Source organism: Phycicoccus sp. Root563 (assembly GCF_001427915.1).
Taxonomy (GTDB): Bacteria; Actinomycetota; Actinomycetes; order Actinomycetales; family Dermatophilaceae; genus Pedococcus.
In genome coordinates this window covers 1,857,879-1,914,656 of the sequence record NZ_LMGM01000001.1, presented here as the reverse complement: position 1 = coordinate 1,914,656, position 56,778 = coordinate 1,857,879, and the positions used below count along the sequence as shown (strand labels likewise).

Sequence of the window (56,778 nt, the reverse complement as noted above, 5' to 3'; positions counted from 1 at the left end):
GGGCAGCGTCGGTGGCAGCGGGGTCATCTCCGCCATCACGCGCTACGAGTCGGCTGCGGCCGACCTGCGCATCGCGCTGAAGACCCCGGGCATCCCCGAGACGGTCAAGCGCAACGCGCAGAGCGCCCTCTCGCTCGGCCAGGCCGTCCGCAACGCCAAGACCCAGAACGGGTTCTCCGACGTCGTCATCGACCGGTCCGGCAACATCGCGACCCTGCTGTCGACCGCCGTGTCCGACCTGGGGCTCTCCGACGACTCGGCCTCGGCCAAGATCGTCGTCGGCCTTCAGGACACCATCGCCGCCCAGCGCGCGATGACGGGCCAGCAGCTCAACCTCTCCAACGCCGACGACGGCGCTGCCTCGCTGCGCGCCATCGGCCAGGTCGGCGCCGAGACGGCCGCCCTCACGCGTCTGCAGTCGGAGGCCGTCGGCGACACCAGCCAGATCCGTCAGCTGCTCAACGAGAACGGCCGCCGCGGGTACACCCTCCAGCAGGAGGCACCCGAGAAGCAGCAGATCGCCGACCTGGGCACCGTGATCGAGTCCAGCAACGCCGGGTACACCAAGCTCCTCGACACCCAGCTCGTCGCGCTCGAGGCCAACCTGCGTGACCGTGCCGCCACCTTCCGCGACACCGCCATCCTCAACGCCGCGCTCGTCGCCGTCGCCCTGCTGGCCGCCCTGGTGATCGTGCTCGCGCTGCTGCGCTCGCTGCTCGTCCCGATCCGTGCGGTCCGTCAGGGCGCCCTCGACGTCGCCCAGAAGCGCCTCCCCGAGGCCGTTGCCGCGATGCGTGACGGCACCGAACCGCCGGCCTTCGTCGCGATCCCGGTCCACACCCGTGAGGAGATGGGCCAGCTGGCCCGCGCGGTGGACGACCTCCACAGCCAGGCGCTCACCCTCGCCGGGGACCAGGCCCGCCTGCGTGTCCAGGTCGGGCACATGTTCGAGACGCTCTCCCGTCGAAGCACCTCGCTCATCGACCAGCAGCTGTCCCTCATCGAGCGCCTCGAGAGCGACGAGGAGGACCCCAAGCGGCTCCAGAGCCTCTTCCGCCTCGACCACCTCGCCGCCCGCATGCGCCGCAACAGCGACTCGCTGCTCGTGCTCGCCGGCACCTCGACGCGACGCGGCTTCTCGGGTGCCGTCTCCGTCTCCGACGCCGTGCGTGCCGCGGTGTCCGAGGTCGAGAACTACGAGCGCATCGACATCGGTGACACCTCGAACGACCAGGTCCTCGGCGCCGTCGGCTCCGACCTCATCCACCTGGTCGCTGAGGTCGTCGACAACGCCCTGGCCTACTCGCCGCCCACCACCCGCGTGGACATCCGTGGTGCCCGCACCCCGGAGGGTGGCCTCCTCGTCGAGGTCAGCGACAAGGGCCTCGGTATGCCGCCCAAGGAGCTCGCCGCGCTCAACGACCGGCTGGCCCACGGTGGCGACATCACGCCGGACACCGCACGCCGCATGGGTCTGTTCGTGGTGGGCAGCCTGGCCAAGCGGCACGGCATCGCCGTCCGCCTGCGCCGCAACGGCGACGAGAAGCCCGGCATCACCGTCTCGGTCCACCTGCCTGCCGGCCTCCTGGCCGACACCGCGGGCCGAGCCGACCGCCCCGCTCGCCCGACCCTGGCCGCTGCTCCGGCAGCTGCCCCCGTGGCTCCGACCGCGCCTGCCGTCCCCGCCGTCGGTGGGACCACGAAGGCCGGCCTCCCCACCCGCGTCAAGGGCGCCAGCGGGGCCCCCAGCCCGGTCACGGACGCGGCCAAGAAGGTCCTGCCGACCCGCACCCCCGGTGCGCACGGCCCGACCACCGCGGACGCCATCACGGCCGTCCCGATCAAGCCCGTCATCGAGGGTGCTGCCGCGCCCGACGCCAAGGCCGGCGCCAACGGCCACGGCACCAACGGCGACAAGCCCGCGGTGAACGGGACGAACGGCCACGCCACCAACGGCACCCAGACCGACGCCCAGGCCGCCGAGGCCAAGGCTGCGGACGACGCCAAGGCCGCTGAGGCTGCCAAGGTCGCCGAGGCTGCCAAGGTCGCCGAGGCCAAGGCCGCCGACGACGCGAAGATCGCTGAGGCTGCGAAGGCCGCCGAGGCCAAGGCCGCCGACGACGCCAAGGCCGCCGAGGCTGCCAAGGTCGCCGCCGAGGCGAAGGCTGCGGACGACGCCAGGGCTGCGGAGGACGCCAAGGCCGCCGAGGCTGCCAAGGTCGCCGCCGAGGCGAAGGCTGCGGAGGAGGCGAAGGCCGCTGAGGCTGCCAAGGTCACCGAGGCCCCGCGTTCGGCCGCCGGCCTCCCGGTCCGCAAGCCGCGCGCCACCGGCATCACCGAGTACCGCGAGTTCGCCGACGCGCCGTCCGAGCCTGCTGCCGAGGCAGCCGACAAGGGTGGCGACAAGGGCAAGAGCGGTCGCCGCACGAGCTGGTTCGGGGGTCGCAAGGCCGCCGAGGCTGCTCGCCTCGAGGCCGAGGCAGCCGCCGAGCCGCACCGGATGCCCTCCAACCTCTCGGCGTGGCTCGAGCACCGCAACGCGGTGACCGAGGCGCGTGCGAAGGCGGAGAACGGTGAGGGCGAGGTCGCTGAGCAGGCGACCGAGGCCGCGCCGCAGACCACCGAGCTGACCGTCCCGGACGCCTGGGTGGCCGAGGCCGAGCAGGCGCCGGTCGACCGTGCAGCCGAGCCGGTTGCCGCTCCGGAGCCCACCGAGCCGGTGCTGCCGACGCGGGTCCCCGGTGCGAGCGGTTCGACCACGCCGGTCGTGGCCGACCCGGAGCCCACCACCGGTCGTCCGGCGCTGCGCGCCCACAACACCTCGTTCTTCGGCGCCCGCAAGGCTCGCGCCGTCGAGGCTCCCGAGGCCGGCGTCGTCGAGGCACCCGTCGCGGAGCACCAGGTCGAGGCCGCTCCGGCCGAGGCCACGGTCGAGGCTCCGGTCGAGGCTCCGGTCGACCAGCCGGTCGCCGAGGTGACCGACACCGCATACACCAAGGACACCCAGGTCGACCAGGTCGAGGAGCAGATTGACGTGCAGGCTGACCCCCAGGCCGCGCCCAGCCCGGCAGCCGAGAACACGCCGATCTTCCGCTCCATGATGTCGGGGTGGTTGGCCACGGACGCCGCGGCAGCCACGCCGGAGGCGGCCTGGACCGGGACCGAGGGCGACCAGGAGCTGTTCTCGGCCGAGGCCGAGCAGGCTCCCCGCCAGGAGTCGTCCGCCGGTCTGCCCATGCGGCGCCCCGGCACCACCATGAACTCCGGCGCAGCCGACTCGCCGGCCGAGGAGCCCGTCGCCCCCGCGACGTCGCGCCGAGACCCCGAGGCGATTCGCCGCAGCCTGAACCGCCACAAGAACGGTGTGAGCACCGCACGCACCGAGGCACAAGACGGAACCCACCGAGAGGAAGCCGATGTTCACCACTGACGCCATGGCCCAGCCCAAGGGCGAGTACGACTGGCTCGTGGCCAAGTTCGCGACCGAGACCCCTGGCGTGTCCCACGCCATCCTGGTCTCTGCCGACGGACTGCCCATGGCCTCCAGCGAGCAGCTGCCCGAGGACCGCGCCGAGCAGATGGCGGCGGTGGCCTCCGGTATGGCGAGCCTCGCCTCCGGTGCGGCTCGGCTCTTCCAGGGTGGCACGGTCCTTCAGTCCGTGATCGAGATGGAGCTCGGCTTCCTGCTGCTCATGAGCGTCGGCGACGGTTCGCACCTCGCCGCCCTCACGAGCACGGAGTCGGACATCGGTCAGGTTGGCTACGAGATGGCGGTGCTGGTTGACCGCGTCGGCAAGATGATCGACGCGGCTGCCCGGGCGCCGATGTCGGGGTAAGCGCCATGGCGCCTGACGCACGCGAGGAGCAGTCCGGACCGAGGTTGGTCCGGCCCTACGCGCTGACGTCCGGACGCACCGAGTCCGTGGTGGACCTGCCCATCGAAGCCACGCTCGAGGTGCTCCCGTCCGGACGCAACGCGACCTGGCCCGAGGGACACATGTCGGGTCGCATCATCGAGCTCTGCGCCACCTCGCAGTCGGTGGCCGAGATCTCCGCCAAGCTGCACGTCCCTCTCGGGGTCGCGCGAGTGCTCATCGGGGACCTGATCTCCGCGGGGCACCTGAAGACCCGCAAGACCATCTCCGAAAACACGACGACCGACGAACGACGTGAACTCATCGAAAGGACACTCAGTGGACTACGCGCCCTCTAACCGCAACAGCGCATCGACCAAGATCGTCGTGGCTGGCGGGTTCGGCGTCGGCAAGACCACCTTCGTTGGTGCCGTCTCCGAGATCGACCCGCTGCGCACGGAGGCCCTGGTCACGCAGGAGTCCGCCGGCCAGGATGACATCTCCAAGGTGCAGCAGAAGCACACCACCACGGTGGCGATGGACTTCGGCCGCATCACCCTCGCCCAGAACCTCGTCCTCTACCTGTTCGGCACGCCCGGCCAGCGACGCTTCTGGTTCATGTGGGACGACCTGGTCATCGGTGCCATCGGTGCCGTGGTCCTGGTCGACACCCGCCGGCTCGACGACAGCTTCGCCGCCGTCGACTACTTCGAGGCCAAGGGGCTGCCCTTCATCGTCGCGCTGAACCAGTTCGACGGCTCGGGCGAGTTCGGTCCGGACGAGATCCGTGAGGCCCTTGCCATCTCGGACCACATCCCCGTCATCGAGGTGGACGCCCGTGACCGGGAGTCCGCCAAGCACGCCCTCGTGCGGGTCACGGAGTTCGCCCTCACCCAGCTCAGCCGGGTGCCCGCCACGACCTGACGCCGCGAACCAGGGCACCAGGCCGAAACAGGCCGACACCGCCCGACAACAGGAGCCCGACGACCCGCAGGGGTCGGCGGGCTCCTGTCGTCTGGTGGCATCATGCGCGGCATGACCAGTTCCGCGAGCACCCCGACCACCGCTGCGTACGGCTCCTGGACCTCTCCCGTGAGCGCAGCGAGCCTCGCGGGCGACCGGGTCGCGCTGGACCAGCCCTCGATCGACACCGGACACGTCCACTGGCTCGAGGGGCGCGGCAGCGAGGGTGGCAGGGTGGTGCTGGTCCGCGACGGTGTCGACCTCACCCCGCCGCCGTTCAACGTGCGGTCACGGGTCCACGAGTACGGAGGCGGCGCCTACACCGTCGCTGGCGACCTGGTCGCGTTCGTCGACTTCGCCGACCAGCGGGTGCGGGTCCTCACGGTCGGCGCCGGCGAGGAGCCGCGCGCCATCACGCCGGAGAGCGACAGCCGGCTGCGCTATGCCGACCTGCGACTCGACGAAGGTCGGCGACACCTGTACTGCGTGCGCGAGGACCACCGAGGTGACGGTGAGGCCGTCGCCGCGATCGTCCGCCTCGAGGTCGACGGTGACAACGCCGACGGCGGGACGGTGCTCGTGCAGGGCGCGGACTTCCTCTCGGCGCCGCGCCTCAGCCCGGACGGCGGCCGGCTCGCCTGGCTGCAGTGGAACCACCCCAACATGCCCTGGGACTCCACCGAGCTGTGGGTCGCCGATGTCACCGACTCGGGGACCACGGGAGCGAAGCGCGTGACCGGGGGCCAGGACGTCGCGGTCACCGAACCGCGCTGGTCGCAGGACGGCGACCTGCTCCACCTCAGCGACGAGTCCGGCTGGTCCAACCTCGCGGCGGCCCGGACCGACGGCACCGTCGTCGCGCTGACCGCGGCCGAGGTCGAGCTGGGGTGGCCGCAGTGGGTCTTCGACCGCCCCTCCTTCGGCACCACCGACGACGGCACCATCGTCTGCAGCTGGTTCGACGAGGGGAACGGCCACCTCGGGACCGTCGTCGACGGCGTGGTCACCGCCCTCGACCTCGAGGGCGTGGCCTTCGACCACGTCCGGGTCGAGGGGCGCACCGTGGTGGCCCTGGTCGACCGGAGCGATCGCTCGCGCGCGGTGGTCACCGTCGACCTCGACCGGGGCGTGGTCGAGGTGGTCCGCGAGGAGTCGGCGTTCGAGCTGCCGGCCGGGATGCTGTCCACGCCGGAGCTGGTCTCCTGGACCAACTCGGCCGGCCTGACGGTCCATGGCGCGTTCCACCCACCGGCCAGTGCAGGGTTCCGGGCCCCGGACGGTGAGCTGCCGCCCCTCGTCGTCCGGCTGCACGGTGGCCCGACCTCCATGACGGTCCCCGCCTTCAGCCTCGACACCGCCTACTGGACCAGCCGTGGCCTGGCCGTCCTCGACGTCAACTACGGCGGGAGCACCGGCTTCGGTCGCGCCTACCGTGAGCGGCTCCTGGGGCAGTGGGGCGTCGTCGACGTGGACGACTGCGCGACCGGGGCGTGGGCCATGGCGGAGCAGGGTCGGGTCGACGGGGACCGGCTGGCCATCCGCGGTGGCAGCGCCGGCGGCTTCACCACGCTCGCCGCCCTGACCGGCACCGACGTCTTCGCCGTGGGCGCGAGCTACTTCGGGGTCGGCGACCTCGAGGCCCTCGCGCGGGACACCCACAAGTTCGAGTCCCGCTACCTCGACAGGATGGTCGCGCCCTATCCCGAGGGCCGTGACGTCTACCGCGAACGCTCGCCGTTGCACCACCTGGAGTCGCTCAGCGCGCCGATGATCCTGTTGCAGGGACTCGATGACCGCGTCGTCCCGCCCAACCAGGCCACGGAGATGGCCCAGGCCGTCCGTGCCAAGGGACTGCCCGTCGCCCACCTCGAGTTCGCCGGGGAGGGGCACGGGTTCCGCAAGGCGGAGACCATCGTCCGGGCCCGGGAGGCCGAGGCCTACTTCTACGCGCGCATCTTCGGCTACGAGCTGGCCGACGACGTCGAGCCGGTGGAGATCGACAACGGGTGAGCCGCGCCCTGGCGGGTGGCCAGGACCGCGGCGACCCGCTCGAGGTCGTCCGGGCCCTCGAGGTCCGGCAGGGCGAGGAACACCGTCGCCACCCCGAGGTCCGCGAGCTCGCGGAACCGGCGCGCGTGCGTCGCAGCCTCACCGGCGTGGTGCCTGCGGGCGAACGACGCGGCTGCGGTCCGACCGCGCAACCGCTCGACCCGCCGCCACGTGTCGTCCCGGTCGCGGCCGAGGACGGGGACGTCGAGGACGGTGATCGCGACCTCCGCCGGGTCGCGGCCCACCTCGTCGCAGTGCCGGCGGAGCACGGAGACCTTGTGCCGCAACGTCTCCAGGTCGCTCGGAAGGTTGCAGGCATCGCCAAGACGCGCCGCGATGCGCAGGGTGCGCACCTCCCCGGAGCCACCCACGATGACCTGTGGTCGCCCCACCGGCCGCGGGTATGCCGTCGTCTCGGGCAACGTCACCCGCTCGCCTGTGTAGGGCTTGGTGCCGGTGCCCCAGAGCGCCCGCATCGTCTCGATCGACGACTCGAGGAGGTCCAGCCGCTCGCCCGCAGAGGGGAAGGGCAGCCCGAACCCACGGTGCTCTCGCTCCCACCAGCCGGCTCCGACACCGACGAAGGCGCGTCCGCCGGACAGCACGTCCAGGGTGGCGACGGCCTTCGCGGTGATCCCGGCGGGGCGGAAGGTGACGGGGGAGACGAGGGTTCCCAGACGGAGTTCGGTGTCGAGACCGGCGAGCAGCCCGAGGGTCACCCAGGGCTCGGGGATGGGCTCCCACGCGCGGTCGACCTGCGGGATCTGGATGAGGTGGTCCATCAGGGCGATGCCTCCGCAGCCGGCCTCCGCCGCCGCGAGCGCCACCGACCGCAGCCATCCGGCCGGCTCGCTGCCCCACGGGAAGCGCGAGACCTGGAGGATGACCTCCGGCAGCCCGTCGTCGGACGCCGCCACCGCGGGTGGCCGCCCGGTCTGCGCCAGGGGAGCGGGGGTCGCGCGATCCCCGTCCTCGTCGGAGACCACCAGGACGCCGTCCCAGCCTTCTTCGGCCAGCGCCACCCGGGCACCCGGCACGGCGGCGAGCTGCTGGGCGAGGACCCGGCTCGGGACGGGCAGGTCGCGCTGGGAGTTGCGCCGGCGGCATACGGGTGCCGGGGTCTCGAAAAGCACTGCGACACAGGGGATTCCCGCGGACCTCCCCAGGGAGAGGTACTGCGCACGGCGCGCCGGGTCGAGGCCCAGCGTGTCCACGACGACGGTGAGTCGGCGTCCGGACCTCGCGGCAACCACCTGGTCGAGCAGCGAGAACGCGTCCTCGGAGGCGTCCAGGTCGTGCTCACCGCTGCCGACGACCGCCCGCAGGGCGTCGGAGGACACGACCTCGGCGGCACGGAAGTGCCGCGCGGCCCAGGTGGACTTCCCACTGCCACTGGGACCGACGAGCACGACCAGCGACGGGTCGGGCAGCGGGAGCGAGGGGCCGCTCAGCTCTCGGCCCTCGGTGCGTGGCTGACGAGGCCGACGAGGTTGTCCTCGCTGTCGCGCACGAACGCCATCCACTCGTCGGTGCCGGCCGGGCCTAGGGTGTCGTCGGTGTGGCTGAAGATGACGTGGGGTTCCGACTCGACCGTCACACCGGCGCTGCGCAGCTCGCCGACACGGACGCGGACGTCGTCCACGCGCAGGTACAGCAGCGCGCTGGGCGCGCCACGGTCGAGCAGCAGGCGGGTGCCGTCGCCCAGGGCGAAGAACAGCAGCCCCGGCGGGTCGAACCTGGCCAGCGGCGGTGCCCCGAGCAGGAGCTCGTAGAAGGCCGACGCGCGGTCGAGGTCTTCGGCGTGCTGCGCCACCTGGACCAGACCCATGACGACCACCTCCTGCTCGTAGGCTAGCGCCGCCCGAACCGGCCGCAGGCCGGGTCGCCCGACCCCAGGACCGTCACGCATGAGCAGCCGTGCCCCCCAGCCGACCCTCGTCGAGCTCGCCGAGGCGGACCGCCACCGACCGCGATTCCACTTCGTCTCGCCGGCCGGCTGGCTCAACGACCCCAACGGCCTGACCCAGTGGGACGGGACCTACCACCTCTTCTACCAGTACAACCCGACGTCAGCGCTGCACAGCCGGATCCACTGGGGCCATGCGACGAGCACCGACCTCGTCACCTGGGCCGACCAGCCGATCGCCCTGGTGCCGGGCGACGAGGGTCCCGACCGGGACGGGTGCTGGTCAGGGGTGCTCGTCGACGACGACGGCACTCCCACGGTCGTCTACTCCGGTCGCCACGACGAGCGCGAGCTTCCCTGCGTCGCAACGGGTTCGGCCGACCTGAACACGTGGGTCAAGGACCCCGGCAACCCGGTGATCGCCGACTACCCCGACGGGCTCGACCTGACGGCCTACCGCGACCACTGCGTCTGGCGCGAGGACGGTCGGTGGCGCCACCTCGTCGGTTCCGGGATCGCGGGACAGGGCGGTACCGCCCTGCTCTACGAGTCCACCGACCTGCGGCACTGGGACTACGTCGGCCCCCTCCTCACCGGGGACGCGTCCACGGGCACCGTCGACGCCGGCGACTGGACGGGCACGATGTGGGAGTGCGTCGACCTGTTCCGCCCGCCGGCGGCGAGCGAGGGGGACGGGGCACGGAAGCCGGATCCCGTTGACGTGCTGGTGTTCTCGGCCTGGGACGCAGGGGTGACCCACTACCCCCTCTACTGGAGCGGGCGCTATCGCGGCGACACGTTCGAGCCGGACCGGCTGCACCGCCTCGACCTCGGGGGGCGGTACTTCTACGCCCCCCAGAGCTTCAGGGACGAGAGCGGCCGGCGGGTGCTGTTCGGCTGGCTGCAGGAGGGCCGCGACGACGAGGCGATGGTCGCCCACGGCTGGTCCGGCGTCATGTCGCTGCCTCGCGTCGTCACCCTCGGTCCGGACGGCGCCCTCGCCCAGGCGCCGGCGCCGGAGGTGGCCACCCTGCGCACCGACGAGCAGCGGCGCGCCGCCCAGGAGCTCGGCCCGGTGCCGCTCGGCCTGGGGGAGGGGGACCAGCGCGACCTGGAGCTCGTCATGGTCCTGGAACCCGGGGCGAGCGCCGTCCTCGTGCTGGCCTCGACCGGGGACGGCGAAGAGGCCACCGTGCTGCGCGTCAGGCGCGACGTCGGCCCGGGGCCCGGTGGGACGGTCGCGCTGGACCGGTCCCGCTCCAGCCTCGACGACTCCGTGGACCGCACGCCCCGCTCGGGTGAGGTGCCGATCGGCGCCGACGGACGGGTGGACCTCCGGGTGCTGGTCGACCACTCGGCCCTGGAGGTGTTCGTCAACGGTCGTGCCCTGACGGCCCGGGTCTACCCGACCCGTGAGGACGCGACCCGCGCGACGGTGGCCGCCGAGACGGGTGCCGTGGAGCTGCTGGCCGCCACGAGCTGGGCCATGCGCGACACGTGGGACGGCCCGCGGCCCCTCTACCCCTGAGGCGTCGGGCGCACCCGGTCCAGGACGGCGGCAGCCACGTCATCGGGGTGCGTCTCCGGCAGCCAGTGGCCGGCCTCGAGCTCGACGAACCGGTAGTCGGCCCCCACCCACAGCGCGGTGCGCTCCGCGGCGGCGCGTCCGAGCGCCGGGTCGCGACGGCCCCAGAGGTAGGTCGTCGGCACCTGGATCGGCCCGGGCGCCGGGCGGGAGGGACGTCGGCGGGCAAGGGCCGACGGGCGGGGGCGCAGCGCCCGGTACCAGGCCAGACCGCCACGCGCGGCGCCCGGCTCACGGAAGCGGGCGACATACCTCGTGACGTGCTCGGCGGGGAGGCCGCTGCGCCGGAGCACGTCGGGGAGGCGGCGGCGCAGCACCGCCTCGGGGAGGAGGGGGAGCTGGAAGGCGAGCATGTACCAGCTCTTGCGCGCCTGGCCGCCGTGGCGCAGGGCCGAGGCCATCGCGCGGTGGTGGGGGGTCGAGACGACGGTGAGACCGGTCAGCCGCTCCGGGTGCCGCTCCGCGAACGCCCACGCGACCGCCCCTCCCCAGTCGTGCCCGACGAGGTGCACGCGGTCGGCGCCGCTGGCGTCGACGAGGGCGAGGACGTCCGCGACCAGCTGCGACATCCGGTATGCCGCCACGGCACGGGGGCGGGCCCCGGGCGAGTAGCCGCGCTGGTCGGGTGCCAGGACGCGCAGTTCCGCCGTGGCGAGCCGGTCGGCCACCGCGTGCCACGCGGACCGGTCCTGCGGCCAGCCGTGCAGCAGCACGACGACCTCTCCGTCGGACGGACCGGTGTCGGTGACGTCGAAGACGAGGCCGTCCCTGCGCAGCTGTTCCACGCGGCGAACCTACGCTTCCACGGCGGCGCTCGTCCGGCCGGTGGTCCGGCGCGAGGCCGGGACGGGGGCTGCGCGAGAATGAGGCACGTGACCAGCCGCCCCGCCTCGTTCGAGCTCGGTGGTCGCCGGGCCTGGGTCGTCTACGGCGCCTCGGTCTCGATCTACGTGCTGGCCGTCTTCCATCGCAGCTCGCTCGGCGTCGCCGGGCTGATCGCCACCGAGCGGTTCCACATCGCCGCGACCCAGCTGTCGGTGTTCACGATGGTGCAGCTGCTCGTCTACGCCGCGATGCAGATCCCGGTGGGTGCCCTGCTCGACCGGTTCGGGTCCAAGCGGCTGCTGCTGTCCGGCGTCACGCTGATGACGTTGGCGCAGCTGGGGTTCGCGTTCGCCGACTCGTTCGCCGCCGGTCTCGTGGCCCGGGTGTTCGTCGGGGTCGGCGACGCCATGATCTTCATCCCGTTGCTGCGGATCGTCGCGCTGTGGTTCCCGCCCCTGCGCATCCCGATGGTCACCCAGCTCACCGGGCTGCTGGGCCAGGTGGGCGCCCTGGTCGCTGCCACGCCCCTGGTCCACGCACTCCACGCCTACGGGTGGACGCCGTCCTACGCGACCGCCGGACTCGTCGGGGTCGTCCTCGGCCTGCTGGTCCTTGTCGTCGTCCGTGACTCCCCGAACCCCGACCACGAGCTCGACGAGATCAAGGTGAGGGCCATCGCCAGGGCCGTGCGCGCCGCCTGGCGCACCCCGGGCACCCGGCTCGGGCTCTGGTCGCACTTCTCCGCGCAGTTCGGTGCCACGGTCTTCGCCCTCCTCTGGGGCTACCCGTTCCTCGTCGCCGGTCAGGGCCTCTCGCCGTCGACCGCAGGCACCCTGCTCATGCTCATGACCATCACCACGGTCGTGACCAGCCCGATCATCGGCGGCTTCGTCACGAGGTACCCGTTCTCGCGGTCGACCCTGATCCTCGCCATCGTGGCCGCGATCATGACGGTGTGGGCGGTCGTGCTCCTGTGGCCGGGCCGCGCACCCCTGCCCGTGCTGGTGGTCCTCGTCGTCGTCACCGCCGTCGGGGGCCCCGGCTCCATGGTCGGCTTCGACCTGGCCAGGACGTTCAACCCGCCCACCCGGCTCGGTAGCGCGACCGGCATCGTCAACGTCGGGGGGTTCCTCGCGTCGTTGTCCACGGTGACGCTCATCGGGATCGTCCTCGACCGGGTCGCCCCGGGAGGTCCCAGCACCTACGACGTCGACTCGTTCCGGGCCGCGATGTCCGTGCAGTACCTCGTCTGGGGACTCGGGGTGGCCCAGATCCTGCGCTACCGGCGCAAGGTCCGCCGGGAGCTCAAGGCGAACGACCCGGCGGCCTACGACGCGCTGCGCGCCGGGGAACCCCTCACCCCCTGACGGCTCCGGGCAGGTCCGATTTGCGGAGGTATGGGGGTCGGGAGAACAGCCGATTCCCGGCTCCCGGACGACGTGATCCACCGCCGGGAGGGCCTCTCACCTGCACAAACGCCGATTTCGTGACCGATTCGTGACCAAAATTGGACACCTGATCGAAGCGGCCCGCCTGCCTGCTGAAAAACATGGGTGTAACTCGTCGCCCGACGGGCAGATCTGCGGCCGGCAGGGCCCTGGAGACGTGGTAGCGGTGTGACTCGAGGGGTTCGAGTGAAATCCAGCCCTAGTCTGCTCCGGCTGCCACTTTCCCCGGCACCACCAGCCCCACCCGCACCACCCCTGAACCATCCCCGGTCCACCCCGGTCCACCCCGGTCCACCCCGGACCACCCCGGTCCGTCCCGCGTCCCCGTCCGAGAGGCATCCCCCCGTGCCAGGTACCTTCGTCGCTCGCCGCGCGCTGCGCGCAGGCTCGGCGCTGTCCCTCGTCGGTCTGCTGACCCTCGCGACGACGCTGTCGGCCACGGCCGACCCCAACCCCGTGTACCCGTCCAAGGCGCAGGTCGACCGCGCCAAGGCCGCGGTGACCGGCACGGCCGGCCAGATCTCCACCCTCGACGCGCAGTACGCCTCCGCCAGCGCCCAGCTCAGCCAGGTCCAGGACTCGGCTGCTGCGGCCGCCGAGGAGTTCAACGGCGCCCGCGTCGCACTGGAGCAGCGGGCTGCCGAGTCCGCCGCGGCGCAGAAGCGTGCCGCCGCCGCACAGAAGATCGCCGACTCGGCCAGTCTCGAGGTGCGTCGCTACGCGGCCAACGTCTACCAGCAGGGCGGCAGCTTCGGGGAGCTCGAGGCCTACCTCGACAGCAAGGGTCCGCAGGAGCTGATCGACAAGGCCTCCGCACTCGAGGCCGTCGGTGACGCGCGGACCCGGTCGCTGCAGCGCGCCGACGCCACCTCGATCGTCGCGAGCACGATGCGCCGTCAGGCCGCCGAGGCGCAGGCCGCCCAGGCGAAGGCGGCCCAGGCCGCCGAGGCAGCCCGCAACGCGGCCCAGGCCCGCGCCGACGAGGCCCAGGCCGCAGCGGCCCGGATCCAGCAGCAGCAGGCCACGCTGGTGACGCAGCTCGCGTCGCTGCGCAAGACGTCGGTCGACCTCGAGCGCCAGCGCCAGGACGGCCTGGCTGCCGCCGCGGTGGCCCGTGCCGCCGCCGCCGAGGCGGCCAAGCAGGCCCAGCTCGCGCAGGAGCGCGCCCGGACCGCCCGTGACGCCGCGGCCAAGAGGGCGGCCCAGCAGGCCGCCGCCCGCGCCGAGGCCGAGGCCGCCCGTCAGCGCGCCGCCGCCATCGCTGCGGAGAAGGCGGCCAAGGCTGCGAAGAACAACCGCCCCCAGCCGTCCCGTCCGAAGCCGCCGGCACCCAAGCCGGCCGACCCGACCCCTGCCCCGCCGCCCCCGAGCAGCGGTGGCGTGTCCGCGGTCATCGCCTACGCCCAGGCCCAGCTCGGCAAGCCCTACCAGTGGGGTGCCACGGGGCCGGACTCCTTCGACTGCTCCGGTCTGACGATGCGCGCCTGGCAGCAGGCCGGGGTCAACCTCTCCCACTACACCGGCGCCCAGTGGAGCGAGACCTCGCGCGTCGCCATCAGCGACCTGCGACCCGGCGACCTGGTCTTCTACGGCAGCTCGGGCGAGACCAGCCACCACATGGGCCTGTACGTCGGCGACGGCCAGATGATCGAGGCGCCGCACACCGGTGCGAACGTCCGCTACGCCTCCATCTACCGCAGCGACCTGCTCCCGTACGGCGGCCGTCCCTGACGACGAAGTGGCCCCGGCTGTCAGCCGGGGCCACTCCAGGGACTGACTTCAGGCCGCGGTGACCGTCGCGTCGGTGACGAGGGCTCCACCGGTCCGGACCGCCTTGGGCTTGCTGCTCCAGTTGCCGCCCATGCCCAGGACGGTCGAAACGTAGGCCTGACCGCCTGACACCGCGACGACCGGGACCGACTCGGCCGTCGCCGTCGCGCGGTTGGTCCAGGTGTTGGTGAAGACGGCGGTGCCGCCCTGGACCATGATCAGGCCGGTGTCCGACTGGTCGGTGAAGTCCGACGGGCGCGCCATGCCGAAGTTCAGCTTGGTGTTCGTGAACGAGGCACCGCCGCCCTTGACCACGATGAGGGCGCCCATGGCGGGGTCGTTGGCGTTCTGGCCCTCGATCACGCAGTCGGAGAAGTCGAGACCACCCTGCTGGGATGCCGGCCCCTCGACGAGGATGGCACGCGAGCCCCCGCGGGCGGTCAGGTAGAGGTTCCGCACGCTCGTCTTCGAGACGTTCGAGAAGCGCATGAGGTACTTGCCGCCGTTGGCTCCGGCCCACCCGTAGTTCATCGAGGAGGGGCAGAACCAGTTGTCGGAGCCGCCCAACGAGAACTGGGTGTCCTGCACGCCGACGAGCGTCCAGTCACCTGCCCAGGTGTTGAGGGTTGCGGCGAACGGGTCGGCCGGGGTGCCCAGGACGTGCTTGAACCCGAGGAAGGTGAGGGTGTCGAGCCGGGTGGCGTAGGACGTTCCTGCGCTGTAGGGGTGGTGGTAGAACTGCGTCACCCCGTTGGAGGACTTGAAGCAGATCCCCGAGACCGTGACGTCGTAGGTGGTCGCGGTCCCCACGAGCCAGGAGCTGGCGCCGTTGCCGCAGTTGAGGGTGACGGTGCACTGCGGGAGCGCCCCGCTTATACCGCTGATCTCGGGGTTCTGCCACCCGGTGTTGGGCCCCAGGATCCGCAGGCCGCTGAAGGTCGTGCGGGTCTGGCTGAAGGTGTGGTTCCTCGCCGCGAGCCGGATGGGCAGGCGCGGGCTCGATGCCTTGGCGGCGGCCAGGGCGGCGGTCAGCTTCTGGTCGTCGGTGCCCGTGTAGGAGTCGAGGAGGATCTCGTCGCCGGTCGGGGCAGCCTGGGCGGACGAGCCCCCTGTGAGGGTGAGTCCGGTCGTGACGAGGGCGCCGGCGCCCAGCCCCTTCAGGACGGTTCTGCGAGTGGACATGGTTGTCTCCTTCGTGCCGCGAGGGCGTCGTGGCAGGGATCGGCGTGCCAGGGGCACCGGGGGTCGTCATCCGGACGTGCTGGTCCGTGATGGAGAAGGTGAGCGGTCCCGGCGAGGGGGAGGTTTCGGGACCGCTCACCGCGTTGCCCGGTTGGCCCTGCCCAGGCCCAGGCAACTGGGTTTGCGGCTTCGTCCGAGATCGCTCCCCGACTAGGCCACAACCCTCGGATGCCTGTAGGCGCGGGCCTGGAGATCCGGGCCCCGTCTGCAGCTGCACGCGCTACTTGGTCTCGTTCGCGCCACGTGCAGTTCATCCATGACCATGGAAGCCCGTCCGCGCCCCTTGTCCCTAGCCGCGCCGCGTCGTGCCCATAGCCGGATCGCGCAGTGTGGAGGTCGCGCCGCGATCGGCGCGTGGAGTAGCCGACACTGGACCCTCGATGCGTGCCTGCGACACAGATCTGTTGTGCGCCAAGGTGATTCGCGACCGACCACCGAAGAAGACCGAACCCCCGTGGCGACAGGACGTCGCCCGGGGGCTCAGGTGTGTGATGTGCGCGCCACAGCGCGCGGGTGCTACTCGGTCGGGGCCTTGGCCTCGGACATCGGCTCGGCACTCACGTCGGGCATGCGCCAGCGGGCGGTGGTCATGCCGGCGGCCCTGGCGCGCTCGATGGCTTCGCGGACGACCTTCTCGGCCTCCTCGCGACCGGCCCAGTGGGCGCCCTCGACGGACTTGCCGGGCTCGAGGTCCTTGTAGGTCTCGAAGAAGTGCTGGATCTCGAGGCGGTCGAAGCTGCTCACCTGCTCGAGCTCGGTGATGTGGGCCTGACGCGGGTCGCCGGCGGGCACGCAGAGGATCTTGTCGTCGCCGCCGGCCTCGTCGCGCATGTGGAACATGCCGATGGGGCGGACGCGCACGAGGCAACCGGGGAAGGTGGGCTCCTCGAGGAGCACCAGGGCGTCGAGCGGGTCGCTGTCCTCGCCGAGGCTGTCCTCGACGTAGCCGTAGTCCGCGGGGTAGCGGGTGGAGGTGAACAGGAGGCGGTCCAGACGGATGCGTCCGGTCTCGTGGTCGACCTCGTACTTGTTGCGATGCCCCTGGGGGATCTCGATGGTGACGTCGAACTCCACGACGCTGGTCCCTTCCGTTTGGTGCGCGCGCCTATGACCTAGGCTCGCGGACAAGTGTTCCGTATGACGCAAGTCCAGCGCTGAGGGGGTCGAGTGCGTCGCGTCCTCGCCGCCGTGGTGGCGCTGCTGGTGCTCGTCCTCGGGTATGGCGCGCTGGACGTCTACGACGTCGTCCCCGGGATCCTCACCCGGGATGCTGCCCACTCTCCCACGGCCGGCTCGCCCCCGGCGACGCCTACGGGGTCCGGCGCGACGGGCACGACCACCACGGGGAGCGCGCCCCGTGGCGGCGCGACGGCCTCGCCCACCACGGTGCCCACGGTCGACTCGGCCGCGCAGCCGCTGCAGCCGGCCTCAGCAGGGGCCCCGATCCCCGACCCGGCGGCCCTCGCGGCCGCCCTGAGGTCGGAGGCGTCCGACCCGGCGCTGGGACCGGTGCCGGGGTACCTGGTCCGGGACGCCTTCACCGGACAGGTGCTGCTGCAGAGGTCGCCCGACGTCGCCCGCACCCCCGCCTCGACGCTCAAGCTCCTGACCGCCCTGGCCGTCGGCACGACGCTCGACCCGCACGCGACCCTCCCCACGAAGGTGGTGCAGGGCGCCTCTGCCGACGCCATCGTGCTCGTCGCGGGCGGCGACACGATGCTCGCAAAGGGCAAGGGGAACGTGTCGGCGGTCGAGGGCCGGGCCGGGCTCGGCGACCTGGCCGCCCAGGTCGCGACCGCGCTCCAGGCGTCGGGCACGTCGACGGTCACCCTGCGCCTCGACACCAGCTACGCGCGGGGTGCCCGGTGGGCGCCGACGTGGCTGCAGGCCGACGTCCGGGCCGGCTACACCGGCGGGGTCTCCATGCTCGGTCTCGCGGGCCAGCGCGCCATACCGTTCCGACCGGCGCCGCGGGACCCGGAGGCGGCGACCGCGTCGGCGTTCGTGGCCGCGCTCAGGACCCAGGGCATCACCGCGAAGCTGGCCCCGGAGAGGACCTGGACCACCCCGGTCACCGCCGGCGCCACCGTCCTCGGCACGGTCGAGTCGGCGCCCATCGGTGACGTCCTCGCCCTCGCCCTCGACGACAGCGACAACGCGCTGACCGAGGGCCTGGCCCGCCAGGCCGCCGTCAAGGCCGGGGGCCGGCCCACGTTCGCGGCTGCGGTCGCCTTCGTGAAGAAGACGGTGTCGGCCAAGGGGGTCGACCTCTCCGGTGCCGTCATCAAGGACACCAGCGGCCTGTCGTCCGGACAGAAGGTGTCCCCGCGGATGCTCTCGGACGTGCTCCAGCTGGGAGCCGACGGTTCGGTCCCGGCGATGCAGGACACCATCGCGCGGCTGCCCGTCGCCGGGCTCACGGGCACCCTCGCCCACCGCTTCACCACGACCACCACCCACCCCGCCGCGGGGATAGCCCGGGCCAAGACCGGCACCCTCACGGGGACGAGCACCATGGCCGGCACGGTCATCGACGCCGACGGCCGGGTGCTGTCCTACGTCGTCCAGGCCGACCGTGTCCCGGCCGGCGTCGGAACGCTGGCGGCCCGGGCGGCGTTGGACCGCTTCGTGGCGGCGCTCGCGACCTGCGGGTGCCGCTGACCTACCGTGAGGGGATGACCGTGCCGCTGCAGTCGAGCACCCGCTACGTCGACTGGGAGTTCGCCAAGGCGACCGGCTCCCGGCTCGTCCCCGCCGGGCCCACCGTGACCGCCCGAGAAGCCGCCGACGTCGTGGCCGAGGTCCGTGAGGCCGCCCGGCGGGCGAAGCAACCGGTCGCCGACACGGCACGGATGCACGCGCCCGGTGACGCCCCGGAGGCGGTGGTCGTCGACCGACCGACCTGGATCGCGCTCAACGCCGACTCGATGTCCGCCCTGATGGACCCGGTCTTCGGCGCCCTCATCGACAAGCAGAAGAAGGTTCCCGGCGACCTGGCCAAGGCCATCGGTGGTCGGGTGACCGGTGCCGAGACCGGCGCCCTGCTCGCGTTCATGGCGGGCAAGGTGCTCGGCCAGTACGACCTGGCTCCCGGCGGCACCCCCCAGCTCATGCTCGTCGCGCCCAACATCGTCCAGGTCGAGCGCGAGCTCGGTGTCGACCCCGCCGACTTCCGGCTCTGGGTCTGCATGCACGAGGAGACCCACCGGGTGCAGTTCACCGCCGTGCCCTGGCTCCGCGACCACCTCGTCGACCGCGTCCGCGCGCTCGCCACGGACCTCGTACCCGACCCCGAGTCGCTCCAGGAGACCCTCCAGCGGGTCAGCCGGCAGCTGCCGGACGCCCTCAGGGCCGGGGGCGCGGGCATCACCGACATCATCGCGACGCCCGAGCAGCGAGCCCGGCTCGCCGAGGTCACGGCGGTCATGTCCCTGCTCGAGGGCCACGCCGACGTCGTCATGGACGAGGTGGGCCCGCAGGTCATCCCGTCCGTCGGGCAGATCCGCACCCAGTTCGACCAGCGTCGCAAGGGCGTCGGCGGGCTCGACCGCATCCTGCGGCGCCTGCTGGGCCTGGAGGCGAAGATGCGCCAGTACCGCGACGGCGCCGTCTTCGTCCGCGAGGTCACCGCCGCGGTCGGCACCGACGGCTTCAACCGGGTGTGGGAGTCCCCGGAGACGCTGCCGCGGGCCGCCGAGATCGAGACGCCGTCCGCGTGGGTCGCGCGCGTCCACGGGTGAACGTCCCCCGCGACGTCGACCCGGGACGCCCGTGACCGGCCCGCACCCCTCGACCGCCGCGGTCCGGCTGGCCGTGCGCCAGGCGCTCGCGGAGTGCGCTCCCGGCGACCTCGTCCTGGTGGCGTGCAGCGGGGGAGCCGACTCCCTGGCCCTGGCCGCGGCCGTCGCCTTCGAGGCGCCCAGGCTCGCCGTCCGCGCCGGCGCCTGCATCGTCGACCACGGGCTGGCCCCCGACTCCGCTGCCGTGGCACGACGGGTGGTTTCCCAGTGCGAGGCACTCGGACTCGCGCCGGTCGGGTCGGTCGTCGTCGAGGTCGGTGCGGGGCGTGACGGGCTCGAGTCCGCGGCGAGGGACGCGCGCTACGGCGCGCTCGACGAGGCTGCGACCCGCCGCGGCGCGCGGTTCGTGCTGCTGGGCCACACCCGTGACGACCAGGCCGAGCAGGTGCTCCTCGGTCTGACCCGCGGCTCCGGTGCCCGCTCCCTGGCCGGTATGCCGCGGGCCCGGGACCGCTACCGCCGTCCCCTCCTGACCGTGTCGAGGACGCAGACCCGGGAGTCGTGCACCGCCGAGGGCCTCTCGTGGTGGGACGACCCCATGAACGACGACCCCGCCTTCACCCGGGTCCGGGCCCGCCGCGCCCTGGTCGACCTCGAGCGCGACCTCGGGCCGGGTGTCGCCGCTGCCCTCGCCCGCACCGCCGACCAGCTGCGCGAGGACGCCGACCTGCTCGACGACCTCGCCGACGACGCCGTTGCCGGCCTGGTCCCCTCCGCCCCTGCCGTGGTCCGGGGTGGACACGCCGGGGAGCCCCGGCGGGTCCACGTCGAGGTGACCGCGCTGGTCGCCCTCCCACGAGCCGTCCGGACCCGGGTGTGGCGCCGCCTCGCCATCGCGGCGGGCGCGCCGGCCGGGCAGCTGAGCACGCGGCATACCGATGCGTGCGACGCGCTCGTCACGGACTGGCACGGGCAGGGGCCGGTGAGCCTCCCCGGTCCGCTGGTGGCGACCCGGGCCGGTGGGCGGGTATCCATCGGTCCGCCGCCTCCGGTTGAATAGCCCCGCACCCGACCCCGTCGCCCAGGTGCCCCCGGGCGCCGACCGTCAGACCACCGAGAAACCTGGAGAAGAGCCGTGGACGCTGCCCACATGGGAGCCGATCTGGAGAAGGTCCTCATCACCGAGGAGGAGATCCACGCCCGCCTCGCCGAGCTCGCCACGGAGGTCTGGGCCGAGTACGAGGGCAAGGACCTGCTGCTCGTCGGCGTGCTCAAGGGCGCCGTCATGGTCATGGCCGACCTCTCGCGCGCCCTGCCCGGCACCGCGCCCGTCGACTGGATGGCCGTCTCGTCGTACGGGTCGGGGACCAAGTCCTCCGGCGTGGTGCGGATCCTCAAGGACCTCGACACCGACATCACCGGCAAGCACGTGCTCATCGTCGAGGACATCGTCGACTCGGGCCTGACCCTGTCGTGGATCAAGTCCAACCTCGAGTCCCGCTCGCCGGCCTCGGTCGAGATCTGCACCCTGCTGCGCAAGCCGGACGCCGCGAAGGTCCACATCGACGTCAAGTGGGTCGGCTTCGACATCGCCAACGAGTTCGTCGTGGGGTACGGGCTCGACTACGCGGAGCAGTACCGCAACCTGCGCGTCGTGGGCACCCTGGCGCCGCACGTCTACGCCTAGGGCGGAACCCGTCCGTCCGTGCCTCGGGACGCGCCTGCGGCACGGGACGCGACCGGAACACTAGGTCTGCCCGGGTCGTTGTCCAGCACGAACCACGGCAGCACCTCCGTAGTACCGTCGTGGTAGAGCCGCACCCAGTTCCGGGCCGTGGCACAACAGCGTGATCGAGCAGGAGGCACGGGGCGGCCAGCCCCGCTACACACATGGATTTCAAGCGCATCCTTCGGGCCCCGTTGTTCTGGGTCGTCGCGGTCATCGCGATCACGCTGATGGTCATCTCCTTCGGCGACGCCGGTGGCTACACGCGGATCGACACGTCCGCGGCCCAGAAGCTCATCACCGAGGACAAGGTCCAGAAGGTCACGATCACGAACAACGAGATCGTCGACATCGACCTCAAGAGTGGTCAGACCTACTCCGACGGCAAGAACGTCAAGGACGCGACCAAGGTCCGCACGGAGTACGTCGAGGCGGCCGGTCCCAGCTTCGTCAAGCTCGTGGACGACAACCTGCCCCCCGGCGGCTTCAACCAGGACAACAAGGGCACCAACCCCTTCCTGGCCCTGCTCGGCTCGATCTTCCCGATCATCATCCTGCTCGGCCTGTTCTGGTTCCTCATGACCCAGATGCAGGGCGGTGGCTCCCGCGTCATGCAGTTCGGCAAGTCCAAGGCGAAGCTCGCGTCCAAGGACACCCCGAAGGTCACCTTCGCCGACGTGGCCGGTGCGGACGAGGCCGTCGAGGAGCTCCACGAGATCAAGGAGTTCCTGGCCGAGCCGTCGAAGTTCCTCGCCGTCGGCGCCAAGATCCCCAAGGGCGTCCTGCTCTACGGCCCTCCCGGTACCGGCAAGACCCTGCTCGCGCGCGCCGTCGCCGGTGAGGCCGGCGTCCCGTTCTACTCGATCTCGGGCTCGGACTTCGTCGAGATGTTCGTCGGTGTCGGTGCCTCCCGCGTCCGCGACCTGTTCGAGCAGGCCAAGGCGAACGCCCCGGCCATCGTGTTCGTCGACGAGATCGACGCCGTCGGTCGCCACCGTGGCGCAGGCCTCGGCGGCGGGCACGACGAGCGCGAGCAGACGCTCAACCAGCTCCTCGTCGAGATGGACGGCTTCGACGTCAAGACCAACGTCATCCTCATCGCCGCGACCAACCGCCCCGACATCCTCGACCCCGCGCTGCTGCGCCCGGGCCGGTTCGACCGCCAGATCGCGGTCGAGGCACCCGACATGATCGGTCGCCACCGCATCCTCGAGGTCCACTCGCAGGGCAAGCCGATGGCGACCGGCGTCGACCTCCTCGCCGTCGCCCGCCGCACCCCCGGCTTCACCGGCGCCGACCTCGCGAACGTGCTCAACGAGGCCGCCCTGCTCACCGCGCGCAGCGACGGCAAGCTCATCGACGACGCCGCCCTCGACGAGGCCATCGACCGCGTCATCGCGGGCCCGCAGAAGCGCACCCGGATCATGTCCGCCAAGGAGCGCAAGATCACGGCCTACCACGAGGGTGGCCACGCCCTGGTCGCCGCGGCGATGAACCACCTCGACCCGGTGACCAAGGTGACGATCCTGCCCCGCGGTCGGGCCCTCGGCTACACGATGGTGATGCCGACCGACGACAAGTACTCCACGACCCGCAACGAGATCCTCGACCAGCTGTCGTACGCCATGGGTGGCCGCGTCGCCGAGGAGGTCGTCTTCCACGACCCCACGACCGGCGCGTCCAACGACATCGAGAAGGCCACCGGCATGGCCCGCAAGATGGTCACCGAGTACGGCATGAGCGAGCGCATCGGCGCGATCAAGCTGGGCCAGAGCCAGGGCGAGGTATTCCTCGGCCGCGACATGGGACACCAGCGCGACTACTCCGAGGAGATCGCGAGCATCGTCGACACCGAGGTGCGCAAGCTCATCGACGCGGCGCACGACGAGGCGTGGCACGTCATCAACGACAACCGCGACATCCTCGACCGGCTCGTGCTCGACCTGCTCGAGCACGAGACGCTCAACGCCAAGGAGCTCGCGGCGATCTTCGAGCCGATCCGCAAGCGCCCGCAGCGCCCGACCTGGCTGTCGAGCGAGACGCGCTTCCTGTCCGACCAGCCGCCGGTGCTCACCCCCGCCGAGATGGCCGCACAGAACGGCAGCGCGCACGCGCTGCAGGCCGCCGGCACCGACCGTCGCACGGCCGAGGCGATCGACAAGGCTGCGGAGGCCGGTGCGGTCAAGGCACCCGAGGAGCACCCGCCGACGCAGACCATCGAGCTCCCCGAGGGTGGCCAGGTCAACCCGAATGACCACTGAGGGGCGCTCGAGCGTGGACCAGCCCCGGGCCGAAGCAGCCGTCCGCGAGCTGCTGCTCGCGATCGGTGAGGACCCTGACCGGGACGGTCTGAAGGAGACCCCGGCACGCGTGGCCCGGGCCTACGGCGAGTTCTTCGCCGGGCTCGGGCTCGAAGCCGGAGAGGTGCTGTCGAAGACCTTCGAGATCGACCACGAAGAGATGATCCTCGTGCGCGACATCGAGGTCTACAGCATGTGCGAGCACCACCTGGTGCCGTTCCACGGGGTCGCCCACGTCGGCTACATCCCGGCCAAGGACGGTCGGGTCACCGGGCTGTCGAAGCTGGCCCGGCTGGTCGAGATGTTCGCCCGTCGCCCCCAGGTGCAGGAGCGCCTGACCACGCAGGTGGCCGATGCGCTCGTCGAGCACGTCGGGGCGCAGGGGGTCATCGTGGTCGTCGAGTGCGAGCACCTCTGCATGTCGATGCGCGGCATCCGCAAGCCGGGGTCGCGGACGATCACGTCCGCCGTGCGCGGGCAGCTGCGCGACCCGGCGACCCGCGCCGAGGCGATGGCCCTCCTCCTCGGGGGCAAGCGGTGACCGGACGCGAACCCTCGCGCTCCACGCTCTCGACCCTCTCCACCAAGATCCCGTCGAGGCTGCCGGCGGTCCTGACCGGCCGCACGGTCCCCCGGATCCTGGGCAACCTCACCTACCTCGTCGGGGTGATCGACCTCGCGACGGGGTTGCGGCACGCGTGGCGCCACCGGCTCCAGGACCTCACCGAGGTGCTCCCCGGCGCCCTGTCGGACGCCGCGGCTGCCGCGACCGTCGTCTCGGGCATCTTCCTGCTCGTCCTCGGGCACTCGCTCAAGCGGCGCAAGCGTCGGGCCTGGCGTGCCGCGGTCGTGCTGCTGGCCCTGTCGATCGCGCTGCACGGCCTCAAGACCGAGCCCGTCGCCGCCCTGGTGGCCGTCGTCGGGCTGGTCCTGCTCTGGGTCCACCGCGACGAGTTCGAGGCCCTCGGCGACCCCGGCACGAGGTGGCGCGCCGTGCGCGCGTTCGGTGTGCTCCTGAGCATCTCCGTGGTCGCGGGGACGCTGGTCCTGTGGCTCAACCGGCACGAGCTCGCCGGCGGGTTCCCCGGCCTCGGCGAGCTCGCCCGCGAGCTCCTGTACGGCTTCGTCGGCGCCGACGGCCCGGTGCACTTCCTGCGTGACCGCACGGCCGACGTGGTGGGCGCGCTGCTGCTCGGACTCGGGCTGATGACCATGCTCACGCCCGTCTACCTCGCCCTGCGCCCGCCCGAGCCGCGCCCCGAGCTCACGGACGACGACGAGGCACGCCTGCGTGTCCTCATGGCTCGCCACGGTGACTCGCTGGCCTACTTCAACACCCGGCGCGACAAGAGCGTGGTGTGGTCCGAGTCCGGCAAGGCGGCCATCGCCTACCGGGTCGTGTCGGGCGTGATGCTCGCGAGCGGTGACCCGGTCGGTGACCCCGAGGCCTGGCCGGGAGCCATCGCCGCGTTCGTCGCCAAGGCCCGCGACCACGCGTGGACGCCGGCAGTGCTCGGCTGCTCGGAGCGGGCCGGCACCACCTGGGTGCGTGAGACCGGCATGTCCGCGATCGAGCTCGGTGACGAGGCGGTCGTGGACACGACGACGTTCAGCCTCGAGGGTCGGCCGATGCGCAACGTGCGCCAGATGGTCGGCCGGATCGCCCGGGCCGGGTACTCCGTCGAGATCACCCGCGTGCGCGACATCCAGCCCGGCCTGCGCGAGCTGGCCATGGCCGACGCCGCGGCCTGGCGCTCCACCGACACCGAGCGCGGGTTCTCCATGGCCCTCGGGCGGTTGCTCGACGAGTCCGACCCCGACTGCGTGTTCGTGGCGGCGCGGCAGGACGGGGTCGTCCGGGCGTTCCTGCAGTTCGTGCCCTGGGGTTCCGACGGCATGTCCCTCGACGTGATGCGGCGTGACAGCTCCGCCGAGGGTGGCGTCAACGAGCTGATGATCGTCGAGGCGCTCAAGGCGGCTCCCGGCCTCGGGGTGCACCGGGTCTCCCTCAACTTCGCCGCCTTCCGCTCGGCGCTGGAGCGCGGTGAGAAGCTCGGTGCGGGTCCGGTCCTTCGGGCCTGGCGCTCGCTGCTGCTGTTCGCGTCGCGCTGGCTGCAGATCGAGAGCCTCTACCGCTTCAACGCCAAGTTCCAGCCGGACTGGCAACCGCGGTTCCTCCTGTATCCCGCCGGGTCGGACCTCCCGCGCGTCGGCCTCGCGGCGCTCGAGGCCGAGGCCTTCCTCACCTGGCCGAAGCTCGGCCGGATCGGTGGGCGGCTGTGAGCCCCTCCTGGCCGCTCCGTCGGGCGGACGGGCTCCCGGTGGTCATGGGCGTCGTCAACGTCACGCCGGACTCGTTCAGCGACGGTGGTGAGTGGTTCGAGCCGTCCGCGGCGATCGCCCACGGTCGCGAGCTGCTCGCCCAGGGTGCGGACGTCCTCGACGTGGGCGGCGAGTCGACCCGCCCCGGGGCGCAGCGCCCCTCGGTCGAGGAGGAGCTGCGCCGGGTGCTGCCGGTGATCGAGGCCCTCGCCGGCGAGGGCGCCGTGCTGTCGGTCGACACGATGCGCGCGGCGGTGGCCGCCCAGGCACTGCGAGCCGGAGCGGCCATCGTCAACGACGTCAGCGGCGGCCTGGCCGACGAGGAGATGGCCGCGGTCGTCGCGCAGTCGGGTGCCCCGTTCGTCGTCATGCACTGGCGTGGCCACAGCGCCGCCATGCAGTCGCGCGCGGTCTACGACGACGTCGTCGCGGACGTCTGTGCCGAGCTGACGGCCCGGGCGCGGGACCTGACGGCGGCCGGGATCGAGGCCGACCACCTCGTGCTCGACCCGGGGTTCGGGTTCGCCAAGCTCGCCCACCACAACTGGACCCTCCTGCGGCACCTCGACCGCGTCGTCGACCTCGGCCACCCCGTCCTCGTCGGCACCTCCCGCAAGACCTTCCTCGGACGCCTCGGCGTGCCCGACGGCGAACCCCCGCGCCCGCCGGCGCAGCGGGACGCGGCGACGGCGGCCACCTCCGTCCACGCCGCGCGGCTCGGGGCGTGGGGAGTCCGCGTGCACCACGTGCCCACGACCCTGGACGCCCTGCTCGCGACCGCGGCCATCGACCGCGCCCCCGACGCGGGCATCGACCGCGCCCCCGGCGCGGGCATCCCGACCGCGGCCACCAGCACCACCGACGGAGGGTGACACCATGCCCGACCAGATCGTCCTGAAGGGCATCTCCGCCCACGGGCACCACGGCGTCCTCGACTTCGAGAAGCGCGACGGCCAGACCTTCGTCGTCGACGTCACCATGCAGGTCGACCTCGGCCCGGCCGGCTCGAGCGACGACCTGGCCGACACGGTCAACTACGCCGAGGTCGCCGGTGACGTCGTCGCCCTGATCCAGGGCGAGCCGCTCGACCTCATCGAGGCGCTCGCGGCCCGGATCGCCGACAAGGTGCTCACGCGCCCCCTCGTCGAGGCCGTCGAGGTCGTCGTGCACAAGCCGCAGGCACCCGTGGGCCACCCGTTCACCGACGTGCAGGTGCGCGTCTCGCGGGAGCGGCAGGCGCTCGTGGTCATCGCGCTGGGCTCCAACGTCGGCAGCTCGGTCGAGACCCTGCACGACGCGACCGTGGAGCTCTACGGCCTCATCGACATCACCGAGGTCTCGCCCGTGGTGGAGACCGACCCGGTCGGCGGACCCGACCAGCCGGTCTACCTCAACGCCGTCGTGACCGGCACGACCCACCTCGCGCCCTCGTCGCTGCTCGCCGGGCTGCACGAGATCGAGCTGTCGCACGGCCGCACGCGCGAGGTCCGCTGGGGTCCGCGCACCCTCGACCTCGACCTCGTCCAGTACGGCGACCCGGTCTTCGACACCGACGTCGTCATGGACACCACGAGCCTGACCCTGCCCCACCCGCGAGCCCACGAACGTGCGTTCGTCCTCGTCCCGTGGCTGCAGGTCGAGCCGGAAGCCGTTCTGCGAGTCGACGGTTCGGTCCGCCGCGTCGCTGACCTCGTCGCGGGACTCGACACGTCGGGCGTGCGTCCCGGCCCGGACGTGGACCTGCTGGAGGGGCCGTGGTGAACGAGGGCCTCGGCCTGCGCTGGCCCCAGCTCGTCGCCACGGCCGTCGTCGTCGGCGCCGTGTCGTGGATCGGGTGGCGCATCTACCTCGGCACCGGGGCGCTCCTCGGACCGGCGTCGTGGATCTCCTCGGTGCTGCTCGTCGTCATGGCCGTGCTCGTCATCGGTGCCGGTCTCCCGGTGCGCCGGTTCCTGCGCGGCGAGGCGACCAAGCCGCTCAGCCCGATCCGTGCCGCCCGCACCCTGGTCCTCGCGCAGGCCGCCGCCCTCACGGGGTCCGGCGTGGTCGGCTGGTATGCCGCGCAGGTGGCCCACGCGCTCGCCGAGATCTCCCTGCCCGGCTACCGCGAGCTGCTCTGGCGCCTCGTGGCGCTCTGTCTGTCGGCAGCCGTGCTGGCGGTCGCCGGCATGGTGACCCAGCGGATGTGCCGCGTGGACCCGCCCGACCGCGGCGAGGACGACGCCTGAGCGGCTACTTGTCGACGTCGCCGACGACGAAGAACATCGAGCCCAGAATCGCCACCATGTCGGCGATGAGGTTGCCGGGGAGGACCTCGGCCAGCACGGCGACGTTGTTGAAGGATGCCGACCGCAGCTTGAGCCGCCACGGCGTCTTCTCGCCACGGGACACGAGGTAGTAGCCGTTGAAGCCGAGCGGGTTCTCGGTCGCGGTGTAGAGGTCGCCCTCGGGGACCTTGAGCACCTTGGGCAGCTTGACGTTGACCGGGCCGCGCGGCAGCGAGCCGAGCCGGTCGAGACAGGCCTCGGCGAGATCGAGGCTGACGTGGACCTGTTCCAGCAGCACCTCGAGGCGGGCCAGGCAGTCGCCGGCCGACCTCGTCACGACGCGTCCGGGGCCGCCGTCGGCGAACAGCTCGGCGTACGCCAGGTACGGCTCGTCACGGCGCAGGTCCATGTCGACCCCTGACGCGCGCGCGATCGGGCCCGAGACGCCATACGCGGCAATGGTCTCCGGCGTGAGCACCCCCACGCCCTTCGTGCGGGCCTCGAGGATCTCGTTGCCGACGATGAGCGACTCGAGGTCGGGCACCCGTGCGCGGACCGCAGCGACCGCGTGCGCGACGCGGCCGAGCCACCCGGCGGGCAGGTCCTCCTTGAGGCCGCCGACGCGGTTGAACATGTAGTGCATCCGGCCGCCCGACGCCTCCTCCATCACGGCCTGGAGCTCCTCGCGCTCACGGAACGCGTAGAAGATCGGCGTGATCGCCCCGAGCTCGAGGGGGTAGGAGCCGAGGAACATCAGGTGGTTGAGCACCCGGTTCAGCTCGGCCAGCAGGGTGCGCGCCCACACGGCCCGCTCCGGCACCTCCATGCCGAGCATCCGCTCGACCCCGAGCACCACGCCGAGCTCGGAGGAGAACGCCGAGAGCCAGTCGTGCCGGTTCGCCAGCACCACGATCTGGCGGTAGTCACGCACCTCGAACAGCTTCTCGGCCCCGCGGTGCATGTAGCCGACGATGGGTTCGGCCGAGACGATCCGCTCGCCGTCGACCACGATCCGCAGCCGCAGCACCCCGTGCGTGGCCGGGTGCTGGGGCCCGATGTTGAGGACCATGTCGGCGGACGCGAGGCCGCCTGCGCCGAGGCCGACGGTGAGCTCGCGGCCTCCCGTGGTGGTCATGCCGGTCAGTCTGCCGTATGCCGCGGTGCGGGCCCGGCGCAAGGGCGGTTCAGCCCGGGCAGCCGGCGATGTTGTCGGCGGTGGTCAGCCGGCCGCGGTCGTCGAGGCCGACGACGACGGTGTCCTCCCGGTCGCCGAGGCCGGCGAGCTCCTGGATCGTCGCCGACCGGGTCTGCAGCGGCTGGTCGGCCGCGACGCAGTGGTGGTAGAGGATCCGGGCGTTCGCGGCGAGCGGGATCGTGAACGTGATCGTGTCGTTCTGGTTCGTGTAGGGGGGCTTGCCCTTGAACCACCGCTCGGGCACGCCGCTCCGGGCGAGCTTCGCGTCGTCCAGCTTCTTCCACGTGTAGCGGTCGAGCTCGATCACCGTCGCGCCGGCGACCTTGGCCACCTTGGTGATGCGCCCGTAGTCGAAGGCGCGGCCCTGCACGTCGCTGGTCGGCGCCGCAGGTCGGGAGGGGCTGCTCGAGCTCGACGAGGAACCGCTGGCGGTCACGGTCGGGGTGACCGTGACGGTCACCGGGCTTCCGGGCGTGCCGCCGCCGCAGCCCGACAGGGCAAGGGCGGCAAGGGCGGTGGAGCAGGCCGCGTGGCGGGCGTTCGGGCGCAGGGGGAGTCGCTGGTGCTTCATGGGGACAGGGGGGTCCTTTCGACGGTCAGCAACGAACCAGTGTGCCCGCGTGGGCAGCACCTGACAAAACCCATGGCCCTGCGGCAGGCTGCTCAGGTGCCCCCCGAGAGCCCCGCCACCGCGTCCCGGACCGCCCCTGACGGCGTCGACGCCTCCGACCTGCTCGACCTCACCGATCCGGCGGTCGTCGCCGACCCGTACCCCCACCTGGCGGCTCTGCGCGCCGCCTCGCCGCTGGCCTGGCACAGCGGCATGGGCGTCTGGCTCGCGACCGGTCACGCCGAGGCGGGCGCGGTGCTGCGGGACCGTCGGCTCGGGCGCGTCTTCGGCCCGCGGACACCCGACGCCGACTGGGACACGTTCAACTGGCTGCACGCCGACTCCATCCTCGACAGCGAACCCCCCAAGCACACCCGGCTGCGCCGCCTGGTCGCCGGCGCGTTCGGGCGCGGCCACGTGCAGCGCCTCGCCCCGCGGATCGAGGAGCTGGCGGCCGGGCTGCTCGCGGACCTGCCCGACGGCGGGTTCGACGTGCTCGAGGGGTATGCCGAGCCGTTGCCAGTCCTCGTCATCGCCGAGCTGCTCGGGGTGCCGGAGTCCGAGCGCGAGCACCTGCGCCCGTGGAGCCAGGCCATCGTCAAGATGTACGAGGTCGACCGGACCCCCGAGCACGAGGCGCAGGCGAGGGCGGCGAGCGCCGAGTTCGCGGCCTACGTGGAGGACCTCGCGGCCCACCGGGCGAAGGCGCCGGGGGAGGACCTCCTGAGCGACCTCGTCCAGGCCCGTGACGGGAGCGACCGGTTGTCGGCCCACGAGCTCGTCGCGACGGCTGTCCTGCTGCTGAACGCCGGTCACGAGGCGAGCGTCAACGGGTTCGGCAACGGCCTGCACTCGTGGCTGACGGCGCCGGACCGCCCGCAGGTCGACGTCACCGACGATGCGGCCCGCGCGCGACTGGTGGAGGAGTTCCTGCGCCACGACAGCCCGTTGCACCTGTTCGAGCGCACCGCCAAGGAGCCGGCCGACGTCGGCGGGGTCCACCTCGAACCCGGTGACAAGGTGGCTGCGCTGCTGGGTGCGGCGAACCGCGATCCCCAGGTCTTCGCCGACCCCGACCGGTTCGACCCGACCCGCGACCCGAACCCGCACCTGGCCTTCGGCGCCGGCATCCACTTCTGCATCGGGGCGCCGCTGGCGCGGCTGGAGCTGGAGATCTCGTTGCGGACGCTGCTCGCACGGTTCCCCGACCTGGAGGTGGTCGACGTCGAGCGCCGGCCGACGTTCGTGCTGCGCGGGTTCGAGCGGTTGGTGGTCAGCCCACGCGCTTGACGGCCCACAGGAAGTCGCCGAAGCCCCCGGGCGCGGTGAGGGCCGCGGACGCCGTCGAGCGCTCGAGGGCGCTCAGGTAGGCCTGCGGGTCCTCGGCGGCGAGGGCGAAGGGCGGGTTGGTCCCGTCGACGCCGAGCCCCCGCAGGGCGGTGCGCTGGTCGAGCAGCTCGTCGTGGTCGAGGGTGTCCATCGCGACGTGGGCGGTGAGGTCGCAGGTCCCGTCCGGGACCGGGTCCACCGCCCGCCCCTGCCGGTATGCCGCGAGCGTGCCCTGCAGCGGCCGTGACCCACCGCGGTGCCCGTAGTCCACCGCCACCGCCAGGCCGCTGTGGATACGGTCGAGCAGGGCGGTCCACGCCTCGTCACGGCTGAGCCCCACCTCGACGCGGTCGCCGGGTGCCTCGGTGGGCCAGTGGGCCGTGGCCCAGGCCAGCTCGGCGCCGTCGAGGGGTTGCCCGAGCGTCTCGGTCCCGGTGCCGGGTTCGACCTCCAGGGTGCGGAGCACCCCCTCGGCGTCGACCTCGCCGACGGTGCACGGGACGACGTCGAGCCACTCGTGGGCGAGGACGAGGGCGCCGGAGAGCTGGTGCAGGGCGGCGGGGAGGTCACGCCCACCGGGGGAGCTGACCCACTCGACCGGTGCCGACAGCGAGGCGGGTCGCTCGACCACGTCGACGCCGGTGAGGCGCAGGGTGGGGTCCGCGACGTGGAGCTGCTCCAGCAGCTCGCCACGCCCGGCGCCGACGTCGACCACGTGGGTCAGACCCTGCTCACGGGCGAGGAGGGCCAAGGCCCCTGCGAGGACGGCGCCGGCCGTGCCGTGGGTGGCCGTCGTGAAGTGACCGCGCGGCCCCCGCTCGTCACGGTAGAACCCCCGCGGTCCGTACAGCGCGTCCTGCCACGCGTCGCGCCACTGCACCCCTGCCATTCGGCACACGCTATCGAGGTCGGGGCGAGCCGCGGGTCCGTCAGAAGGACGGTCTGTCACCCGTCCCGTCCGGCTCCGCCGAGGGCCTTCACCCGTGGGGACCCCACGAACCGTCCACCCTGCCACCGCCCCACCACCACCCGGTCGCGCGGGCGCCGCATGGGGTGGGGCTCGGCGGGGGTAGCGTGCTCGCGTGAGTTCGGCCGACGAGCGTCCAGCACGGCTGGCCGTCGGCGTGGTCGGGACCGGCCGCGTCGGCGCCGTCCTCGGTGCTGCGCTGCGCCGGGCCGGGCACAGGGTCGTGGCGGCCTCGGGCGTGAGCGAGGCCTCCCGCAACCGCGCGCAGGAGCTGCTCCCCGGCATACCGGTCCTCCCGGTGGAGGACGTGGTGGCGCGGGCCGAGCTCGTCCTGATCGCGGTGCCCGACGACGCGCTGGCCGATCTCGTGGCCGGGCTGGCGAGCACCCGCACCTGGCAGGCGGGTCAGCTCGTCGTGCACACGTCGGGGCGGCACGGGCTCGAGGTGTTCGAGCCCGCGCTCGGCCAGCACGTCCTCGGGCTGGCGCTGCACCCCGCGATGACGTTCACGGGCACCGCCCTCGACCTCGACCGGCTGGTGGACTGCTGCTTCGGGGTGAGCGCCCCCGAACCCCTGCGAGCCGTCGCCGAGGCCCTCGTCCTCGAGATCGGGTCCGAACCCGTCTGGGTCGAGCAGGAGATGCGTCCGCTCTACCACGCAGCCCTGGCGCACGGCGCGAACCACCTCGTCACCCTCATCGCCCAGTCCCTGCAGGCGCTCGCTGCGGCCGGCGTGGAGACGCCCTCGAGGGTCCTCGGGCCCCTCGTCGCGGCGGCCCTCGACAACTCACTGCGCGCGGGTGACGCTGCCCTCACCGGACCGGTCGCGCGCGGCGATGCCGGTACCGTTGCCGAGCACCTGCGACAGCTGCAGGGGCTCACCCCCGACATCCGGCCGACGTACGTGGCGCTGGCGCGGGCCACGGCGGAGCGGGCCCTGGCCAGCGGACGGTTGCGACCGCAGGCCGCCGAGCCACTGCTGGACATCCTCGCGAGCGATCAGGAGCAATGAGTGAGTGACCCCCGTCCCGTCGGCGCCGTCGACGGCCCCGTCGTCGCCCGCACCCGCGCGGAGCTGCGGACCGCCCGCGCGCGCCTCACCGGTGGCGACGTCGCCGTCGTGATGACCATGGGAGCCCTGCACGAGGGGCACGCGACGCTCATCGAGACGGCCCGCCGCAAGGCCGCCCACGTCGTCGTCACGATCTTCCTCAACCCGCTGCAGTTCGGGCCGCGCGAGGACCTGTCCCGCTACCCGCGCACCTTCGACTCCGACATGGAGATCTGCCGCAAGGCCGGCGTCGACGTGGTCTTCGCCCCGACCCCGGACGTGATCTACCAGGACGGCGACCCGGGCGTCCGCATCTCCGCCGGTCCGCTCGGCAACGTCCTCGAGGGCCAGGCCCGACCCGGTCACTTCGACGGGATGCTCACGGTCGTCGCGAAGCTGTTCCACCTCACCGGTGCCGACAGCGCCTACTTCGGCCAGAAGGACGCCCAGCAGCTCCTCCTCATCCGCCGTATGGTGCGCGACCTCGACTTCCCGGTCGACGTGGTCTCCGTGCCGACCGTCCGCGAGTCCGACGGCCTGGCGATGAGCAGCCGCAACACCTACCTCACCGACTCCGACCGCGAGGTCGCGCTGTGCCTGTCCCGGGCCCTGGAGGCCGGGGCTGCCGCCGCGGCCGAGGGCCCGTCGGCGATCCGGCGAGCAGCCCGGTCGGTGCTCGTGCGCGAACCCCTGGCCCTCGTGGACTACCTCGTCCTCGTCCACCCCTACACGCTCGAGGACGTGCCCGAGTGGTACCGCGGTGAGGCGCTGCTCGCGGTCGCCGGACGCGTCGGCACGACCCGGCTGATCGACAACCTGCCGGTGCTCGTGGGACCCGGTGGGCGGGCCCTCGAGGTGTTCTCCGACGTCGACACCGCGACGCCCGCCGTCCCTGCGACGCCGTCCGTGACGGGTCGCCCGGATGGCGACTGAGCTGACGGTCCCGCGCTGGCTCGTGGCGGGGGAGCCCGGCTGGACCGCCTCGGCCGACGTCGTCGTCGTCGGCTCGGGCATCGCCGGCCTCACCACGGCCCTGCGGCTGCGCCAGCGGGTCGACCGCGTGCTGCTCGTGACCAAGACGGTGCTGAACGAGGGGTCGACCCAGTGGGCCCAGGGCGGCATCGCCGCGGCCCTCGACCCCGCCGACTCCCCGGAGGAGCACCTGCACGACACCCTCGTCGCGGGCTGCGGCGTCTGCGACGTCCCGGCCGTGACCGCCCTCGTCAACGAGGGACCTGAGCGGGTGCGAGAGCTCGTGGCGCTCGGCGCCGAGTTCGACCTCGACGACGAGGGCGAGCTCAAGCTGACCCGCGAGGGCGGCCACCACCGCGACCGCATCGCCCACGCCGGCGGCGACGCCACCGGCAAGGAGATCTCCCGGGCCCTCATCGCGGCCCTGCACGCGGTGCAGGACGACCCGGGCATCGAGGTCATCGAGCACGCCCTCGTGGTCGACCTCCTCCAGGACGCGCGGGACCGAGTCTGCGGAGTCACCCTGCACGTCATCGGCGAGGGCCAGATGGACGGCGTCGGGGCAGCCCTGGCGCGCGCGGTCGTCCTCGCGACCGGCGGCCTCGGGCAGGTCTACTCCGCCACGACCAACCCCTCCGTCGCCACGGGCGACGGGCTGGGAGCGGCCCTGCGCGCCGGAGCCGTCCTGGCGGACGTCGAGTTCGTGCAGTTCCACCCGACCGTGCTCTGGCTCGGCGAGGGGTCCAGCGGTCAGCAGCCGCTGATCTCCGAGGCGGTGCGCGGAGAGGGTGCGTTCCTCGTGGACCGGGACGGCGTGCGGTTCATGCAGGGTCGGCACCCGCTGGCCGACCTCGCACCACGCGACGTCGTCTCGCGCGCGATCGTCGACCGGATGCACCAGACCGGCGACAACCACGTCTTCCTCGACGCCCGCCACCTCGGTCGTGAGTTCCTCGAGGCGCGGTTCCCGTCGATCGTGGCCCGCTGTCGCGAGCTCGGGTTCGATCCCGTGACCGACCTCCTCCCGGTGGCTCCCGCCCAGCACTACGCCAGTGGCGGCGTGCGCACAGACCTCGTCGGACGCACCTCCCTCGACGGCCTCTACGCCTGTGGCGAGGTCTCCTGCACCGGTGTCCACGGCGCCAACCGGCTCGCCTCCAACTCGCTGCTCGAGGGCCTGGTCTTCGCCCACCGCATCGCCGACGACATCAGCGCCCGGCTCGCCGAGGGCCAGCTGCCGCAGGTGGACCCGGTCCGCCCGACCGCCGACACGGCACTGCTCGACGCCTCGGCCCGGGTGCAGGTCCAGGCCACCATGACGACGGGGTCCGGCGCGGTCCGTTCGGCTGACTCGCTGGCCGCTGCGGCCGCCGCGCTCGTGGAGCTCGCCGCCGCCGCGACCTCGGGCGAACCCGGCCCGCTGTCGTGGGAGACGACCAACCTCCTGCACGTCGGACAGGTGCTGACCCTCGCAGCGGCCCTGCGCGAGGAGACCCGCGGGGGCCACGTCCGCTCGGACTTCCCCGAGCAGGTCGACCCGTCGTGGCGCGGTCACACCCAGCTCGTCCGTGGCGTCGACGGTGCCGTCACGACGACGTTCGTCCCCGTCCCCGAACAGGACCTGGCATGACCGACCTGCAGTTCCCGCAGACCGACGCCCTCGAGGTGGTCCGCGTCGCGCTCGACGAGGACCTCGGCGGCCCCGACGGGGTCGACGTCACCACGTCGGCGACGATCCCCCCGGACCAGGTGAGCACCGCCCACGTGGTGGCGCGCGCGGCGGGGGTGCTCGGCGGCATACCGGTCGTCCCGCTGGTCTTCGACGAGGTCGCGCGACGCCTCGGGGCCGCGCCGGTCCACGTCGAGGTCCTGCGCGCCGACGGTGACCGGCTCGTCCGCGGCGACGTCGTCGCGACGGTCGAGGGCTCCACGCAGGTCGTCCTCGTCGGCGAACGCACCATGCTCAACATCGTCTGCCGGCTGTCCGGCATCGCCACGCACACGCGCCAGTGGGCCCAGGAGCTCGAGGGCACCGGGGCGACCGTCCTCGACACCCGCAAGACCACGCCCGGGCTGCGCGCGCTCGAGAAGTACGCCGTGCGAGCCGGCGGCGGCACCAACAAGCGGATGGGCCTGCACGACGTGGCCATGATCAAGGACAACCACAAGCTGGCGGCCGGTTCCCTCGCCAGGGCGTATGCCGCGGTGCGGGCCCGCTACCCCGACGTGCCGGTCCAGGTGGAGGTCACCACCACGGCCGAGGCGCTCGAGTCGGTGGGGGTCGGGGCACGGTTCCTGCTGTGCGACAACATGTCGGTCGACCTGCTGCGCGAGACGGTCGAGGCAGTGCGCGCGACCGGCGAGGACGTCGAGCTCGAGGCGACCGGCGGCCTGACGCTCGACGTGGCGCGCGCGTACGCCTTGACCGGGGTCGACTACCTCAGCGTCGGTGGGCTCACCCACTCCTCGCCGATCCTCGACCTCGCCCTCGACCTCGTCTGACCCAGGCCGTCGTCGTCGCCGGTCCCGCCCGGCGGTGCCCCGTTACCCGTGCCGCGTTGCCCGTGCCCCCGTGCCTGTGCCCCGTTGCCCGCGCGAAGCGGGTGTCGTTCGGTGAACCGGCACTTATTTCCCATGGTTTCCCCGAAGGACACCCGCTTTGCGGGGAAGCGGGGCGGACGCCGGGCGGGGTGCAGGGACCGGGTATGGCGCTGGGTACCCTTTGCTGGTGAGTGAAACCCCCAGCGCCACCACCGCCAACCCCACCGACGCCGCCGCTCCCGAGGCCGACCTGCCCGAGCAGATGCAGGTCCGTCGGGACAAGCGCGACCGGCTGCTGGCGCAGGGCAAGCAGGCCTTCCCGGTCACGGTGCCGCGGACCCACTCGCTCGGCGAGGTGCGCGACCAGTGGGGCCACCTCGAGACCGGTGAGGAGACCCAGGACGTCGTCGGGGTCGCCGGCCGGGTGATCTTCGTCCGCAACACCGGCAAGCTGGCGTTCGCCACCCTCCAGGAAGGGATCGGGACTCGTCTGCAGGTCATGCTCAGCCTCGCCGAGGTCGGCGAGGAGGCGCTCGCGGAGTGGAAGTCGACCGTCGACCTCGGTGACCACGTGTTCGTCGAGGGGCGCGTCATCAGCAGCCGCCGCGGCGAGCTGTCGGTCATGGCGACCAGCTGGGAGATGGCGTCCAAGGCGCTGCGCCCGCTGCCGGTGCTGCACAAGGACCTGTCCGAGGAGGCGCGGGTGCGTCAGCGGTACGCCGACCTCATCGTGCGGCAGGAGGCTCGCGACATGGTCCGCACCAAGGCGCAGGTGCTCTCCTCGATCCGCCACGTGCTGGAGGGCCAGGGGTACCTCGAGGTCGAGACGCCGATCATCCAGCTCGTCCACGGCGGCGCCGCTGCCCGTCCGTTCAAGACCCACATGAACGCGTTCGACCAGGAGATGACCCTGCGGATCGCGTTGGAGCTCAACCTGAAGAAGGCCGTCGTCGGCGGGGTGGACCGCGTCTACGAGATGGGCCGCATCTTCCGCAACGAGGGCGTCGACGCCACGCACAGCCCCGAGTTCACGATGCTCGAGGCCTACCAGGCGTACGGCGACCAGACGACGATCGCGGCGCTGATGCGCGACATCTTCGTCGGGGTCGCCGACTCCCTGGGCTCCCGGCAGGTCGAGACCGCGGCCGGCACCATCGACCTCGACGGTGAGTGGCGCTGGCTGCCCGTCTACCAGGGAGTGTCCGAGGCGGTCGGCGAGACCGTCACCCTCGACACCGACGTGGAGACCCTGCGCGGGTATGCCGCGAAGCACGACGTCGCGATCGACCCGGCCTGGGACAAGGACAAGGTGTTCCTCGAGCTGCTCGGCGAGCTGGTCGAGCCCGGCCTGCTGCAGCCCACGTTCCTGTGCGACTACCCGGCGGTGGCGCAGCCGCTGGCGCGCCCGCACCGCAGCGAGCCCGGGCTGATCGAGGCCTGGGACCTCATCATCGGTGGCGTCGAGCGCGGCACCGGGTTCTCCGAGCTCGTCGACCCCGTCGTGCAGCGCGAGGTGCTCACGGCCCAGTCCATCAAGGCGGCCGGTGGCGACCCGGAGGCCATGCAGCTCGACGAGGACTTCCTGCGTGCCCTCGAGTACGGCGCCCCGCCCATGGGTGGCCTCGGGTTCGGTGTCGACCGGCTGGTCATGCTCTTCACCGACGCGAACATCCGCGAGACCATTCTCTTTCCCCACCTGAAGCCCGAGGTCTCCCGATGAACATCTGGCCCTACGTCGCGGCACTCATTCCGTCCGCAGGGGTCGGATTCCTCTTCTACCTCGTCATCAAGAACATGATCGAGGGGGACAGAAAGGAACGTCTCGCGCATTCCCAGTGGGAGAAGGCGCACGCGGAGAATGCCGACAATTCAGCTCCCGCGACAGATGTCGACAATTCTCGCTGAGGGTCGTCTTTTGCCTTGAGCGGGAATAGCGAATACTTTCAGGTGGAAACCCCTGCACCGAACCCCGAGAGGAATTCGCCATGGCACAACGCGTCAACATCGTTCTCGAGGACGACCTCGACGGAAGCCCCGCCGACGAGACGGTGACCTTCGCCCTCGACGGCGTCACGTACGAGATCGACCTCACCGCCGCGAACGCCACCGCCCTGCGCGAAGCGCTTGCCCCCTACGTCGGGCACGGCCGTCGCTCCGCGGGCCGTCGCACGACCAGCCCCCGCACCGCAGCCCGTCCCGCTGGTGCCAAGCGCGACCTCGGGGACGTTCGCGAATGGGCCCGCAAGAATGGCCACAAGGTCAGCGAGCGCGGGCGCATCTCGGCCGAGGTCCAGGCCGCCTACGACAAGGCGCACTGAATCCTGGTCCAGTGACCGGGCCGTTTGCGTGGTCCTTTTCCAGCGGGTGGCATTTCCGGGGTCGGCCCGGAAATTCCACCCGCTGGCCTCGTGACCTGCAGCGATGCCGTGGATGAATCCCTGAGCGCCCTCGTGCGCGTCGTCCAGCCGCACCTGTTGTGGCAGGTCGTCGCGGCCGACGACAATTCCCCCGACCTTCCCCTCGTGTGGTCGCACCTGGCCTCGGCGGGACCGGGTGATCCCACGGCGCGGTGGCGGGCGGCGTTCTCCGCGGCGACCGAGCGCTACTACCGCAGCCCTCCGCCGCCCGCGATGCCGGCCGCCTTCGTCCTCCAGTGGTGCCTCGAGCTGCCGGCCGCGCTCACGGCCACGGCCGCCCTGTTCGGCCCGTGGTCCCTGGACCCCCGCACCATCGGGCTGAGCTTCGCTGTCGAGCCGTCGGCGGCCTACCCGACGACCCTCCAGGTCCGCTCCGCCGGTGCGCTCGTCGCGGACCCGGGGCAGCGGCTCGAGTCCGCCAGGGCCGCCTACCTCGATGCGGGGCGTGAGCTCGCCGCGAACTTCCGCCCGGGGGTCAACCTCGGCCGCCACCAGCGCCTCGCCATGGTCGAGGACCTCTGGGAGATGTCCGTGGCGAGGGTGCGTCGCCGGCCTCCGGTGGAGCGCGACTCGTGCTGCTACCTGTATGCCGTGCCCGGCACCCACGAGTGCGCCGGCTGCCCGAGGCTCCGCCGCCGCTGACCGGGCCGTCCTGCGCGTGGCGCGGTTCGTGCGACCGCCCGCCGGCCTGGCGGTGGTGGTGCTCGTCCTGGGCGCGCTGATGCTCGCCCTCGCCTGACCCCCGGCGAGACCGGTCAAGCTCGTCGGCCGTCAGAGGAGGTCGGCCACGAGGTCGCCGTCGGCATCGAGCCGGTCGAGGACCTCGTCGAACATCAGCTGCTCGAGCTTCTTCCCGGCCGCCCCGGCCTCGACCTCGTCCCACGTGCGAGGCGCCGCGACGGTGGGGGTCTCCTTGCCTCGCAACGAGTACGGGCAGATCGTCGTCTTGGCGGCGACGTTCTGGCTCCAGTCGAGGAAGATCTTCCCGGGGCGCAGCGACTTGGTCATCTTCCAGACGACCAGGTCGGGGTGCTTCTTCGTCAGCTCCTGGGCGAGCTGCTGGGCGAGGTCGCGGGTCTGGTCGGACGAGAGGTCGCCCGGCAGGCCGGCATACAGCTGCATCCCCTTGCTCCCGCTGGTGACGGGGAACAGCTCCAGGCCGAGCTCGGAGAGCCGGTCGCGCACCATCACGGCGACCTGCGCGCACTCGCGCAGGCCGGCACCCGTGCCCGGGTCGAGGTCGATGACCAGCCGGTCGGGGTGCAGGCGGTTCCCGTCCTCGTCGATCCTCCACTGCGGCACGTGCAGCTCGATGGAGTTGAGGTTGACCAGGTAGGTGAGCTGGGCCAGGTCCTCGACGAGGGGATAGGTCACGTCGTCGATCCGCACCCGGGGCAGCCACGAGGGAGCGCCCGACGGGAGGTTCTTCTCGAAGAAGCTCTGGTCGCCGGTGCCGTGCGGCCAGCGCACGCGGGTCAGCGGCCGTGACGCGAGGTGGGGAAGCAGGACGTCGGCGACCTGCGCGTAGTAGTTGAGCACCTCGCCCTTGGTCGTCTCGGTGGAGGGGAACAGCAGCTTGTCGAGGCTGGTCAGCTTGAGCTTGCGGCCCTCCACGACGACGGAGGTCGACTCAGACATCACCGGCCTCCTCGTCGGCCCCGGCAACCTCGGAGAGCAGGTCCTCCGGGGTCAGGTCGGTCCGGACCCCGAGGTAGGCCGGCTGTCGCAGCCGACCGTCCCTGGTCACCTCCAGCGTCCGGGCCTCGACGACGACCCGCGGCTCGACCCAGAACGCGCCGTCGGCATCGATCCGGGGCACCTGCGTGACGAACGGCGACGTCTCGCGCGCCAGCGGCGCCAGCACCTCGGCCAGCTGGCGCTGGGCCCTGCCGGCGATCCCCGAACCCATCCGCCCGGCATACCTCCATCCCTGGGGGGAGGGCACGCCCAGCAGGACCGCGCCGAGGCGGTCGGTCGTGCCGACCTCCGGGCGCCACCCGCCGACCACGGCCGAGACGGTGAGCTTGTGGGGTGACTTGAGCCAATCGGTGGACCGCCGACCCGGCAGGTATGGCGCGGAGAGCCGCTTGCTCACGACCCCCTCGAGCCCCTGCTCCAGGGTCGCGGAGAACAGCTCCTCGCCGTCGTCGTAGACGGGCGGCACCTGCCAGTGCCGGCCGGCGAGGTCGAGCCGCTCCAGCAGGTCCCGGCGGGCCGACAGCGGCTGCGAGGTGAGGTCCGAGCCGTACAGGCGCAACAGGTCGAACACCATGAGGGTCACCGGCCGCACCGCGGCCAGGCGTTCGGCCTTGCGCCGGTCACGCACGTGCATGCGCTCGGCGAGGGCGCCGAACGACGGGCGGCCGCCGTCGAGGGCCACCACCTCCCCGTCGAGGAGCATGTCGTCGTACGCCTCGGCGAGCGGGGCGAGCTCGGGGTAGCTGGCCGTGACGTCGTTGCCGGTGCGCGACGTCAGGGTGAGGTGACCGTCCCGGATGTCGGCGAGCACCCGCATGCCGTCCCACTTGACCTCGTGGACCCAGCCGTCGCCGTGGGGGATCGCGGTGGCCGGGCTGGCCAGCATGGGGCGCATGGGGCCATCCTGACGCATAGGCTTTGCCGTGGAAGGCAACCGGGGACAAGGAGCGTGTGGCATGCGAGCGATCTGGAAGGGCGCCGTGTCGTTCGGCCTGGTCAACGTGCCGATCCGGCTGTACTCGGCGACGGAGAACCACGACGTCCAGTTCCGCCAGGTGCACCGCGAGGACGGCGGTCGCATCAAGTACCAGCGGATCTGCAGCATCGACGGCGAGATCGTGTCCTACGACGACATCGCCAAGGGGTACGAGACCGAGGACGGCGACATGGTCGTGCTCACCGACGAGGACTTCAAGGACCTGCCGTCCAAGAGCTCCAAGGAGATCGCGGTCGAGAAGTTCGTGCCCGCCGACCAGATCGACCCGATGCTCCTGGACAAGTGCTACTACCTCGAGCCGGACAAGGCCTCGACCAAGCCGTACGTCCTGCTGCGCGACGCCCTGGAGAAGGAGAACCGCATGGCGGTCGTCTCCGTCTCCATCCGCACGCGGATGACGATGGCGGTGCTGCGCGTGCGCGACGGCGTGATCGTCATGCAGACCATGCTGTGGCCCGACGAGATCCGCAAGCCGGACTTCGCCCACCTGGACGACGACGGGAAGGCGACCAAGCAGGAGCTGGCCATGGCCGACCTGCTCATCGAGCAGCTCGCCGGCGACTACGTGCCCGACGACTACGAGGACGACTACGCCACCGCCCTGCAGTCGCTGGTCAAGGCGAAGGTCGAGGGTGGCGAGGTCCAGGTCGCCGAGGAGTCCAAGGACGAGTCGGGGGAGGTCGTCGACCTGCTGGCCGCGCTCAAGCGCTCGGTCGACAAGGCCAAGGCGGCGCGCGGCGAGTCGACGTCCGACGACGCGCCCGCGACGAAGAAGGCGGCGTCGAAGTCCGCGTCGAAGTCCACCGCGGCGAAGTCCACGACGAAGAAGGCCGCCGCCAAGAAGACCGCGAAGAAGGCCAGCTGACGTGCCCACCTCCACCACGGCAGAGATGCCCACGCAGGACGACTGCGACATCGTCAAGGACTGCGAGCTGGCCCTGCTGCGTGGGGCGGTGCGGGGTGACCGGACCTCGGCGACCTTGTTGCTGCACAGGGACTTCCACGAGTTCGGTGCCTCGGGTGTGGTGTGGGACCGCGAGTCGGTCCTCGACATGATGGAGGCCGAGGCAGCCGAGGGCCCGGTGGACATCAAGGCCGTCGACCTAGTGACCACCGGGCTCGGCCCGGGCGTCGTCCTCGTCACCTACGACTCGGTCACCCCGACCCGTCGCGCCCACCGCAGCTCGGTCTGGCTGCGGGAGGCCGGCCGGTGGCAGGTGCGCCACCACCAGGGCACCGTCGTCGCCGACTGACGACGGCGCCCCGGCGGGCTAGGCGTTCTCCTTGCGGAAGGTGGACGTCCCCCACGCCACTGCCAGCACGAAGAGGACTGCTGCCCACACGGTGCCCCAGATCATCGGCGACGAGGCGAAGTCGCCGGAGAAGGCCGTGCGGACCGCGTCGACGACCCACCGGAACGGCATCCAGGCCGAGATGTCGAGCAGCCACTTCGGGCCGATCGTCATCGGCAGGAGGATGCCGGACAGCAGCAGGACGGGCATCATCACCATGTTGATGACGGGGGCCATGACGTCCTCGCTCTTGGTCGTCAGCGCCAGGGCGTTGGAGGCGGCGGCGCAGGCGCCACCGACCAGCAGGGTGAGCAGGATGCCGAAGACGATCCCGCCGGCGGACCCGCGCATCCCCATGGCGTAGCCGAGCGCCACGAGGATCAGGGCCTGCACGAAGAGCTGGAGGATGTCGCGGATGAGGCGCCCGACCAGCAGGGCCGTCCGGCTCGCCGGGGTGACCCGCTCGGCTTCGATGACCCCTTCGCGCCACTCGCCGATGAGGCTGAAGCCGGCGAAGAAGGCCCCGAAGATGCCCAGCTGCACGAGCATCCCGGGCACGAAGAACGTGTAGGCGTTCGTCGCGCCGAACTGCTTGATGAGCGGCTTGAGCAGCGGCCCGAAGAGCAGCAGGTAGAGGATCGGCTGGAGGAGCCCGATGATCACCCACGCAGGGTTGCGCAGGTTCATCCGCAGCTGTCGCCGGAACACGATGTAGGACTCGCGCCAGAACCGCATGTCAGTTCTCCTTCGTCGTGGCGCCGGGTGCTCCGGCGGGACTGGTGTCGGCGGCGTCGCGCAGCGACCGTCCGGTCAGGGTGAGGAACACGTCGTCCAGGGTCGGGCGGTGCACCTCGATGGACTCCAGCGAGATGTCGGCGTCGTGCAGGTCGCGCAGCAGGCCGGGGACGGCCTTGCCGGCGCGCTGGACCCGTCCGCGGACGTGGTTGCCCTCGATCTCGACGCCCTGCAGCCCGTGCCGGGGTGCCTCGGCGATGGAGTCGAGGCGTTGGGCCGCCGCGGTGACCAGTTCGGCGTCGGAGACCTCGAGGTCGACCAGGTCACCGGCCACCTGGGCCTTGAGGTTGTCGGAGGTGTCGGCCGCCACGATCCTGCCGTGGTCGATGATGATGATCCGGTCGCTCAGGGCGTCGGCCTCGTCGAGGTAGTGCGTGGTGAGGAACACCGTGGCCCCTCGGCGGCGACGCAGGTCGGCGATGTGCTCCCAGAGGTTGGCCCGCGCCTGGGGGTCCAGGCCCGTGGTGGGCTCGTCGAGGAAGACGAGCGTGGGCTCGTGGATCAGGCCCATGACGATGTCGAGCCGCCGTCGCTGCCCGCCGGACATGTTCTTGGGCATCCGGGTCCACAGGCCGTCGAGGTCGAGCTGGGTGAACAGCTCCTTGCCCCGCCGCTCGGCCTCGGCGCCCCTCATCCCGTAGAGCATCCCGTGGTCGACGACCTCGTCGCCCGCGCGTGCGCCGCTGAAGGCGCCGCCTGCCTGCGAGACGTAGCCGATGCTGCGGCGCACCTGTTCGGAGTCCTTGACGACGTCGTACCCCGCGACCGTCGCCGTGCCCTCGGTCGGGCGCAGCAGCGTGGTCAGCATGCGCAGCGTCGTGGTCTTGCCGGCGCCGTTCGGACCGAGGAAGCCGACGACCTCCCCCTCCGCGACGTCGAGGTCGACGCCGTCGACGGCGCGCACCTCGGTCTTCTTCTTGCCCTCCCGTGTCTGGAAGGTCTGCACGAGCCCCCGTGCGTGGATCATCTGCCGCTCCCTTGATCTGTCGGCCGCGTGGGTCGGTGGTCCCGCGCGACCTGACCAGTGTTCAACATTGAATAGTGCCCGTCAACAGCGCTGCCCGCCCGGATCGCAGGACGACCCGACCGCATGCGCCGCAACGTAGACCCCGGCACCGACAGGAACTCATCGCTGACGGGTGGGCAGAGAGGGTGGAGGCCTACTCGGCCAGCATCGCCCGGTAGCGCTCGCGGTCGGCCTGCATCTGCCAGCCGGGGTCGTCAGCGGCGGGCTGCCACCCCATCGGCTCCCCGGCATACGCGAAGTCGCCGGCCCGCACCCTCCGGACGGTCTCGTCCAACCAGTCGTGCTGCGTGGCCGCGAGGCGGCTCCAGAGGTCCACCAGGGCGACGACGTGCGGTGGCAGGGAGTCGTCCGCTGCGGCCTGCGCGGCGTCGGCGGCCATCTTCTCGCGCATCGCGCCCAGGGTCGCGAGCCGCTTCTCGAGGTGGCCCAGGACGACTGGGCGGGGGACGAGCACGCTCATGCTCAGCGCGGTCTGGAGGCCGATCGAGTCGTAGGCGTCGACCGTCTCCAGGGCCTCCCCGAAGAGGCGGTCCAGCTCGGCGCGACCGGCCGGCGACACCGTGTAGACGGCGACGGTGCGCCCGCCGTCGACGAGGTCGTGGCGGACGAGGTGCTGCTGCTTGGTCAGGGTGGTGAGGGCGGAGTAGATGGAGCCGGGGTTGATGTGCGCCCACTGCTCGACGTCCCACGACAGCAGCTCGCGGCGGATCTGGTAGCCGTTGACCGGCTCGAAGAGGGCGACGGCGCCGAGCACCAGAAGCCGGGTCTGGGTGGCTGCCATGCCCGCAGTGTAGGAGTGCCGCATGATGGCTCCATGCCCGAAGGCCACACCCTGTACCGCCTCGCCCGAGACCTCGACGCCGCATACAGGGGAACGCAGCCCGAGGCGAGCAGCCCGCAGGGCAAGTTCGCCGCCGGTGCCGCCCTGCTGTCGGGCCGCACCTTCGTCCACGCGACCTCGTGGGGCAAGCACCTGTTCGTCGAGTTCGACGGTGACGCCTGGTTGCACGTCCACCTCGGGCTGATCGGGACGTTCACGATCGACGAGCACGCCTACATCGGGGAGGTGCCGGTGGTCGGCCAGGTGCGCCTGCGCCTCGCGAACGACGCGCACGTCGCCGACCTGCGCGGCCCCAACCTGTGTGCCGTGATCACGCCGGAGCAGGTCGAGTCGGTCACGGCCCGGCTCGGGCCGGACCCGTTGCGACCCGAGCCCGACCCGGAGCTGGCCTGGCGCAAGATCTCGCGCAGCGCCCGGTCGGTGGCCGAGCTGCTCATGGACCAGTCGGTGCTGGCCGGGGTCGGCAACGTATACCGCAGCGAGGTCCTCTTCCGGCAGCGCATCGACCCCTTCCGGCCCGGGAAGGAGCTGCGCCGCTCGAGCTGGGACGCCATCTGGCTCGACCTGGTCGACCTGCTGCCGCTGGGGGTGGCGACGGGGAAGATCGTCACGGTCGCGGAACAGGTCGAGCAGGTGCGCGCCGAGGTGGCAGCCGGCCGGGTCGACCCGCTCCAGACCCGGACCTCCTACGTGTACAAGCGGCAGGGTGAGCCGTGCCTGGTGTGCGGGTCGCGCATCCGGACCCGTGAGGTGGCGGGCCGCAACCTGTTCTGGTGCGGTCGCTGCCAGCGCCGCCGCTGACCCTGCTCCGCGTCAGTCGAGGGCGTCGCAGACGTTCTCGGCGCTGCCGTGCCGGCCGAGGGTGAAGCTGCGCGTCCCGTCGGCGGCGAAGGTCACCCGGGTTCCCTTGCCCGACAGCACGAACAGCCCGGTCGCCGGGGTGCTCCCGGCAGGCAGCGTCGCCCCGAACGGCCCCTTGAGCGACGTGAGCGACGCGGGCGACCCGTCCGGGTTGTAGGCGAACACCGCCGTGGCGCTGAGGTCCCGGACGACCGATGCCCCGGTCGACAGGTTCGTGTAGCGCTCGACGAGGGTGCCGCGGAACAGCTGCTCCCTGGGCGTGCCGTCGGGGTATGTCGCCGTGGTGCGGTACTCCTCGTCGTCCTCGACGACGGAGATCCGCACGTCGAACGCGCACGTCGAGCGAGCTGCCGTGACGGTCACGTCGCTGGACCGGTATGGGGTCCAAGGACTTGCGGCCCCGCCCGCGGCAGCCGGGGTGCTCCCGGACCCGAGGACGGCGGTGGTCGCCAGCAGGGCGGCGGGGGTTGCGGCGAGTCGTCGCATGATCGTCTCCTAACCAGATAACATGCTTTGAATGGTTAGCAGTCAAGCGGTGACCTCCGCCGAGGTCAAGGGCGGCCACTGGTTCGTGGTGGACGGACTCGCCCTGCCCCGGGCCGTCGGCGGACACCCCGGGCTCGACTTCGTCAACACGCTGGCCGGGTGGGCGGAGGCCGAGCCCAGCGACTACCTGAAGACCTACGACCACCTCGCCGTCTGGGCGTCGGTGTCAGGGCTCCTCGAGGCGGACGCGGCTGCGGCGCTGCGTCGTCGGGCGGCCAGCCGGAAGGCCGAGGGCGACGCGATCCTCAAGGACGCCAAGCGATTTCGCGCCGACCTGCGCGCACTGGTCCTCGACCCGGCGGACAGTCGTGCTCTGCGCCGTGTCAACGGCGTGGTCAGCAGGGCCGCCACCCGGGCCGAGCTGGTTCCCGGCCCGGGACCGGCACCACGGTGGTCCGTCGGGGGCGGGCTCGAGCGCCCCCTCTTGGCGGTCGCGTGGACCGCGTCGGAGCTCCTGACCCAGGAGGACCTGTCAGCCGTCGGCGCCTGCCCGGGGGACGGTTGTGGATGGGTCTTCCTCGACCCGAGGGGTCGTCGGCGGTGGTGCAGCATGCAGTGGTGCGGCAACCGCTCCAAGGTCCGCGCCCACGCCGAACGCCACCGCGCCTGAGCCCCCACTCGGCCTGCCCGGCGCGCGAACCACCCGTAATCGCCGGAAAGCCGCCAGATGTGGGTGTTCAGGACCCCATCACAGGAGTACAAGGGACACACGGCGTCATTGGGGAGGCACCATGCAGGGCACACGAGTCCGTGGTCGGGTGGCGGTGACAGGGCTGCTGGCCGTCACCGTCGCGGCGTGTTCTGGGGCGCCGGTCGACCCGGGGCCAGCCACCTCGGCAGGATCCACGACCACGACAGCGCCGACCACCACGACGGTGCCAACCACCACCACACCGGTGTCCACGCCCACGTCCACGACCAGCGCCGAGAGTGCCGGCCCCGTCGACTGGGCGAAGCTCGTCGCCGATGCCCGGCCCGGCGTGGTCCGGCTCGAGGTCGCCTCGTGCGATGCGCGGTGGATGGGGACCGGCTTCGTGGTCGGGCCGCACCAGATCATGACGGCGGCCCACGTGGCGATCGACGCGCAGACCGTCAGCGTGCAGGGCGACGGCTTCAACACGACCGCCGACGTGGTGGGCCTGGACCGCGGTTCGGACTCAGCCCTCCTCTGGTCGCCCGAGGACCTCCAGCATCCGCTGAAGCTCGCACCGGTCGCGCCGCAGCTGGCCGCCCCGGTCGCGTTGCTGGGATTTCCGCAGGCCGTGAGCGACCTGCGCGTCACGCAAGGGATCGTCAGCGGGCTGCAGGCGTCAGCCGACTACTCCGACGTCGACATCCACCTGGCCGGACTCATCGCCACCGATGCCGCGATCAACGGCGGCAACAGTGGCGGTCCGGCGCTGGGCCGTGACGGGTCTGTCATCGGCCTCGTCACCGGCAAGCAGGTCTGGAACGTCGAGGACGATCCCGTTGAGGGCACCGGGTTCCTGGTGCCCGCGGCGCAGCTCGCCCCCCACCTGCGCGAATGGCGTGACCTGACGCCCCCGGACGGTGGACGCGGATGTGACGGTGACAACCAGGCCCCCGAGGCGCAGGGCTCCATCCTCGAGGTCGAGGTGGTGCCCGACTCCGCCGAGGCCGGGGATGTCGCGCGCTCCCTCGTGCTGCACGGCGAGAGCATCAACCACGGCGACTACGAGATTGCCTGGGGGCTGTTCACCCCCCGCCTGAAGCGTGACCTCGGAAGCCTGAGCACCTGGGAGTCCGGGCTGGGGTCGTCGTACTGGACCAACCTGACCGTGGGATCGGTCGAGGTCTCCGGTGACGAAGCCGTCGTCGAAGCAGCCCTGCGGACCGAGCAGGATGCCAAGGACGGGTACCGCGGCCAGACCTGCTCGATCTACTCGCTCACCTACTCGATGAAAAGGGACGGAGCGGCCTGGCTGATCGACCACGCGAAGAATGCCCAGGGTTCCCCACGCGCCTGCCCCTGACGTCGGTCAGCTGGGGTTGGACCGCCAGCGGCTGCCGAGCCACAGACCGCCGAGCAGCAGCACCGCGGCCATCGCCGCGAACGCGACGCTCACGTCGACCGACTGCTCCTGGGTGACCACGTGCTTGGGCAGGTCCGCCAGCACCCCCTGGAGCTGGTCCGCGTCGCTGGCGGTGAAGTACTCGCCGCCCGTCGTCGAGGCCACGGCGCGCAGGGCGTCCTCGTCGACGACGAGGAAGTTGCGCCCTCCGGGACCGATGCCGCTCAGCCCCTGTCCGGGCCCGTCGTACAGCCCGCCACCGAGCTGTTCGCGGGTGCAGACCATCTGCGTGGGCTCGGTCGTGCCGAACCCGATGGGGTAGACGCGCACCCCGCGGGCGGCGGCCTGGGCCGCTGCCTCCTCGGGGGTGACCCCGCGGGTGTTCGCCCCGTCGGTGAGCAGCACGACGATCTCGGGCGCGGTCTGCGCCGCCTTCGGGGTGGGGGTCGTCGGGTTGCCGGGGGTCCCGGGCTGTCCGGGCAGCCCGCCCGGAACCCCCGGCACCTGGCCGCCCGCGCTGGTGTCTGCGGGGGCGACCTGGGGGTTGATCTCGGCGATGGCGTCGATGGACTTCAGGATGGCGGCGCCGATGGTGGTGCCGCGTCCGGTGGTGAGGCCGTCGACGGCCTTCGTGAGCTGGTCGTGGTCGGTCGTCGGTGCGACCGCGACCTGCGCGAACCCCGAGAACACCACGAGCCCGATCCGGGTGCGGTCGTCCTGCTTGTCGATGAAGGAGCGCACCGCGTCCTGGGCTGCCGCCAGCCGGTTGGGGGTGACGTCGGTGGCGCACATCGACCCTGACACGTCCACGGCGAGGATCACCGCGGAGGAGGAGATGGGCACCTCGGCGCGCACCTGCGGCCGGGCGGCGGCCGTGCCGAGGGCCGCGAGCGCGGCGAGGACGAGGGCGATGGGCACGTGCCGACGCCACATCCGCTGCCTGGGCAGCGCCGCGCGGATCAGCGCGACGCTCGAGAAGGCGACCGCCTGCCGACGACGCCGGCGCAGCTGCCACAGGTAGAGGCCGACGAGCAGCGGCACGGTCACGAGCGCGACGAGTGCGTAGGGGATCGCGAACGACATCTAGACCACCCGTCCTGAACGGAGCACCGACACGGCCGCGCCGAGCAGCAGCAGGATCGCCGCCGCCGTGGCGAACCACGACGTCACCTCGCGCTCCTGGGTGCGCGCGGTCCACGCCAGGTCGATGGAGCTGTAGACCTTCGAGAGGGAGGCGGCGTCGGCGGCGGCGTAGTAGGCGCCGTCCGTGGTCTCGGAGATCTTGCGCAGCGATGCCTCGTCCAGCGCCGTGGAGATCTGGAACCCGTCCACCTGCAGGACCGTGCCCCGGGTGCTGCCCACGCCGATCGTGTAGATCTTCACGCCGGCGCTCGAGGCGAGGTCGGCGATCTCGAGGGGGTCGGGATCGGTGGTGTTCTCGCCGTCCGAGAGCAGCACGATGGCCGCGGAGCCGTAGTAGCCGATGTCGGCGTCGTCCCCGGCTCCGGGCGTGGCCCCCACCTCGATCGGCTTGCCTGCGATGGCGCTGAGCGAGGACACGATGCCCCGGCCCACCGCGGTGGCGCCCTGCGGCGTGAGGCGGTCGATCGCCGCGAGCACCTCGGTGCGGTCCTCGGTCGGCTGCTGGGAGACCAGGGCGCTGTCGCCGAAGGCGACCACCCCGATGCGGATCGTCGACGGCTGGCGCTCGACGAACTTCCGCGCGGCGGCCTTGGCGGCGTCGAGCCGGGTGGGGGAGATGTCCTTGGCCGCCATGCTGGTCGAGATGTCGAAGGCCAGCATGACCGTCCCCTCCCGCCGGGGCTCGGCCACGGTGGCGGTGGGCCGGGCCAGCGAGACCAGCAGGACCGTGAGCGCTGCCAGCATGAGGGCCGGGGCCAGGTGCCGCCGGCGGTCGCGGCGCCGCGCCGGGGGACCGGCTGCGCCCCATACCTGTCCCGGCCCGGCTGCGCCGGCCTCGGTCGGTATGCCGCCCACGGGCACCAGCCCCATCGCGGCCAGCTCGTCGCGCCGTGCGTCCTGACGGCGCTGCTGCGCCCGGTAGGCGACCACGAGCGCGGGCACCGCGAACAGGCCCAGCAGCATCCACGGCCAGGTGAAGCTCATCGGCCCTGGCTCCTGCGCAGGGCGGAGATCCGGGCCAGGGCCCGGACCAGGTCGTCGTCGGTGGCGACGGTGTGGATCAGGGTGCCGGCCTTTCGGGCGGCGGCCTGGAGGGACTCCTGGCGTTCTGCGGCCAGGACCCCCAGGCGCTCGCGGAAGACCGGGTCGTCGGTGTCGACGAAGATCTGCTCTCCCGTCTCGGAGTCCTCGACGTAGACCATCCCCACCGCCGGCAGCTCGGACTCGCGCGGGTCGACGACCTGGATGGCGACGACGTCGTGCCCTCGGGCCAGCAGCGACAGGTGCTTCTCCCACCCCGGCTGGGTGATGAAGTCGGAGACGATGACCAGCAGCGAACGTCGACGCGCCAGGCCGAGGGCGGCGCGCAGCAGCACCGACAGGTCGGTGGTCCCGGGGGTGGCCGGTTCCTCGGTGTGGGACCGGCCCCAGCGGCGGCCGGTGCGACCGGTGCGTGAGACGGGGGCAGCCGGCGGTGGGCGCAGCAGGGCCTGGGCGATCCGCAGGACCTGGTTGCGTCCCTGGCCGGGAGGGATGGTCTCGATGGTGCCGTCGAACAGGGCCGCGCCGATCCGGTTGCCGCCGCGGGACAGGACGTGGGCCAGGGTGGTGGCGACCTCGGCCAGCACGAGCGACTTCTGCCGGTCGACGGGGCCGAACCCCATGGACGCGGTGCGGTCGAGCAGCAGCCAGCAGGTGACCTCGCGGTCCTCGATGTACTCGCGCACGTACGGGGTGTCCATCCGCGCGGTGACGTTCCAGTCGATGTGGCGCAGGTCGTCGCCGGGGGCGTACTCCCGAAGATCGGTGAAGTCGACACCGGACCCGCGGAACAGCGTGCGGTAGTCGCCCTGCAACCGGCCGTCGAGCCGGCGGATGACGCGCCACTCCAACCGCCGCAGCAGTCGCTCGGCGGTGAGCGGGGAGGCCGTGCCCCCCGGCTCGGTCAGCGTGGCCCGGCGGTCCACGGTGCCTCGGTCTGCTGGGGGCGGCGGTCCCGGAGCGGGACGTCGGGCATGGAGACGGCGCGCAGGATGGGCTCGAGCAGGTCGTCCGGTCCGATGCCCTCGGCCAGGGCCTCGTAGGACAGGACGAGGCGGTGCCGCATCACGTCGAACGCGAGGTCGCGCACGTCCTGGGGTCGGGCGAAGTCGCGACCACGCAGGAACGACAACGCCTTGCCCGCGAGGACGAGGTTGATGGATGCGCGCGGGCTGGCCCCGAACGACAGGTACCTGGCCAGCTCGGGCAGCCCGACCGACGCCGGGTTGCGGGTCGCGCCGACGAGCCGCACCGCGTACTCGATGACCGCGGGGTCGACGTAGACCGCGTCTGCCTGCTGCTGGTACTCCACGAGCCGCTCCGGGTCCAGGACCCGCTGGGTCGGTTCGAGCCGCGTGGTCATCCGCTCGACGACGACGAACTCCTCCGAGGGCGTGGGGTACCCGATGACCGTCTTGAGCATGAACCGGTCGACCTGCGCCTCCGGCAACGCGTAGGTGCCCTCGGACTCGATGGGGTTCTGGGTCGCCATGACCAGGAAGGGGTTCGGGGCCTTGAAGGTCTCGCGGCCGATCGTCACCTGGCGTTCCTGCATCACCTCGAGCAGCGCGCTCTGGACCTTCGCCGGCGCGCGGTTGATCTCGTCGGCGAGGACGAGGTTGGCGAAGACCGGTCCGAGGGAGACCTGGAACTCGCCCTCCTTCTGGTTGTAGATCCGCGTGCCGATGACGTCGGCCGGCACGAGGTCGGGGGTGAACTGGATCCGCTGGAACTCCCCACCGATCGCCTCCGCCAGCGTCTTGACCGCCATCGTCTTGGCCAGCCCGGGGACGCCCTCGACGAGGAGGTGTCCACGCGCGAGGAGGGCGACGAGCATCCGCTCCACCAGCAGGTCCTGCCCGACGATGGTCTTCTTCACCTCGTAGAGCGCCTGCTCCAGCGGGTGCTGCGGGCGACCGGGCTGCGGGCGGTGCGGGTCCATGGGCTCTCCTGGGTTCACTGCGGCGGGCTGCCGGCGACGCCGCCGGCCGTGGCGATGGGAACGGCGAATCCGATGCCCACGAAGAAGTTCTGCTCGGACGGGTTGGCCAGCCCGGTGACGATGCCGATGACCTGTCCGTCGCGGTTGAGCAGCGGGCCACCGGAGTTGCCCGGGTTCACCGCGGCGTCGAACTGGATCAACCCCTTGAGGGTCTGTCCGGAGCCGACGCTGATCGAGCGGTCCAGCGCCGACACGAGGCCGCCGCTCAGGGACTGGGTGAGGCCGAGGGGGTGGCCGAGGGGGAAGACCTCGTCGCCGACCTGCGCACCCCCGCCCAGGACGGCGGGGACCACGACCTGGGGCAGCGTGTCCGGCGTCAGGACGGCGGTGTCGCTGGCCGCTTCCTGCTCCTTGATCGAGGCGCTGGCCCGGGTGCCGTCGGTGAACTGAACGCGGATGGTGTCCGCACCGTCGACGACGTGCAGGGCGGTGAGGATGGTGCCCTCGGCGCTGACCACCACCCCTGCTCCCGTGCCGTTCTGGGATCCCTTGGCACCCACACCCGTGGTGGTGATGGTGACCAGCGAGGGCAGGGCGGCCCGGTAGGCCGTCGCCGCGTCGGTGGGGGCCTTGCGGGCGTTCTCCTGCGCGTCGGCGATGCCCTTCTCGACCTGCTTCTGGACGTCTGCCTGCGTCAGGGGAGGGACGTCCGGTCCGCGGGTGAGGGCGAAGCCCGTGCCGGCGGCCACGACCACGGCCAGCACCGCGGCGAGGACGATCCAGCGGCGGGCCGGACGGGACCGGCCGGCAGGCGGAGCCACGTCGCTCACCGGTCCCGAGGGGGTGTCGACGACCAGCGGCGACTGCACCCGGTCCACCTTGGCGAGCGTACGTCCGATCCCCGGTGGGCGACACCGGCATCCGGCATTCACGGGAAACTCTCAGGTTCGGGGGCCGTGGGCCGCGGCACGCCACTGCGCGGGTGGCAGTGCGAGGATCGCTGCCATGGACAACGTCGTCTCGTCGGTGGAGGAGCTGCGCGCCCAGCAGCTGGAACGGCTGCGCTGGAGCCTGCGTCACGCCTATGACCACGTCCCGCACTACCGCGGGGCCTTCGACGCCGCCGGGGTGCACCCCGACGACGTCCACGAGCTCGCCGACCTCTCCCGCTTCCCGTTCACGGCCAAGGCCGACCTGCGCGACAACTACCCCTTCGGCATGTTCGCGGTGCCGCGGGAGCAGGTCTCGCGCATCCACGCCTCGAGCGGCACGACGGGCAAGCCCACCGTCGTCGGCTACACCCGCGAGGACATCGACACCTGGGCCGAGGTGATGGCCCGCTCGATCGAGGCCGCCGGCGGCCGTCCGGGCGACATGGTCCACATCGCCTACGGCTACGGCCTGTTCACCGGTGGCATCGGTGCGCACTACGGCGCCGAGCGGCTCGGCTGCACCGTCGTGCCGGTCAGCGGCGGCATGACCGAGCGCCAGGTCCAGCTCATCCAGGACTTCCGGCCCCGCATCATCATGGTCACGCCCTCCTACTTCCTCGCGATCCTCGACGAGATGGAGGCCCAGGGCATCGACCCGAAGGACACCTCGCTGGAGATCGGCATCTTCGGCGCCGAACCCTGGACGGAGCAGATGCGCGAGGAGGTCCAGCGCCGCAGCAACCTCCGGGCGGTCGACATCTACGGGCTGTCCGAGGTCATGGGCCCGGGCGTCTCGCAGGAGTCGGGGCAGACGCAGGACGGGCTGCACGTCTGGGAGGACCACTTCTACCCCGAGGTCGTCGACCCGATCACGGGCGAGGTGCTCCCGGACGGCGAGGAGGGTGAGCTCGTCTTCACGTCGTTGACCAAGCAGGCGATGCCGGTGGTCCGCTACCGCACCCGCGACCTCACCACCCTCCTGCCCGGCACGGCCTATCCGCAGTTCCGCAGGATGGCCAAGATCACCGGGCGCAGCGACGACATGATGATCGTCCGCGGGGTCAACGTCTTCCCGTCGCAGATCGAGGAGCACCTGCTCGCCATCGAGGGGCTGACCCCCCACTACCTGTGCGTGCTCACCAGGCCCGGACGCATGGACGAGCTGACCGTCCAGGTGGAGTCGGCGCACCCGACCGACGAGGCCGCCCGCGCGGCGATGGCCTCCGCACTGCGTTCGCGCGTGAAGGACCACGTCGGCGTGACGATCGCCGTCGAGGTGCTCGCGCCCCACGCGCTCGAGCGCTCCCTGGGCAAGGCCAAGCGGATCAGCGACCGTCGCGACCTGCGCTGAGCCGACCCGTTCGCCCTGAGCGGACACCTCTGGTGGCGTGGTTGTAACGGTGTAATCATCATTACATGACTACCAAGACCACAGCAGAAGCATGGCTTGCCGGTCGGCTCCCCGCCGACTGGTTCACCGGGCCCGTCGAGGTCACCCGTGACCGCGACGAGCTCGTCATCGTCGGCACCCTGGCCGAGCCCGCCCTCGAGACGGACGCCGACGACACCACCGCCCGCGAGATCGCCGCGCGCGGCCGCATCACCTCCTTCCGGGAGGACACCCGCGAACGCCGCATCGAGATCGCCCGCGAGCTCGAGCACCTCTCCGGCCGCAAGGTCTCCTGGGGCGTTCGGGTCGGCGACACCGAGGCGATGTTCACCCACCTCGCGGCTCCGGTGATGACGCGGCTGCGCCAGCCGGAGCGCCGGGTCCTCGACACGCTCGTCGAGGCCGGCGTCGCCAAGTCGCGCTCCGAGGCCCTCGCCTGGTGCGTCCGCCTGGTCGGGGAGAAGTCCGACAGCTGGCTCGCCGAGCTGCGGACCGCGATGGAGCACGTGGACGAGGTCCGGAAGAAGGGTCCGGGGGCCTGATCACCCACCACCCGGGAGGTATGGCGCGGGGCCGGCCGCGCGCCATACCCAGCCCGGAAGGGCCCGAGGGGGCCTCGACCACGCCCGGAGTCCGTCCGCCCACGGCGAACATGAGCCGACCCGGCTCAGGGTGGGGAACAGGCGGCCACGCACGGGCGTTCCCCGAACAAGCACCACGAGCAGGCTGGAACCGTCCCGATCAGGTATCGGTCGGCGGAAGGCGCGCGCGGGGCGCGTGTCGCACGGATAGCATCGAGGATGACTCGATAGGCAGGAGCAGAAGAGATGTTTGAACGGTTCACCGACCGGGCCCGTCGGGTTGTGGTGCTCGCGCAGGAAGAGGCGCGCATGCTCAACCACAACTACATCGGCACGGAGCACATCCTGCTCGGCCTCATCCACGAGGGTGAAGGCGTCGCCTCCAAGGCTCTGGAGAGCCTCGGTATCTCGTTGGAGTCGGTCCGCGAGCAGGTCCAGGAGATCATCGGCCAGGGCCAGCAGGCCCCGAGTGGACACATCCCCTTCACGCCGCGGGCGAAGAAGGTCCTCGAGCTCAGCCTCCGCGAGGCGCTGCAGCTCGGCCACAACTACATCGGCACCGAGCACATCCTGCTCGGGC

Annotated in this window: 54 protein-coding genes (2 of these 54 running past the window's edge); 35 read left to right on the top strand and 19 right to left on the bottom strand. The window is 72.0% G+C overall.

Annotated elements, in window-relative coordinates:
• From ASD62_RS09070 to ASD62_RS09050, 5 genes are all read left to right on the top strand, one after another.
• Positions 1-3,430 carry the 3' portion of an ATP-binding protein gene (locus ASD62_RS09070; protein WP_162254758.1) on the top strand. Its footprint begins 242 nt before the window's first position, so only the last 3,430 of its 3,672 coding nucleotides appear in the window; its start codon lies off the left edge, out of view; the stop codon is at positions 3,428-3,430.
• A 4-nt stretch (positions 3,431-3,434) separates the two neighbouring features.
• Entirely contained in the window at positions 3,435-3,836 is a 402-nt protein-coding gene (locus ASD62_RS09065; protein WP_056917277.1) for a roadblock/LC7 domain-containing protein, read from the top strand.
• Between the two features lie 5 nt (positions 3,837-3,841).
• Positions 3,842-4,213: a DUF742 domain-containing protein gene (locus ASD62_RS09060; RefSeq protein ID WP_056915677.1), complete on the top strand. Its 372-nt coding sequence runs from the start codon at positions 3,842-3,844 to the stop codon at positions 4,211-4,213.
• Complete coding sequence (locus tag ASD62_RS09055; RefSeq protein WP_056915676.1) at positions 4,194-4,778, top strand: ATP/GTP-binding protein; 585 nt, start codon at positions 4,194-4,196, stop codon at positions 4,776-4,778. The genes ASD62_RS09060 and ASD62_RS09055 overlap by 20 nt, the downstream gene beginning before the upstream one ends.
• A gap of 111 nt (positions 4,779-4,889) precedes the next feature.
• Positions 4,890-6,827 carry a prolyl oligopeptidase family serine peptidase gene (locus ASD62_RS09050; RefSeq protein WP_056917276.1) on the top strand — a complete coding sequence of 646 codons (1,938 nt, stop codon included), beginning with the start codon at positions 4,890-4,892 and terminating at the stop codon, positions 6,825-6,827.
• Here the strand turns inward: ASD62_RS09050 and ASD62_RS09045 are convergent.
• Positions 6,779-8,275 carry an LLM class flavin-dependent oxidoreductase gene (locus ASD62_RS09045; protein WP_235529321.1) on the bottom strand — a complete coding sequence of 499 codons (1,497 nt, stop codon included), beginning with the start codon at positions 8,273-8,275 and terminating at the stop codon, positions 6,779-6,781. The two genes, ASD62_RS09050 and ASD62_RS09045, sit on opposite strands and share 49 nt — an antisense overlap.
• 38 nt (positions 8,276-8,313) lie before the next feature.
• Positions 8,314-8,694 (bottom strand): VOC family protein, encoded by a 381-nt coding sequence (locus ASD62_RS09040; RefSeq protein ID WP_056917274.1) that lies wholly within the window; start codon positions 8,692-8,694, stop codon positions 8,314-8,316.
• A 79-nt stretch (positions 8,695-8,773) separates the two neighbouring features.
• On the opposite strand from ASD62_RS09040, the gene ASD62_RS09035 reads away from it, so the two are divergent.
• A complete protein-coding gene (locus ASD62_RS09035) occupies positions 8,774-10,300 on the top strand; it encodes a glycoside hydrolase family 32 protein (RefSeq protein ID WP_056915675.1) in 1,527 nt (508 codons plus the stop codon).
• On the opposite strand, the gene ASD62_RS09030 is transcribed toward ASD62_RS09035, so the two are convergent.
• Entirely contained in the window at positions 10,291-11,142 is an 852-nt protein-coding gene (locus tag ASD62_RS09030) for an alpha/beta fold hydrolase (protein ID WP_056915674.1), read from the bottom strand. The two genes, ASD62_RS09035 and ASD62_RS09030, sit on opposite strands and share 10 nt — an antisense overlap.
• A gap of 78 nt (positions 11,143-11,220) precedes the next feature.
• Between ASD62_RS09030 and ASD62_RS09025 the strand changes: the two genes are divergently transcribed.
• Complete coding sequence (locus ASD62_RS09025) at positions 11,221-12,549, top strand: nitrate/nitrite transporter (RefSeq protein WP_056915673.1); 1,329 nt, start codon at positions 11,221-11,223, stop codon at positions 12,547-12,549.
• A 426-nt stretch (positions 12,550-12,975) separates the two neighbouring features.
• Entirely contained in the window at positions 12,976-14,361 is a 1,386-nt protein-coding gene (locus tag ASD62_RS09020) for an NlpC/P60 family protein (RefSeq protein ID WP_056915672.1), read from the top strand.
• A 48-nt stretch (positions 14,362-14,409) separates the two neighbouring features.
• On the opposite strand, the gene ASD62_RS09015 is transcribed toward ASD62_RS09020, so the two are convergent.
• Together ASD62_RS09015 and ASD62_RS09010 are read right to left on the bottom strand one after the other, a co-directional pair.
• Positions 14,410-15,582, bottom strand: coding sequence for a hypothetical protein (locus ASD62_RS09015; RefSeq protein WP_056915671.1), 1,173 nt, complete (start codon positions 15,580-15,582; stop codon positions 14,410-14,412).
• 576 nt (positions 15,583-16,158) lie between these two features.
• Positions 16,159-16,716, bottom strand: coding sequence for an inorganic diphosphatase (locus ASD62_RS09010; RefSeq protein WP_056915670.1), 558 nt, complete (start codon positions 16,714-16,716; stop codon positions 16,159-16,161).
• A 93-nt stretch (positions 16,717-16,809) separates the two neighbouring features.
• Between ASD62_RS09010 and dacB the strand changes: the two genes are divergently transcribed.
• From dacB to ASD62_RS08960, 10 genes are all read left to right on the top strand, one after another.
• Entirely contained in the window at positions 16,810-18,303 is a 1,494-nt protein-coding gene (dacB, locus tag ASD62_RS09005) for a D-alanyl-D-alanine carboxypeptidase/D-alanyl-D-alanine-endopeptidase (protein ID WP_056915669.1), read from the top strand.
• Positions 18,304-18,317: 14 nt separating this feature from the next.
• Positions 18,318-19,382 carry a zinc-dependent metalloprotease gene (locus ASD62_RS09000; RefSeq protein WP_056917273.1) on the top strand — a complete coding sequence of 355 codons (1,065 nt, stop codon included), beginning with the start codon at positions 18,318-18,320 and terminating at the stop codon, positions 19,380-19,382.
• Between the two features lie 31 nt (positions 19,383-19,413).
• A complete protein-coding gene (tilS, locus tag ASD62_RS08995; RefSeq protein WP_056915668.1) occupies positions 19,414-20,442 on the top strand; it encodes a tRNA lysidine(34) synthetase TilS in 1,029 nt (342 codons plus the stop codon).
• Between the two features lie 90 nt (positions 20,443-20,532).
• On the top strand, positions 20,533-21,069 hold the full coding sequence (hpt, locus tag ASD62_RS08990; RefSeq protein ID WP_082553477.1) for a hypoxanthine phosphoribosyltransferase: 537 nt from the start codon (positions 20,533-20,535) through the stop codon (positions 21,067-21,069).
• A gap of 203 nt (positions 21,070-21,272) precedes the next feature.
• On the top strand, positions 21,273-23,369 hold the full coding sequence (gene ftsH / locus ASD62_RS08985) for an ATP-dependent zinc metalloprotease FtsH (protein WP_056915666.1): 2,097 nt from the start codon (positions 21,273-21,275) through the stop codon (positions 23,367-23,369).
• Complete coding sequence (gene folE, locus ASD62_RS08980; protein ID WP_056915665.1) at positions 23,359-23,949, top strand: GTP cyclohydrolase I FolE; 591 nt, start codon at positions 23,359-23,361, stop codon at positions 23,947-23,949. The genes ftsH and folE overlap by 11 nt, the downstream gene beginning before the upstream one ends.
• Positions 23,946-25,691: a phosphatidylglycerol lysyltransferase domain-containing protein gene (locus ASD62_RS08975; protein WP_056915664.1), complete on the top strand. Its 1,746-nt coding sequence runs from the start codon at positions 23,946-23,948 to the stop codon at positions 25,689-25,691. Before folE ends, ASD62_RS08975 begins: the two co-directional genes overlap by 4 nt.
• Positions 25,692-25,735: 44 nt before the next feature.
• Complete coding sequence (gene folP / locus ASD62_RS08970; RefSeq protein ID WP_082580986.1) at positions 25,736-26,602, top strand: dihydropteroate synthase; 867 nt, start codon at positions 25,736-25,738, stop codon at positions 26,600-26,602.
• Positions 26,603-26,606: 4 nt separating this feature from the next.
• Entirely contained in the window at positions 26,607-27,491 is an 885-nt protein-coding gene (gene folK / locus ASD62_RS08965; protein WP_056915663.1) for a 2-amino-4-hydroxy-6-hydroxymethyldihydropteridine diphosphokinase, read from the top strand.
• Entirely contained in the window at positions 27,488-27,958 is a 471-nt protein-coding gene (locus tag ASD62_RS08960) for a DUF3180 domain-containing protein (protein ID WP_162246880.1), read from the top strand. Before folK ends, ASD62_RS08960 begins: the two co-directional genes overlap by 4 nt.
• A 4-nt stretch (positions 27,959-27,962) precedes the next feature.
• On the opposite strand, the gene ASD62_RS08955 is transcribed toward ASD62_RS08960, so the two are convergent.
• Both ASD62_RS08955 and ASD62_RS08950 read right to left on the bottom strand, forming a co-directional pair.
• The gene (locus ASD62_RS08955) at positions 27,963-29,132 is read right to left on the bottom strand and encodes an NADH-quinone oxidoreductase subunit D (protein WP_056915662.1); all 1,170 of its coding nucleotides are present in this window, start codon (positions 29,130-29,132) and stop codon (positions 27,963-27,965) included.
• Positions 29,133-29,181: 49 nt separating this feature from the next.
• The gene (locus ASD62_RS08950) at positions 29,182-29,763 is read right to left on the bottom strand and encodes a hypothetical protein (protein WP_056915661.1); all 582 of its coding nucleotides are present in this window, start codon (positions 29,761-29,763) and stop codon (positions 29,182-29,184) included.
• 96 nt (positions 29,764-29,859) lie between these two features.
• Between ASD62_RS08950 and ASD62_RS08945 the strand changes: the two genes are divergently transcribed.
• On the top strand, positions 29,860-31,092 hold the full coding sequence (locus ASD62_RS08945; protein ID WP_235529323.1) for a cytochrome P450: 1,233 nt from the start codon (positions 29,860-29,862) through the stop codon (positions 31,090-31,092).
• On the opposite strand, the gene ASD62_RS08940 is transcribed toward ASD62_RS08945, so the two are convergent.
• Entirely contained in the window at positions 31,076-32,020 is a 945-nt protein-coding gene (locus ASD62_RS08940) for an SAM-dependent methyltransferase (protein WP_056915660.1), read from the bottom strand. The two genes, ASD62_RS08945 and ASD62_RS08940, sit on opposite strands and share 17 nt — an antisense overlap.
• A gap of 193 nt (positions 32,021-32,213) precedes the next feature.
• On the opposite strand from ASD62_RS08940, the gene ASD62_RS08935 reads away from it, so the two are divergent.
• The 8 genes from ASD62_RS08935 to ASD62_RS08900 all read left to right on the top strand — a co-directional run bounded on the left by ASD62_RS08935 (position 32,214) and on the right by ASD62_RS08900 (position 39,721).
• On the top strand, positions 32,214-33,110 hold the full coding sequence (locus ASD62_RS08935) for a Rossmann-like and DUF2520 domain-containing protein (protein WP_056915659.1): 897 nt from the start codon (positions 32,214-32,216) through the stop codon (positions 33,108-33,110).
• Positions 33,111-34,082 (top strand): pantoate--beta-alanine ligase, encoded by a 972-nt coding sequence (gene panC / locus ASD62_RS08930; protein ID WP_056915658.1) that lies wholly within the window; start codon positions 33,111-33,113, stop codon positions 34,080-34,082.
• Positions 34,072-35,751: an L-aspartate oxidase gene (locus tag ASD62_RS08925; RefSeq protein WP_056915657.1), complete on the top strand. Its 1,680-nt coding sequence runs from the start codon at positions 34,072-34,074 to the stop codon at positions 35,749-35,751. The genes panC and ASD62_RS08925 overlap by 11 nt, the downstream gene beginning before the upstream one ends.
• Positions 35,748-36,623 (top strand): carboxylating nicotinate-nucleotide diphosphorylase, encoded by an 876-nt coding sequence (nadC, locus tag ASD62_RS08920; RefSeq protein WP_056915656.1) that lies wholly within the window; start codon positions 35,748-35,750, stop codon positions 36,621-36,623. Before ASD62_RS08925 ends, nadC begins: the two co-directional genes overlap by 4 nt.
• Before the next feature lie 226 nt (positions 36,624-36,849).
• Positions 36,850-38,382, top strand: a complete 1,533-nt coding sequence (lysS, locus tag ASD62_RS08915; RefSeq protein WP_056915655.1) for a lysine--tRNA ligase — start codon at positions 36,850-36,852, stop codon at positions 38,380-38,382.
• On the top strand, positions 38,379-38,567 hold the full coding sequence (locus ASD62_RS08910; RefSeq protein WP_056915654.1) for a hypothetical protein: 189 nt from the start codon (positions 38,379-38,381) through the stop codon (positions 38,565-38,567). Before lysS ends, ASD62_RS08910 begins: the two co-directional genes overlap by 4 nt.
• 80 nt (positions 38,568-38,647) lie before the next feature.
• Complete coding sequence (locus tag ASD62_RS08905) at positions 38,648-38,980, top strand: Lsr2 family protein (RefSeq protein WP_056915653.1); 333 nt, start codon at positions 38,648-38,650, stop codon at positions 38,978-38,980.
• A gap of 108 nt (positions 38,981-39,088) precedes the next feature.
• Positions 39,089-39,721, top strand: a complete 633-nt coding sequence (locus ASD62_RS08900) for a hypothetical protein (protein ID WP_157581412.1) — start codon at positions 39,089-39,091, stop codon at positions 39,719-39,721.
• Positions 39,722-39,850: 129 nt separating this feature from the next.
• On the opposite strand, the gene ligD (ASD62_RS08895) is transcribed toward ASD62_RS08900, so the two are convergent.
• Positions 39,851-40,717 (bottom strand): non-homologous end-joining DNA ligase, encoded by an 867-nt coding sequence (gene ligD / locus ASD62_RS08895; protein ID WP_056915651.1) that lies wholly within the window; start codon positions 40,715-40,717, stop codon positions 39,851-39,853.
• On the bottom strand, positions 40,710-41,672 hold the full coding sequence (ligD, locus tag ASD62_RS08890; protein WP_056915650.1) for a non-homologous end-joining DNA ligase: 963 nt from the start codon (positions 41,670-41,672) through the stop codon (positions 40,710-40,712). Before ligD (ASD62_RS08890) ends, ligD (ASD62_RS08895) begins: the two co-directional genes overlap by 8 nt.
• Before the next feature lie 61 nt (positions 41,673-41,733).
• On the opposite strand from ligD (ASD62_RS08890), the gene ASD62_RS08885 reads away from it, so the two are divergent.
• A complete protein-coding gene (locus ASD62_RS08885; protein WP_056915649.1) occupies positions 41,734-42,639 on the top strand; it encodes a Ku protein in 906 nt (301 codons plus the stop codon).
• Position 42,640: 1 nt separating this feature from the next.
• Positions 42,641-43,027 carry a DUF4440 domain-containing protein gene (locus ASD62_RS08880; protein ID WP_056915648.1) on the top strand — a complete coding sequence of 129 codons (387 nt, stop codon included), beginning with the start codon at positions 42,641-42,643 and terminating at the stop codon, positions 43,025-43,027.
• An 18-nt stretch (positions 43,028-43,045) separates the two neighbouring features.
• Here the strand turns inward: ASD62_RS08880 and ASD62_RS08875 are convergent, their stop codons facing one another.
• From ASD62_RS08875 to ASD62_RS08865, 3 genes are all read right to left on the bottom strand, one after another.
• Positions 43,046-43,801, bottom strand: coding sequence for an ABC transporter permease (locus ASD62_RS08875; RefSeq protein ID WP_056915647.1), 756 nt, complete (start codon positions 43,799-43,801; stop codon positions 43,046-43,048).
• Between the two features lies 1 nt (position 43,802).
• Positions 43,803-44,828, bottom strand: a complete 1,026-nt coding sequence (locus ASD62_RS08870) for an ATP-binding cassette domain-containing protein (protein WP_056915646.1) — start codon at positions 44,826-44,828, stop codon at positions 43,803-43,805.
• 193 nt (positions 44,829-45,021) lie between these two features.
• On the bottom strand, positions 45,022-45,669 hold the full coding sequence (locus ASD62_RS08865) for a PadR family transcriptional regulator (RefSeq protein WP_056915645.1): 648 nt from the start codon (positions 45,667-45,669) through the stop codon (positions 45,022-45,024).
• 33 nt (positions 45,670-45,702) lie between these two features.
• Here ASD62_RS08865 and ASD62_RS08860 point away from each other — a divergent pair, with 33 nt between their 5' ends.
• A complete protein-coding gene (locus ASD62_RS08860) occupies positions 45,703-46,530 on the top strand; it encodes an Fpg/Nei family DNA glycosylase (protein ID WP_056915644.1) in 828 nt (275 codons plus the stop codon).
• Positions 46,531-46,542: 12 nt separating this feature from the next.
• Here the strand turns inward: ASD62_RS08860 and ASD62_RS08855 are convergent, their stop codons facing one another.
• Positions 46,543-47,076 carry a hypothetical protein gene (locus ASD62_RS08855; RefSeq protein WP_056915643.1) on the bottom strand — a complete coding sequence of 178 codons (534 nt, stop codon included), beginning with the start codon at positions 47,074-47,076 and terminating at the stop codon, positions 46,543-46,545.
• A gap of 31 nt (positions 47,077-47,107) precedes the next feature.
• On the opposite strand from ASD62_RS08855, the gene ASD62_RS20660 reads away from it, so the two are divergent.
• The gene (locus tag ASD62_RS20660; protein ID WP_082580650.1) at positions 47,108-47,746 is read left to right on the top strand and encodes an ABATE domain-containing protein; all 639 of its coding nucleotides are present in this window, start codon (positions 47,108-47,110) and stop codon (positions 47,744-47,746) included.
• 286 nt (positions 47,747-48,032) lie between these two features.
• Complete coding sequence (locus tag ASD62_RS08845) at positions 48,033-49,130, top strand: S1C family serine protease (RefSeq protein WP_056915641.1); 1,098 nt, start codon at positions 48,033-48,035, stop codon at positions 49,128-49,130.
• A 6-nt stretch (positions 49,131-49,136) separates the two neighbouring features.
• Here ASD62_RS08845 and ASD62_RS08840 read toward each other — a convergent pair whose 3' ends face one another.
• Genes ASD62_RS08840 through ASD62_RS08820 form a run of 5 tightly spaced genes read right to left on the bottom strand, consistent with a single transcriptional unit; the run spans position 49,137 to position 54,173 of the window.
• Entirely contained in the window at positions 49,137-50,252 is a 1,116-nt protein-coding gene (locus tag ASD62_RS08840; RefSeq protein WP_056915640.1) for a VWA domain-containing protein, read from the bottom strand.
• Positions 50,253-51,296 carry a VWA domain-containing protein gene (locus tag ASD62_RS08835; protein WP_056915639.1) on the bottom strand — a complete coding sequence of 348 codons (1,044 nt, stop codon included), beginning with the start codon at positions 51,294-51,296 and terminating at the stop codon, positions 50,253-50,255.
• Positions 51,293-52,279, bottom strand: a complete 987-nt coding sequence (locus tag ASD62_RS08830; protein ID WP_235530671.1) for a DUF58 domain-containing protein — start codon at positions 52,277-52,279, stop codon at positions 51,293-51,295. The genes ASD62_RS08835 and ASD62_RS08830 overlap by 4 nt, the downstream gene beginning before the upstream one ends.
• Positions 52,258-53,295, bottom strand: a complete 1,038-nt coding sequence (locus ASD62_RS08825) for a MoxR family ATPase (RefSeq protein WP_056915638.1) — start codon at positions 53,293-53,295, stop codon at positions 52,258-52,260. The genes ASD62_RS08830 and ASD62_RS08825 overlap by 22 nt, the downstream gene beginning before the upstream one ends.
• Positions 53,296-53,309: 14 nt before the next feature.
• Complete coding sequence (locus ASD62_RS08820; RefSeq protein WP_235530670.1) at positions 53,310-54,173, bottom strand: S1C family serine protease; 864 nt, start codon at positions 54,171-54,173, stop codon at positions 53,310-53,312.
• A 127-nt stretch (positions 54,174-54,300) separates the two neighbouring features.
• Between ASD62_RS08820 and paaK the strand changes: the two genes are divergently transcribed.
• From paaK to ASD62_RS08805, 3 genes are all read left to right on the top strand, one after another.
• Positions 54,301-55,578 carry a phenylacetate--CoA ligase PaaK gene (paaK, locus tag ASD62_RS08815; RefSeq protein ID WP_056915637.1) on the top strand — a complete coding sequence of 426 codons (1,278 nt, stop codon included), beginning with the start codon at positions 54,301-54,303 and terminating at the stop codon, positions 55,576-55,578.
• A 65-nt stretch (positions 55,579-55,643) separates the two neighbouring features.
• Positions 55,644-56,159, top strand: coding sequence for a hypothetical protein (locus ASD62_RS08810; protein ID WP_056915636.1), 516 nt, complete (start codon positions 55,644-55,646; stop codon positions 56,157-56,159).
• 285 nt (positions 56,160-56,444) lie between these two features.
• A protein-coding gene (locus ASD62_RS08805) for an ATP-dependent Clp protease ATP-binding subunit (protein WP_056915635.1) crosses the window boundary here: on the top strand, positions 56,445-56,778 show its 5' end (the start). The gene runs 2,180 nt beyond the window's last position; 334 of the gene's 2,514 nt are visible here — the first part of the coding sequence; its start codon is at positions 56,445-56,447; its stop codon lies beyond the right edge, outside the window.

Coding starts and splice junctions, on each gene's coding strand:
- ASD62_RS09065 (WP_056917277.1), top strand. CDS start 3,435: ATGGCCCAGCCCAAGGGCGAGTACGACTGGCTCGTGGCCAAGTTCGCG.
- ASD62_RS09060 (WP_056915677.1), top strand. CDS start 3,842: ATGGCGCCTGACGCACGCGAGGAGCAGTCCGGACCGAGGTTGGTCCGG.
- ASD62_RS09050 (WP_056917276.1), top strand. CDS start 4,890: ATGACCAGTTCCGCGAGCACCCCGACCACCGCTGCGTACGGCTCCTGG.
- ASD62_RS09040 (WP_056917274.1), bottom strand. CDS start 8,694: ATGGGTCTGGTCCAGGTGGCGCAGCACGCCGAAGACCTCGACCGCGCG.
- ASD62_RS09035 (WP_056915675.1), top strand. CDS start 8,774: ATGAGCAGCCGTGCCCCCCAGCCGACCCTCGTCGAGCTCGCCGAGGCG.
- ASD62_RS09025 (WP_056915673.1), top strand. CDS start 11,221: ATGAGGCACGTGACCAGCCGCCCCGCCTCGTTCGAGCTCGGTGGTCGC.
- ASD62_RS09015 (WP_056915671.1), bottom strand. CDS start 15,582: ATGTCCACTCGCAGAACCGTCCTGAAGGGGCTGGGCGCCGGCGCCCTC.
- ASD62_RS09000 (WP_056917273.1), top strand. CDS start 18,318: ATGACCGTGCCGCTGCAGTCGAGCACCCGCTACGTCGACTGGGAGTTC.
- hpt (WP_082553477.1), top strand. CDS start 20,533: ATGGGAGCCGATCTGGAGAAGGTCCTCATCACCGAGGAGGAGATCCAC.
- ftsH (WP_056915666.1), top strand. CDS start 21,273: ATGGATTTCAAGCGCATCCTTCGGGCCCCGTTGTTCTGGGTCGTCGCG.
- folE (WP_056915665.1), top strand. CDS start 23,359: ATGACCACTGAGGGGCGCTCGAGCGTGGACCAGCCCCGGGCCGAAGCA.
- folP (WP_082580986.1), top strand. CDS start 25,736: ATGGGCGTCGTCAACGTCACGCCGGACTCGTTCAGCGACGGTGGTGAG.
- folK (WP_056915663.1), top strand. CDS start 26,607: ATGCCCGACCAGATCGTCCTGAAGGGCATCTCCGCCCACGGGCACCAC.
- ASD62_RS08955 (WP_056915662.1), bottom strand. CDS start 29,132: ATGACCACCACGGGAGGCCGCGAGCTCACCGTCGGCCTCGGCGCAGGC.
- ASD62_RS08950 (WP_056915661.1), bottom strand. CDS start 29,763: ATGAAGCACCAGCGACTCCCCCTGCGCCCGAACGCCCGCCACGCGGCC.
- ASD62_RS08940 (WP_056915660.1), bottom strand. CDS start 32,020: ATGGCAGGGGTGCAGTGGCGCGACGCGTGGCAGGACGCGCTGTACGGA.
- ASD62_RS08925 (WP_056915657.1), top strand. CDS start 34,072: ATGGCGACTGAGCTGACGGTCCCGCGCTGGCTCGTGGCGGGGGAGCCC.
- nadC (WP_056915656.1), top strand. CDS start 35,748: ATGACCGACCTGCAGTTCCCGCAGACCGACGCCCTCGAGGTGGTCCGC.
- ASD62_RS08910 (WP_056915654.1), top strand. CDS start 38,379: ATGAACATCTGGCCCTACGTCGCGGCACTCATTCCGTCCGCAGGGGTC.
- ASD62_RS08905 (WP_056915653.1), top strand. CDS start 38,648: ATGGCACAACGCGTCAACATCGTTCTCGAGGACGACCTCGACGGAAGC.
- ligD (WP_056915651.1), bottom strand. CDS start 40,717: ATGTCTGAGTCGACCTCCGTCGTCGTGGAGGGCCGCAAGCTCAAGCTG.
- ligD (WP_056915650.1), bottom strand. CDS start 41,672: ATGCGCCCCATGCTGGCCAGCCCGGCCACCGCGATCCCCCACGGCGAC.
- ASD62_RS08885 (WP_056915649.1), top strand. CDS start 41,734: ATGCGAGCGATCTGGAAGGGCGCCGTGTCGTTCGGCCTGGTCAACGTG.
- ASD62_RS08875 (WP_056915647.1), bottom strand. CDS start 43,801: ATGCGGTTCTGGCGCGAGTCCTACATCGTGTTCCGGCGACAGCTGCGG.
- ASD62_RS08870 (WP_056915646.1), bottom strand. CDS start 44,828: ATGATCCACGCACGGGGGCTCGTGCAGACCTTCCAGACACGGGAGGGC.
- ASD62_RS08865 (WP_056915645.1), bottom strand. CDS start 45,669: ATGGCAGCCACCCAGACCCGGCTTCTGGTGCTCGGCGCCGTCGCCCTC.
- ASD62_RS08860 (WP_056915644.1), top strand. CDS start 45,703: ATGCCCGAAGGCCACACCCTGTACCGCCTCGCCCGAGACCTCGACGCC.
- ASD62_RS08855 (WP_056915643.1), bottom strand. CDS start 47,076: ATGCGACGACTCGCCGCAACCCCCGCCGCCCTGCTGGCGACCACCGCC.
- ASD62_RS20660 (WP_082580650.1), top strand. CDS start 47,108: ATGGTTAGCAGTCAAGCGGTGACCTCCGCCGAGGTCAAGGGCGGCCAC.
- ASD62_RS08840 (WP_056915640.1), bottom strand. CDS start 50,252: ATGTCGTTCGCGATCCCCTACGCACTCGTCGCGCTCGTGACCGTGCCG.
- ASD62_RS08835 (WP_056915639.1), bottom strand. CDS start 51,296: ATGAGCTTCACCTGGCCGTGGATGCTGCTGGGCCTGTTCGCGGTGCCC.
- ASD62_RS08825 (WP_056915638.1), bottom strand. CDS start 53,295: ATGGACCCGCACCGCCCGCAGCCCGGTCGCCCGCAGCACCCGCTGGAG.
- paaK (WP_056915637.1), top strand. CDS start 54,301: ATGGACAACGTCGTCTCGTCGGTGGAGGAGCTGCGCGCCCAGCAGCTG.
- ASD62_RS08810 (WP_056915636.1), top strand. CDS start 55,644: ATGACTACCAAGACCACAGCAGAAGCATGGCTTGCCGGTCGGCTCCCC.